The 55,734-nt window shown below is 61.6% G+C and carries 51 protein-coding genes (2 of these 51 running past the window's edge); 23 read left to right on the top strand and 28 right to left on the bottom strand.

Annotated features, from left to right (window positions below; genetic code table 11):
• From LJ738_RS02295 to LJ738_RS02285, 3 genes are all read right to left on the bottom strand, one after another.
• Positions 1–480, bottom strand: the 5' end (the start) of a protein-coding gene (locus tag LJ738_RS02295) for an ABC transporter permease (RefSeq protein WP_227784709.1). Its footprint begins 579 nt before the window's first position; only the first 480 of its 1,059 coding nucleotides appear in the window; it begins with the start codon at positions 478–480; its stop codon lies off the left edge, out of view.
• A gap of 139 nt (positions 481–619) precedes the next feature.
• Entirely contained in the window at positions 620–1,768 is a 1,149-nt protein-coding gene (locus tag LJ738_RS02290) for a BT_3928 family protein (protein WP_227784708.1), read from the bottom strand.
• A gap of 122 nt (positions 1,769–1,890) precedes the next feature.
• Positions 1,891–2,427 carry a DUF1599 domain-containing protein gene (locus tag LJ738_RS02285; RefSeq protein WP_227784707.1) on the bottom strand — a complete coding sequence of 179 codons (537 nt, stop codon included), beginning with the start codon at positions 2,425–2,427 and terminating at the stop codon, positions 1,891–1,893.
• A 138-nt stretch (positions 2,428–2,565) separates the two neighbouring features.
• On the opposite strand from LJ738_RS02285, the gene folP reads away from it, so the two are divergent.
• Positions 2,566–3,441, top strand: coding sequence for a dihydropteroate synthase (gene folP / locus LJ738_RS02280; protein ID WP_227784706.1), 876 nt, complete (start codon positions 2,566–2,568; stop codon positions 3,439–3,441).
• A 107-nt stretch (positions 3,442–3,548) separates the two neighbouring features.
• Complete coding sequence (cdaA, locus tag LJ738_RS02275) at positions 3,549–4,385, top strand: diadenylate cyclase CdaA (RefSeq protein ID WP_227784705.1); 837 nt, start codon at positions 3,549–3,551, stop codon at positions 4,383–4,385.
• Between the two features lie 129 nt (positions 4,386–4,514).
• On the opposite strand, the gene kbl is transcribed toward cdaA, so the two are convergent.
• Together kbl and LJ738_RS02265 are read right to left on the bottom strand one after the other, a co-directional pair.
• Complete coding sequence (gene kbl, locus LJ738_RS02270; RefSeq protein WP_227784704.1) at positions 4,515–5,762, bottom strand: glycine C-acetyltransferase; 1,248 nt, start codon at positions 5,760–5,762, stop codon at positions 4,515–4,517.
• A 251-nt stretch (positions 5,763–6,013) separates the two neighbouring features.
• Positions 6,014–7,102 (bottom strand): patatin-like phospholipase family protein, encoded by a 1,089-nt coding sequence (locus LJ738_RS02265; RefSeq protein WP_302715989.1) that lies wholly within the window; start codon positions 7,100–7,102, stop codon positions 6,014–6,016.
• Between the two features lie 103 nt (positions 7,103–7,205).
• Here LJ738_RS02265 and LJ738_RS02260 point away from each other — a divergent pair, with 103 nt between their 5' ends.
• A complete protein-coding gene (locus LJ738_RS02260; RefSeq protein WP_227784703.1) occupies positions 7,206–8,198 on the top strand; it encodes an NAD-dependent epimerase/dehydratase family protein in 993 nt (330 codons plus the stop codon).
• A gap of 224 nt (positions 8,199–8,422) precedes the next feature.
• On the opposite strand, the gene LJ738_RS02255 is transcribed toward LJ738_RS02260, so the two are convergent.
• From LJ738_RS02255 to LJ738_RS02245, 3 genes are all read right to left on the bottom strand, one after another.
• Complete coding sequence (locus LJ738_RS02255; protein ID WP_227784702.1) at positions 8,423–9,229, bottom strand: DUF475 domain-containing protein; 807 nt, start codon at positions 9,227–9,229, stop codon at positions 8,423–8,425.
• Between the two features lie 107 nt (positions 9,230–9,336).
• Complete coding sequence (locus LJ738_RS02250; RefSeq protein WP_227784701.1) at positions 9,337–10,692, bottom strand: CitMHS family transporter; 1,356 nt, start codon at positions 10,690–10,692, stop codon at positions 9,337–9,339.
• Positions 10,693–10,974: 282 nt separating this feature from the next.
• Positions 10,975–13,689: a TonB-dependent receptor gene (locus LJ738_RS02245; protein ID WP_227784700.1), complete on the bottom strand. Its 2,715-nt coding sequence runs from the start codon at positions 13,687–13,689 to the stop codon at positions 10,975–10,977.
• Positions 13,690–13,887: 198 nt separating this feature from the next.
• Here LJ738_RS02245 and LJ738_RS02240 point away from each other — a divergent pair, with 198 nt between their 5' ends.
• Together LJ738_RS02240 and LJ738_RS02235 are read left to right on the top strand one after the other, a co-directional pair.
• Entirely contained in the window at positions 13,888–14,574 is a 687-nt protein-coding gene (locus LJ738_RS02240; protein ID WP_068191034.1) for a response regulator transcription factor, read from the top strand.
• Between the two features lie 241 nt (positions 14,575–14,815).
• A complete protein-coding gene (locus LJ738_RS02235; RefSeq protein ID WP_227784699.1) occupies positions 14,816–16,093 on the top strand; it encodes a sensor histidine kinase in 1,278 nt (425 codons plus the stop codon).
• Here LJ738_RS02235 and LJ738_RS02230 read toward each other — a convergent pair.
• Positions 16,090–17,016 (bottom strand): alpha/beta fold hydrolase, encoded by a 927-nt coding sequence (locus LJ738_RS02230; protein WP_227784698.1) that lies wholly within the window; start codon positions 17,014–17,016, stop codon positions 16,090–16,092. The genes LJ738_RS02235 and LJ738_RS02230 overlap by 4 nt on opposite strands.
• A gap of 191 nt (positions 17,017–17,207) precedes the next feature.
• Between LJ738_RS02230 and LJ738_RS02225 the strand changes: the two genes are divergently transcribed.
• The gene (locus tag LJ738_RS02225; RefSeq protein ID WP_227784697.1) at positions 17,208–17,948 is read left to right on the top strand and encodes a DUF3891 family protein; all 741 of its coding nucleotides are present in this window, start codon (positions 17,208–17,210) and stop codon (positions 17,946–17,948) included.
• A gap of 41 nt (positions 17,949–17,989) precedes the next feature.
• Here LJ738_RS02225 and LJ738_RS02220 read toward each other — a convergent pair whose 3' ends face one another.
• The gene (locus tag LJ738_RS02220) at positions 17,990–18,814 is read right to left on the bottom strand and encodes a DUF6503 family protein (protein ID WP_227784696.1); all 825 of its coding nucleotides are present in this window, start codon (positions 18,812–18,814) and stop codon (positions 17,990–17,992) included.
• Between the two features lie 256 nt (positions 18,815–19,070).
• Between LJ738_RS02220 and LJ738_RS02215 the strand changes: the two genes are divergently transcribed.
• Both LJ738_RS02215 and LJ738_RS02210 read left to right on the top strand, forming a co-directional pair.
• Positions 19,071–20,012, top strand: coding sequence for a YihY/virulence factor BrkB family protein (locus LJ738_RS02215; protein WP_227784695.1), 942 nt, complete (start codon positions 19,071–19,073; stop codon positions 20,010–20,012).
• Between the two features lie 206 nt (positions 20,013–20,218).
• Positions 20,219–21,409, top strand: a complete 1,191-nt coding sequence (locus LJ738_RS02210; RefSeq protein ID WP_227784694.1) for a hypothetical protein — start codon at positions 20,219–20,221, stop codon at positions 21,407–21,409.
• Positions 21,410–21,495: 86 nt separating this feature from the next.
• Here the strand turns inward: LJ738_RS02210 and rlmN are convergent, their stop codons facing one another.
• The 3 genes from rlmN to LJ738_RS02195 all read right to left on the bottom strand — a co-directional run bounded on the left by rlmN (position 21,496) and on the right by LJ738_RS02195 (position 24,028).
• Entirely contained in the window at positions 21,496–22,578 is a 1,083-nt protein-coding gene (rlmN, locus tag LJ738_RS02205) for a dual-specificity RNA methyltransferase RlmN (RefSeq protein ID WP_227784693.1), read from the bottom strand.
• 96 nt (positions 22,579–22,674) lie between these two features.
• Complete coding sequence (locus tag LJ738_RS02200; RefSeq protein ID WP_227784692.1) at positions 22,675–23,415, bottom strand: energy transducer TonB; 741 nt, start codon at positions 23,413–23,415, stop codon at positions 22,675–22,677.
• A 172-nt stretch (positions 23,416–23,587) separates the two neighbouring features.
• Positions 23,588–24,028, bottom strand: coding sequence for a thioesterase family protein (locus tag LJ738_RS02195; RefSeq protein ID WP_227784691.1), 441 nt, complete (start codon positions 24,026–24,028; stop codon positions 23,588–23,590).
• A gap of 21 nt (positions 24,029–24,049) precedes the next feature.
• On the opposite strand from LJ738_RS02195, the gene mnmC2 reads away from it, so the two are divergent.
• The 3 genes from mnmC2 (at position 24,050) to LJ738_RS02180 (ending at position 26,870) form a co-directional block, all read left to right on the top strand.
• Positions 24,050–24,775 carry a tRNA (5-methylaminomethyl-2-thiouridine)(34)-methyltransferase MnmC2 gene (gene mnmC2, locus LJ738_RS02190; protein WP_227784690.1) on the top strand — a complete coding sequence of 242 codons (726 nt, stop codon included), beginning with the start codon at positions 24,050–24,052 and terminating at the stop codon, positions 24,773–24,775.
• 234 nt (positions 24,776–25,009) lie between these two features.
• A complete protein-coding gene (locus LJ738_RS02185) occupies positions 25,010–26,302 on the top strand; it encodes a DUF2157 domain-containing protein (RefSeq protein ID WP_227784689.1) in 1,293 nt (430 codons plus the stop codon).
• Entirely contained in the window at positions 26,295–26,870 is a 576-nt protein-coding gene (locus tag LJ738_RS02180; RefSeq protein ID WP_227784688.1) for a GDYXXLXY domain-containing protein, read from the top strand. Before LJ738_RS02185 ends, LJ738_RS02180 begins: the two co-directional genes overlap by 8 nt.
• A gap of 191 nt (positions 26,871–27,061) precedes the next feature.
• Here LJ738_RS02180 and LJ738_RS02175 read toward each other — a convergent pair whose 3' ends face one another.
• From LJ738_RS02175 to pheS, 5 genes are all read right to left on the bottom strand, one after another.
• Positions 27,062–27,658, bottom strand: a complete 597-nt coding sequence (locus tag LJ738_RS02175; RefSeq protein ID WP_227784687.1) for a 5-formyltetrahydrofolate cyclo-ligase — start codon at positions 27,656–27,658, stop codon at positions 27,062–27,064.
• 127 nt (positions 27,659–27,785) lie between these two features.
• Complete coding sequence (bshC, locus tag LJ738_RS02170; protein ID WP_227784686.1) at positions 27,786–29,375, bottom strand: bacillithiol biosynthesis cysteine-adding enzyme BshC; 1,590 nt, start codon at positions 29,373–29,375, stop codon at positions 27,786–27,788.
• 235 nt (positions 29,376–29,610) lie between these two features.
• Entirely contained in the window at positions 29,611–30,924 is a 1,314-nt protein-coding gene (gene rimO / locus LJ738_RS02165; protein WP_196282794.1) for a 30S ribosomal protein S12 methylthiotransferase RimO, read from the bottom strand.
• 130 nt (positions 30,925–31,054) lie between these two features.
• Positions 31,055–32,221, bottom strand: a complete 1,167-nt coding sequence (locus LJ738_RS02160; RefSeq protein ID WP_227784685.1) for an acyltransferase family protein — start codon at positions 32,219–32,221, stop codon at positions 31,055–31,057.
• Between the two features lie 68 nt (positions 32,222–32,289).
• On the bottom strand, positions 32,290–33,363 hold the full coding sequence (pheS, locus tag LJ738_RS02155; RefSeq protein ID WP_227784684.1) for a phenylalanine--tRNA ligase subunit alpha: 1,074 nt from the start codon (positions 33,361–33,363) through the stop codon (positions 32,290–32,292).
• Between the two features lie 141 nt (positions 33,364–33,504).
• Here pheS and LJ738_RS02150 point away from each other — a divergent pair, with 141 nt between their 5' ends.
• From LJ738_RS02150 to LJ738_RS02140, 3 genes are all read left to right on the top strand, one after another.
• Positions 33,505–34,176, top strand: a complete 672-nt coding sequence (locus tag LJ738_RS02150; RefSeq protein ID WP_227784683.1) for a hypothetical protein — start codon at positions 33,505–33,507, stop codon at positions 34,174–34,176.
• A 205-nt stretch (positions 34,177–34,381) separates the two neighbouring features.
• Positions 34,382–34,810 carry a hypothetical protein gene (locus tag LJ738_RS02145; RefSeq protein WP_227784682.1) on the top strand — a complete coding sequence of 143 codons (429 nt, stop codon included), beginning with the start codon at positions 34,382–34,384 and terminating at the stop codon, positions 34,808–34,810.
• 180 nt (positions 34,811–34,990) lie between these two features.
• Positions 34,991–35,356, top strand: a complete 366-nt coding sequence (locus tag LJ738_RS02140) for a hypothetical protein (RefSeq protein ID WP_227784681.1) — start codon at positions 34,991–34,993, stop codon at positions 35,354–35,356.
• A gap of 15 nt (positions 35,357–35,371) precedes the next feature.
• On the opposite strand, the gene LJ738_RS02135 is transcribed toward LJ738_RS02140, so the two are convergent.
• A complete protein-coding gene (locus tag LJ738_RS02135; protein WP_227784680.1) occupies positions 35,372–36,607 on the bottom strand; it encodes a M16 family metallopeptidase in 1,236 nt (411 codons plus the stop codon).
• A gap of 99 nt (positions 36,608–36,706) precedes the next feature.
• Complete coding sequence (locus tag LJ738_RS02130) at positions 36,707–39,376, bottom strand: SusC/RagA family TonB-linked outer membrane protein (RefSeq protein WP_227784679.1); 2,670 nt, start codon at positions 39,374–39,376, stop codon at positions 36,707–36,709.
• Between the two features lie 218 nt (positions 39,377–39,594).
• On the opposite strand from LJ738_RS02130, the gene LJ738_RS02125 reads away from it, so the two are divergent.
• Positions 39,595–40,167: a Riean_0653 family protein gene (locus LJ738_RS02125; RefSeq protein ID WP_227784678.1), complete on the top strand. Its 573-nt coding sequence runs from the start codon at positions 39,595–39,597 to the stop codon at positions 40,165–40,167.
• 11 nt (positions 40,168–40,178) lie between these two features.
• Here LJ738_RS02125 and LJ738_RS02120 read toward each other — a convergent pair whose 3' ends face one another.
• Entirely contained in the window at positions 40,179–40,883 is a 705-nt protein-coding gene (locus tag LJ738_RS02120; protein WP_227784677.1) for a hypothetical protein, read from the bottom strand.
• Between the two features lie 90 nt (positions 40,884–40,973).
• On the opposite strand from LJ738_RS02120, the gene LJ738_RS02115 reads away from it, so the two are divergent.
• Positions 40,974–43,025 (top strand): alpha-ketoacid dehydrogenase subunit alpha/beta, encoded by a 2,052-nt coding sequence (locus LJ738_RS02115; RefSeq protein WP_227784676.1) that lies wholly within the window; start codon positions 40,974–40,976, stop codon positions 43,023–43,025.
• A gap of 61 nt (positions 43,026–43,086) precedes the next feature.
• Here LJ738_RS02115 and LJ738_RS02110 read toward each other — a convergent pair whose 3' ends face one another.
• Positions 43,087–43,692: a hypothetical protein gene (locus LJ738_RS02110; protein WP_227784675.1), complete on the bottom strand. Its 606-nt coding sequence runs from the start codon at positions 43,690–43,692 to the stop codon at positions 43,087–43,089.
• Positions 43,693–44,075: 383 nt separating this feature from the next.
• Here LJ738_RS02110 and LJ738_RS02105 point away from each other — a divergent pair, with 383 nt between their 5' ends.
• From LJ738_RS02105 to ytxJ, 3 genes are all read left to right on the top strand, one after another.
• Complete coding sequence (locus LJ738_RS02105; protein WP_227784674.1) at positions 44,076–44,669, top strand: hypothetical protein; 594 nt, start codon at positions 44,076–44,078, stop codon at positions 44,667–44,669.
• A gap of 13 nt (positions 44,670–44,682) precedes the next feature.
• The gene (locus tag LJ738_RS02100) at positions 44,683–44,976 is read left to right on the top strand and encodes a hypothetical protein (protein ID WP_227784673.1); all 294 of its coding nucleotides are present in this window, start codon (positions 44,683–44,685) and stop codon (positions 44,974–44,976) included.
• A 146-nt stretch (positions 44,977–45,122) separates the two neighbouring features.
• Positions 45,123–45,470: a bacillithiol system redox-active protein YtxJ gene (gene ytxJ / locus LJ738_RS02095; protein ID WP_068191095.1), complete on the top strand. Its 348-nt coding sequence runs from the start codon at positions 45,123–45,125 to the stop codon at positions 45,468–45,470.
• A 72-nt stretch (positions 45,471–45,542) separates the two neighbouring features.
• Here the strand turns inward: ytxJ and LJ738_RS02090 are convergent, their stop codons facing one another.
• Positions 45,543–45,968: an OsmC family protein gene (locus LJ738_RS02090; RefSeq protein ID WP_227784672.1), complete on the bottom strand. Its 426-nt coding sequence runs from the start codon at positions 45,966–45,968 to the stop codon at positions 45,543–45,545.
• Positions 45,969–46,074: 106 nt separating this feature from the next.
• On the opposite strand from LJ738_RS02090, the gene LJ738_RS02085 reads away from it, so the two are divergent.
• Positions 46,075–46,890, top strand: a complete 816-nt coding sequence (locus LJ738_RS02085; RefSeq protein ID WP_227784671.1) for a hypothetical protein — start codon at positions 46,075–46,077, stop codon at positions 46,888–46,890.
• A 162-nt stretch (positions 46,891–47,052) separates the two neighbouring features.
• Positions 47,053–47,946, top strand: a complete 894-nt coding sequence (gene lipA / locus LJ738_RS02080; RefSeq protein WP_227784670.1) for a lipoyl synthase — start codon at positions 47,053–47,055, stop codon at positions 47,944–47,946.
• Between the two features lie 98 nt (positions 47,947–48,044).
• On the opposite strand, the gene LJ738_RS02075 is transcribed toward lipA, so the two are convergent.
• Positions 48,045–48,641, bottom strand: a complete 597-nt coding sequence (locus tag LJ738_RS02075) for a DUF4136 domain-containing protein (RefSeq protein WP_227784669.1) — start codon at positions 48,639–48,641, stop codon at positions 48,045–48,047.
• Between the two features lie 229 nt (positions 48,642–48,870).
• Here LJ738_RS02075 and LJ738_RS02070 point away from each other — a divergent pair, with 229 nt between their 5' ends.
• Positions 48,871–49,182: a hypothetical protein gene (locus LJ738_RS02070; RefSeq protein WP_068191106.1), complete on the top strand. Its 312-nt coding sequence runs from the start codon at positions 48,871–48,873 to the stop codon at positions 49,180–49,182.
• A 214-nt stretch (positions 49,183–49,396) separates the two neighbouring features.
• On the opposite strand, the gene gcvP is transcribed toward LJ738_RS02070, so the two are convergent.
• Complete coding sequence (gene gcvP / locus LJ738_RS02065; RefSeq protein ID WP_227784668.1) at positions 49,397–52,315, bottom strand: aminomethyl-transferring glycine dehydrogenase; 2,919 nt, start codon at positions 52,313–52,315, stop codon at positions 49,397–49,399.
• A 215-nt stretch (positions 52,316–52,530) separates the two neighbouring features.
• On the opposite strand from gcvP, the gene LJ738_RS02060 reads away from it, so the two are divergent.
• The gene (locus LJ738_RS02060; RefSeq protein ID WP_227784667.1) at positions 52,531–53,754 is read left to right on the top strand and encodes an NAD(P)-dependent oxidoreductase; all 1,224 of its coding nucleotides are present in this window, start codon (positions 52,531–52,533) and stop codon (positions 53,752–53,754) included.
• Between the two features lie 3 nt (positions 53,755–53,757).
• Here the strand turns inward: LJ738_RS02060 and LJ738_RS02055 are convergent, their stop codons facing one another.
• The 3 genes from LJ738_RS02055 to LJ738_RS02045 form a co-directional block, all read right to left on the bottom strand.
• Complete coding sequence (locus LJ738_RS02055; RefSeq protein WP_227784666.1) at positions 53,758–54,588, bottom strand: DUF1206 domain-containing protein; 831 nt, start codon at positions 54,586–54,588, stop codon at positions 53,758–53,760.
• Between the two features lie 235 nt (positions 54,589–54,823).
• Positions 54,824–55,042 carry a CsbD family protein gene (locus LJ738_RS02050; protein ID WP_227784665.1) on the bottom strand — a complete coding sequence of 73 codons (219 nt, stop codon included), beginning with the start codon at positions 55,040–55,042 and terminating at the stop codon, positions 54,824–54,826.
• 140 nt (positions 55,043–55,182) lie between these two features.
• Positions 55,183–55,734: the 3' portion of a hypothetical protein gene (locus LJ738_RS02045; RefSeq protein WP_227784664.1), read on the bottom strand. It continues 249 nt past the right edge of the window; only the last 552 of its 801 coding nucleotides appear in the window; its start codon lies off the right edge, out of view — the gene reads right to left on this strand; its stop codon occupies positions 55,183–55,185.

The following is a 55,734-nucleotide window of genomic DNA, read 5'->3' as shown; positions in this document are numbered from 1 at the left end:
GTCCAGCGCCGAGTGGGGCCGCAGCGCCGCCGCCACGCCAAAGGCCACACCCCCGATGCTGGCAATGACCATGGCCGCCAGCGCCAGCCACATGGTGCCGGGGAAGTAGTCGAGCAGAATGCGCAGCACGTCCTTATTGCTTTGGAAGGAGCGGCGCAGGTAGGGTTTTTTCAGGACTAGGGCCCGGCTGCCCAGCGGCAGCAGCGCCACGCCCCCGTAGCGGGCCTGCCCAGCCGAGTCGCGCGGGTGCAGCCCCAGCGGGGATACATCGTTGAGGTAGCCCATCAGGCGGGTGGGCAGGGGCTGGTCGAGGCCCAGATCGGCGGTGATGGCGGCTTTGGTGGCCAGGTCGGTGCGTTGGCCAGCCAGCAGGGCGGCCGGGTCGCCGGGCAGCACGTTGAACAGCAGAAACACCGTGCACGCCACGCCCACAAGGACCAGCAGGCCCTGAGCCAAGCGACGGAGGATAAAAGAGAGCATTAATTGGGAAGAACAGGCGTATTAAACAAAGAACGTCATGCTGAGCGCAGCCGAAGCATCTCGCGTGCAGCAGTATTCCAGATGATTGCAACGAAGCAGGCGAGATGCTTCGACAAGCTCAGCATGACGTTCTTTTTACTTACTGCAGCTTCTCCTCCACCTTCCCGATGCTCGGGATGTCGTGGTAGTGGTACTTGCCCTTCACTACGCCATCTTTCAACAGGACAAAGCCGGGGTTGGAGCGAATCATGGATTTGAGCACCGTGGCATCGGCGTAGTAAAAGGGCACGGCGAAGTTGGCATTGTGGCGGAACACATCGAACTCGTCGGGGCTGCTGCTCGTGATGATGAGCGGCGTGATGTTGCGGCGCGACTGCTTGGCATCTTCAAACAGCTTGTTGATTTGGTCGTAGCGGTCGCGGTCGGTTTTGTCGGTGTTCTGCACCACGAGCACCAGCTTGTTGCCGCGCAGCAGCTCGGGGGTGTAGTCGCCTTCGTCGTTCCACACCCGGAAATCGGTGATTTTGGGCGCGGCCTCGGGGTTGATGGCCACCATGCTCTTGTAGGTCCAGGTGGAGTCGGGGTAGGTGGTGAACTCCTGGGTTTTCCCGTTTTTCTCCATGATGTACTTGTAGCGAATTGGCTCGCTGGGCTTCATCAGCTTGCCGATGTCGTTGCCCACTTTGTAGGGCAGGAAATCGAAATACGGCAAGTGGCCCAGCGCCCGCACCCCGATGCCGATGGCAATGGCCGAGGCAAAGGTCATAACCATCACGCCCGCTGTGCCCTGAACAAAGGAATGGCGCAAAAACCGCTGATGGAAAAACACAATGCCCCACAACACCATCAAAAACAGGTCTTTGATAAATGAGGTCCAGGGCGAGAGCTTGATAAAATCGCCGAAGCAGCCGCAGTCGGTTACCTTATTGAAGGCCGCCGAGTAGAAGGTGAGAAAGGTGAAAAACAGCAGCAAGCCAAACAGCAGCCACAGCGTAACGCGCAGGTGCCAGCGCAACAGCAGGGCCACGCCCAAAATAACCTCCGAAGAGCACAGGATGATGGAAATGGTGCGTGCGCTACCCTTGAAATAGAGGAAGAACGAGCCGAAGTCGGCGGCGAATACCTCAAAGTATTCCTCCAGCTTGTAAGCCGTGCCCACCGGGTCGTTCAGCTTGATGAGGCCGGAGAAAACGAACAAGGCTCCCAGCAAAAACCACGACACCCGGGTGACCGTGCGCAAAGGGTGGGGAGCAGGAGCAGTTGCGGTAATGGAGCTGGGTATTGACATAAGACAAAGTAAGCCCGTGGCAAACGGCCAGGCAACGCCCTGGGTTCGGGCAGAAACAGATTCATAGCCCAATTAGGCTCCCCTCCAGAGTAAGGAGGGGAATGGTTATACTACTGCTTGGGCTACTTTTCCCCGCGCAAAATCAATGCAAACACGGCGTAGTTTAGCATGTCGCGGTAGCTGCCTTCCACGCTTTCGCTCACCCAGGCATCGCCGCCGATGTCCTCGAGCTGCTTCACGCGGTGCAGCTTCATCAGAATCAGGTCGGTGATGCTGGCTACGCGCATCTGGCGCCAGGCCTCGCCGTAGTCGTGGTTTTTGGCCAGGAGCAGGCGGCGGTTTTCGGCGGCTTCGTGGTCGTAGGCGGCGGCCACGGCTTCCGGGCTCATGTCGAGCGGGGTGTCGGGCGGCAGGTGCAGCTGCATCAGGGCAATGAGGCAGTAGTTGATGATGGCCACAAATTCCTCGTTCACGTCGTCGGCCACGAGCTGCACGCCGGTTTCCTGTATGGTGCGGATGCGGTTGGCCTTGATAAAAATCTGGTCCGTGACCGAGGGCAGGCGGAGAATGCGCCAGGCCGTGCCGTAGTCGTGGGTTTTGGCCAGAAATAAGGTGCGGCAGCGGGCCAGCAGCAGGTCGTAGTGTTCGGGAGTGGTCAAGCGGTGCGCGACAACTTAATATTGTCATCCTGAGCAGCGCGAAGGACCTTATCACGTCCGCCCTGCCTGGGTAAATGATTCCAAATAACACGCAGCCGTGATAAGATGCTTCGTGCCTCAGCAGGACAAAGTAAATCCATGCATTCTCAGCATCCGTCTATTCACCCAGTCGCTCAGTCACTCCTGAGCCCGCACGGCCGCGTGCTCAGCCTGCGCCAGCCGCACGTGATGGGCATCCTCAACCTCACGCCCGATTCGTTTTTTGCCGGCAGCCGGGTGGCGTCCGAACGCGACCTGCTGGCCCGCGCCGAAGCCATGCTCGCCGCCGGCGCGGCCGTGCTGGACCTGGGTGCCTACAGCACCCGCCCCGGCGCCGAGGACATCCCGGAAGCAGAAGAAACCCAGCGATTGCTGCCCGCTATTGATCTGCTGCGCCGCGCGTTTCCCCACGCGTTTCTCTCCGTCGATACCTTTCGGGCCCGCGTAGCCCAAGCCGCGGTAGCCGCCGGGGCCGACCTGGTAAACGACGTGGGCGGCGGCCTGCTCGACCCCACCATGTTTGCCACCGTGGGCCAGCTGCGCGTGCCCTACGTGCTCATGCACCTGCGCGGCACGCCTAAAACCATGGCCCACCTCACCCATTATGAGGACGACCTGGTGCTCACGCTGCTGCGCTACTTCCGCGACCGCCTGGCCGCCCTACGCCACGCCGGCGTGGTCGACGTGCTGCTCGACCCCGGCTTCGGCTTTGCCAAAAACGCGGCCCAAAACCACGAGCTGCTGCGCCGCCTGCCCGAACTGCACGTGCTGGGGCTGCCCGTGCTGGCCGGGCTGTCGCGCAAAAAGATGGTGTACGGCCCGCTGGGCCTCGGCCCCGAGGCCGCGCTCAACGGCACCACGGCCCTGCACATGGTGGCCCTGCAGGGCGGCGCCCGGCTATTGCGCGCCCACGACGTGCCCGAAGCTCGTCAAACCATACAATTATTTGCCAATACCTTTTCAATGGCGGAATAAAGGCCGTAATTTGAGAAATGGAAAGCTAGCCGTGCAACGGCCGCGCTGTGGCGCGTCTCTTTTGTTGGCGGTGCTTTGTCTTCCGCTCCTTCCTTCAGCCCCACTCCATGTCCGGCCCTTTCCCCATCAACTTCCTGCGCTTTGGCTGGATTGACGCGGCCGACGTGCTTTTGGTAACGGTGCTGTTGTACCAGCTATACAAGCTGTTGCGCGGCTCGGTGGCGCTGAACGTGGCCCTCGGCCTGGTGTCGTTCTACCTGCTGTACCTAGTGGTGAAAGCCACGGGCATGGAGCTGCTTACCAAGATTCTGGGCCAATTTATGAGCGTGGGCGTGCTGGCCAGCATCATTCTGTTTCAGCAGGAAATCCGGCGGTTTTTGCTGAGCGTGGGCAAGGCCACCACCCTGGAGCGGGTGCGCGGCTGGGCCCGGGGCCGCTCCCTGGAAGTAGAGCCCATGTCGATGGGCCCGTTTGTGGAGGCGGCCAAAAGCTTGTCAAATAAGTACACAGGCGCCCTCATCTGCTTCGCCCAGGCCTCGGACCTGACAGCCTTCGCCGAATCCGGCGACCGCCTCGATGCCGAAATCAGCAAGCGCCTGCTGCTTTCCATCTTCAATAAAACCAGCCCCCTGCACGACGGCGCCGTGATTGTGGCCAACGGCCGCCTGCTGGCCGCCCGCTGCATCTTGCCCGTGAGCGAAAACCCCGACGTGCCCGCCTCGCTCGGCCTGCGCCACCGCGCCGCCATCGGCCTGAGCGAAGTCACCGACGCCGTGGTGCTGGTAGTAAGCGAAGAAACCGGCGCCATGAGCCTCGTGTACCACGGCGAAGTATACCGCAACCTGGCCACCGCCGAGCTACGCAGTCGGCTCAACGAGTGGCTGCTGAAAGCCCCCAGTGCTCCTGCCGCCGCAGCTTCCTATAAATCAGAAGCGGCCGCCTGAGAATTCAGGCGGCCGTTTCGTTATGTAGAGACGCGACACTTCGCGTCTCGTCGTTGGGATACCGTTTGGGCGTTATCGTTCAACGCCGAGACGCCAAGTGTGGCGTCTCTACATCGTTTTTGGGCTGATTCAGGGCGTGTTCGTCACCACTTGGCCTATGGCTGACTGCGCAGCGCCCGGCTCCTTGAGGGTGCCCAGCTCTTTGCCCACTTCGATAAAGGCGGCAATGGCCTTGTCCAGATGCGCGCGGGTATGGCCGGCGCTGAGCTGCACCCGGATGCGGGCCTGGCCCTGCGGCACCACGGGGTAGTAGAAGCCTACCACGTAAATGCCCTTGTCGAGCATCTTGGCGGCGAATTCCTGCGCCAGCTTGGCATCGTACAGCATGACAGGCACGATGGGGTGCTGGCCGGGACGGATGTCGAAGCCCGCTTCGGTCATCTTCTCGCGGAAGTACTTGGTGTTTTCCTCGAGCTGGTCGCGCAGCTTAGTGCTTTCGGTGAGCAATTCCAGCACGCGCAGCGAGGCGCCCACGATGGCGGGCGCCAGGGTGTTGGAGAACAGATACGGCCGGCTGCGCTGGCGCAGCATGTCGATGATTTCCTTACGGCCCGAGGTGAAGCCGCCCATGGCGCCGCCCAGCGCCTTGCCCAGCGTGCCGGTGATGATGTCGATGCGGCCCATCACGTCGCGGAATTCATGGGTGCCGCGGCCGGTTTTGCCCAGGAAGCCCGAGGAGTGGCACTCGTCCACCATTACCAGGGCTTGGTACTTGTCGGCGAGGTCGCAGATTTTGTCGAGTTGGGCGATGGTGCCGTCCATGGAGAACGAGCCGTCGGTGACGATAATGCGGTGGCGCGTGCCTTTGGCCTGGGCGTCCTGAAGCTGCTTTTCCAGGTCAGCCATGTCGTTGTGCTGGTAGCGGTAGCGCTGGGCCTTGCACAGGCGCACGCCGTCGATGATGCTGGCGTGGTTCAGCGCATCGGAAATAATGGCGTCCTGCTCGTTGAACAGCGGCTCGAACACCCCGCCGTTAGCATCGAAAGCCGCGGCGTAGAGAATAGTGTCCTCAGTACCCAGAAACTCAGCCAGCTTCTTTTCCAGCTCTTTGTGAATGTCCTGCGTGCCGCAGATAAAGCGCACCGAAGACATGCCGTAGCCGTGCGAATCGATGGCTTCTTTAGCGGCTTTGATTACCTCGGGGTGCGACGACAAGCCCAGATAATTGTTGGCGCAGAAGTTCAGTACCTCGCCCGCTTCGTCGGTTTCAATTTCGGCGCCCTGGGGCGAGGTGATGATGCGTTCCTTCTTGAAAAGGCCGGCATCCTTGATTTCCTGAAGCTGCTTTTCGAGGTCGGGCTGGAGGGTGGCGTACATAAGTCAGGGGAAAGTGGTGGGAAGTAGTGAGGCGAAATTACGCAGGTCGGCGTAGCCAACCGACTTGTATGGCATCTGTCAAGACAAACGGCTGTCATGCGCTCGGGACTGTCATGCTGACGAAGGAAGCATCTTCTCACGCTTGGGTCGTTCTGCGGTGATAAGATGCTTCCTTCGTCAGCATGACAGCCGATTGGGTTTGCTTACTTGGTAAAGACGCTTTGCTGCGCTCAGCATGACCACGTTTTACATTACTTGGGCTGCCGCGACAGAAACGCCTGCACGCCTTGCCGGCCGCTGTCCATCAACTGCTGCTTCTGGGCATTGGAAACCCGCTTGATTTTGGGGCTGAAACCCAGAAAATTGATGCTCACGGTACGCTTCCAATCGGCGGGCTGGACGGGATTGAGATTTTCGAGGGCCACCGTGTACAGGGCGCCCATGTAGGTATTGAAATCCTGGATGTCGTAGGGCGCGAGCTGCTGGCGGCCGGCCGCCGCGGTGTCGAGTGGAATCTGCTCGGCGCGGTCGAGGCGCAGGCCCAGAGTTTCGGAATTGAAGACGTTGCCGCGCGCATCGGGCATGCCGGTGGCCCCAGCGGGGAGGTAGCGCGGCTTGTCAAACAAATCGATGGGGTAATTGGCCAGCAAACCACCATCTACCAGCACCTGCACGGGCTGGCCCGGCGCGGGAGTGCCCGTTATCACGTGGTTCTGGGCATCGAGCAGCACCGCCCGGAAATACAGCGGAATGCTCATGCTGATGCGCACGGCGTCGGCCACCCGCATGGTAGGCGTGGTTTCGTGGCTGAACACCTGCACCCGCTGCGTGGTGAGGTTGGTGCCGGTGGTGTAGAGGTCGCGGAAGCGAGTGGGTTGCTGTTGGGCTAAGTGGTGCAGCTCGCCGAGGGTGAGGTTAGGCTGCTGGGTTTTGCGGGCCACCAGCTCGCTGAGGTAGGTGGCGAATTCATCGCCGCGGTACCAGCCGTATTGCTTCACCAGCCGGTGGCTGCCCCCGAAAAAGATGAAGCGGCCGTCGTTGAGCCGCTGCACGGGCGTGGCATTCACCACCTCAATAATTTCACTGGCCGAATAGCCCACCGCCAGCAGCGCCGCCTGAATGGCCCCCGCCGAGGTGCCGCCCACCCGCTCGATGCCACGCAGCAGCCCTTGCGTTTCGAGCTCCTGCAGCGCGCCGCCGTAGGCAATGCCGCGGATGCCGCCGCCTTCCATCACCAGGTTGCGGTAGCGCGGAGCCGGGGCTTGGGCCCGCGCGGCGGCCCCGCTCAAGCACAGCAGCACGCCGAGGCCCAAGCGAAGCAAAGCATTCTGTGTAAACATGCCGCCAAAGATACCGTAGAGCCGATGGCGCGTTGGCTACGGCTGTCCCGGTATCTTTGCAGTCCAGAATCATTCCCACCGTCCCACCCCACCACTTCCTAGCATGTCTTCCACTCCCGGCGACACTGAAACCACTGTTTTACCCGGCTCCGTGCTGGTAATTGGCGCCTGCGGCCAGCTCGGCCTGGAGCTGGTGGCTGCGCTGCGCCAGCGCTACGCCCCCAACCTCGTGGTAGCGGCCGACGTGCGGCCCCCGAAAAACCCCGACATGCTGGCCGGCGGCCCCTTCGAGCTGCTCGACGTGCTCGACCGCTCGCGCCTCGACAAGCTCATTCGCCAGTACCGGCCCAAGCAGATTTACCACCTCGCCGCGCTACTCTCCGCCACGGCAGAAAAGAACCCGCTCTTCGGCTGGCAGCTCAATATGGACGGCCTGCTCATCGTGCTCGAAGCTGCTGTGGCCCACGGCGTGGCCCAGGTGTACTGGCCCAGCTCCATTGCCGTATTCGGACCCGACACGCCGCGCGAAAACACGCCGCAGGTCACCATCATGAACCCCAACACGGTGTACGGCATCAGCAAGCTGGCCGGCGAGCAGTGGTGCGAGTGGTACCATCGCAAGCACGGCCTCGACGTGCGCAGCCTGCGCTACCCCGGCCTCATCGGCTACAAGAGCTTGCCCGGCGGCGGCACCACCGACTACGCCGTCGATATCTACCACAAAGCCATTGCCGGCGAAAACTACGAGTGCTTCCTCGAAGAAGATACCTACCTGCCGATGATGTACATGCCCGACGCGCTCAAGGCCACCTTGGACCTGATGCACGCCCCGGCCGACCAAATCAAAGTGCGCACCAGCTACAACCTGGGCGCCATGAGCTTCTCGCCGGCCGAAATCACGGCCAGCATCCAGAAGCACATCCCCGATTTTCAGGTAACCTACAAGCCCGATGGCCGCCAGCAAATCGCCAATTCCTGGCCCGCCAGCATCGACGATTCCAAGGCGCGTCAGGACTGGGGCTGGCAGCCCGATTTCGACCTCGACAAGATGACCGAGGACATGCTGGTGCACCTGCGCGAGCTGCAGCCGGCATAAGCCGTCGGCAAAAGTCCAAAAGCAAAAGTCCGAAAGCAGAAGTAGCCGAACGATAAGATAGCCGAACAATAAGAAGAACGGTCATGCTGAGCGCAGCCGAAGCATCTCTACCGCGCAACTAACTTAATTATTTGGTTTGCTATTGCGGTAGAGATGCTTCGGCTGCGCTCAGCATGACCGTTCTTTTTTATTAGCAATTACTGTTTATCAACAATATCTGCGCATTAAGCAGCTTTGGCTTTTTCGGCTTCTTTGGCTTCCGCAATCCGGTTGCCGCCGGGCCGCTGCGGCACGTTGAACAGCATCGACGTAGCCCACGGCACCAGGAACACGGCCACCGTGAGCACGGTGAGGGCCACGTCGGCGGTTTCGCTTTCCAGCGCCTCGCTCAGCGGGTGGCCCGGCAGAAAGTGGGCCACCAGCGAGAGCACCAGCTTCAGCCCAAGAATGCCGATAACCACAAAGGCGGCGGTTTCCAGAAACGGGTAGCGGCCCATGAGCAGCACGAACGCCTGCGCCACCAGCCGCATGGCCAGAATGCCGATAAACACGCCCACTACCACCAGTATCAGGTTGTTGGTGAAGGCGACCACGGCAAACACGTTGTCGATGGAAAAGGCCAAATCCATCAGCTCAATCAGCGCCACGGTGGCCCAAAACTTGCCAAACAAGCCCAGCGTGCGCTTGTAAATCCAGCTTTTTTCCTTGTCCACGGTTTCCTCGTCGTGCGAAGGGCGGGCCTTGAAATGGTCGTACACCAGGTACAGCAGGTACAGGCCGCCGAGGGGTTTCAGAAACCAGAACTTGATGAGGAAGGAGGCAAACACGATGCACACCCCCCGAAACACGTAGGCCCCGATGATGCCGTAGCGTAGGGCCTTCTGGCGCTGCTCCTTGGGCAGGTCACCCACCATGGTGGCCAGCACCGCGGCGTTGTCGACCGACAGCAGGCTTTCGATGATGACCAGGTTGCCCACAATGGCCGCCGAAGCCATCGGGTTGTCAAGAATTTGCTGGATGTATTGGTTCATGGGCAACGGGTAGAAACTGAGCCGGCCACCGGCCACCTCACGGAGGAGGTAAGTGCTTAAAAAGCCACCGACAAATATTGTTCAGGGGCGCAACTGAACTTGGACGGCTACCAGGAAATAATGCCCAGCAGCAGCGAAGTTATCAGCATCACGAGCACCGTGCCGCAGGCCCACTTGAGGGTGAAGCGCTGGTGGGCCGCAAACTCGACCCCCGCCAGCCCCACCAGCAGGTAGGTGCTAGGCACCAACGGGCTGAGCAGGTGCACCGGTTGCCCCACCAGCGAGGCCTTGCCCATGGTAGCGGCCGGTATTCCGAATTGGGCGGCTGCTTTGGTAAAAAACGGCAGGATGCCGAAGTAAAACGCGTCGTTCGACATAAAGAACGTGAGCGGCGCGCTCACCACCCCGGTCAGCACCGGGAAGTGCGGCCCCAGCTCGGCGGGCACCAGCTGGACAAACGTCTGGGCCATGGCATCCACCATGTGGGTGCCGCTGAGAATGCCCGTGAAAATGCCGGCCGCAAACACCATCGCCGCCACCGACAGCGCGTTGCTGGCATGCGCCGCAAACCGCTGCCGCTGCTGGCTCAGGTTGGGGTAGTTGAGCACCGCGGCCAGCGCAAATGCCAGCATAAACAGCACCGGCAGCGGTAGCAATTCGCGCACCAGCGCCACCATCAGCCCAATGGTGAGCAGGGCATTTACCCACAGCAGGCGGGGCCGGCGCAGGGCCTTCTCCTCGGGCGAAAGCGTCAGGTCCATGGCTTCGTCAGAGTCGCCCACGGGGGTGGGCAGGCCCGCCGCAAGGCCCAGTACGGCCGTTTTCTTTTTGGAATCGGCGGCCTGGTGCAGGCCAAGGCGCTTGCGCTCCTGCTGCCCAAAGCGCCAGGCCACGTAAAACACCCACACCAGCCCCGCGCCCATGGCCGGAATCAGCGGGTTGAAGAGCTGGGTGCTGTCGAGGTGCAGCGCGCTCATGGCGCGGGCCGTGGGGCCGCCCCAGGGCAGGATGTTCATCACGCCGCCCACCAGCATGTTCATGCAGGTTAGTATCAGCGGGTTGATGCCCAGACGCCGATACAGCGGCAGCATGGCCGTAACCACGATGATGTAGGTAGTGGCGCCGTCGCCATCCAGCGACACCAGCAGGGCCAGCAGCGCCGTGCCCACTATGATTTTGAGCGGGTCGCCGTGGGCCACGCGCTGAATGCGGTTGATAACCGGGTCGAACAGCCCCGCGTCCGTCATTAGCCCAAAGTACAGGATGGCAAACACCAGCATGATGCCGGTAGGGGCAATGTTTTTGATGCCGTCTAGCATCATTGGCCCCATGGTGGCGCCGAAGCCGGTGGCCACCGCAAACACCACCGGCACCAGCAGGAGCGCCGTGATGGCCGAAAGACGGTTCGTCATAATCAGCACCATGAAGGTGAGAATCATGGCAAAGCCAGCAAGTGCGAGCATGACGTGGGTGGGATTTGGGAGTTGAGGGTAGAAAGGGTGCCGCTAAGGCGTTGTTAAGCCAAAAATGACTCTATGCCAAAAAGAACGTCATGCTGAGCTTGTCGAAGCATCTCTACCGCTTTGTTGCGGGGATGCTCACCAACCAGACCACTGCGAGTTATTTGCCTCATTCGTTGCAGCGAATGGTTTACTCTCGTGGTAGAGATGCTTCGACAAGCTCAGCATGACGTTCTTTTTGAGCGGCTAGTGTTCAGTCGTTAGCTCAACTAGCTCAACCAGCTACTAGAAGCTGAAGCGCAGCGCTGTGAAGTAATACGCACCCATGAAGCCGAACTGCGAGGTGAAGCGCGTGTAGGGCGTCTGGCCCGAGGCCGTGAGCGAAGGGAAGGCAATCTGGTCGGGGTACACGTTGAACAGGTTGTTGGCGCCCAGCGTCAGGCCGATGCGCGGCGTGAAGCTATAGGTCACCGAGGCGTCGGTGATGATTTTGGCGGAGAAGGTCTGGTCCAACTCGGGCGTGGTCTGGATGGCGGTCACTTCGCCGAAGCGGGTGGCGCGCACCAGGCCTTCGATTTTCTTGTAGCGGTAGTTGGCCGAGCCGATGAACTTGGAGCGCGGTTGGGCCTTCTCAATCAGCCCAATCATCACGCGGTCGACCAGCGGGGTGCCGAGGCTGGAGAGCTTGGCGGGGCTGCGTACTTCGCCCTGTACCTTGGTTTCGTTCAGGGCCATGGCCAGGTTCAGGCCCACTTCCTGGTCGCGGTCCATGCGCTTGCGGTAGCTGGCCACCACGTCGAGGCCGCGGGTGCGGGTATCCAGGGCGTTGGAGAAGAACTGCACCTGAGCAAAGCCGGAGCCGGCAAACGTGGGCGCCAGGGCTGGCTTGGTGGCGTCGAGCTGGCCCGAAATCACCACCCGGTCGGTGATGTCAATCTGGTAAGCATCGGCCGTGAACACGAGGTCGGGCGTGACCTGGGCCGTCAGGCCGAGGTTGTAGTCGAGCGTGGTTTCGGCCTTGAGCTTGCCCACGCCGAGGGCCTGCACGTAGGGGTTGTCGTTGCGCAAGTGGGCGATGGGGTAGGAATCGAACACGCCGTTGAGGGTCAGCCACTGGGCGTCGGCGTAGTTGGAGTAGTAGAGCTGGTGCATCGACGGGGCCCGGAAGCCGCGGTTGATGGAGCCGCGCACCGAAAACAGGTCCGTGAACTTGTAGCGGGTCGAAACCTTGCCGCTCACGTTGGCCCCGAAGTCGGAGTAGTTTTCGAAGCGGCCGGCCACGCCCACCAGGAATTTGTCGCTGATGTCGCTGAGCACGTCCACGTACACGCCCACGTTGTTGCGGGTGCGCTTCACGGCGTTGGCCGTGCCAATGCCTTCGCGGCCGCTGCTGCCCACATCGGCCACGCCGGGGTTCACGGGGCCTTTTTTCCAGGAGGCTTCGTCGCCGGCCAGCAGCTGGTACTGCTCCACCCGGAACTCGCTGCCGTAAGCCAGACTCAACGACTTGAGGCCGCTTACTTCAAACGATTTCGAGACGTTCACATCGGCCAGGGCCTGGCCAAATTTGTTGGTGCCGGTGTAGAAGTCGGTGGGCGAATTGCTGCCGTACGAGGGGTTTACCGTGTGGTTGGCGTAGGTCTTGATAACGTTCTGGCCGAAGCCGGCGCTCAGGTCCACGTTCCAGCCGCCGGCCGTTTTGCTGCGCACGCCCACCGTAGAGGCCACGTCCTGTACTGTGGCCGGAAACACGGGGTTGTAGCCATTGGGGAATAGCGAGAGCACCGCGCGCGACTTGTTGCTGGGGTTGCGGAAGAAGCCATAGGCTATCATATCCTTGTAGGAATACCCGCCGAAGGAATAGAGGCGCCACTTGTCGCCAAGGGCCACCTCGCCGTTGTAGAAAAACTGGCCCATGGTGTTTTTGGCCGTGCCGTAGGTGGTCACGTGGCGGTTGAAGCCGTTCACGGCCACCAGCGAGTCGTCTTTGCGCTGGTTGGAGTTGTACACGCGGCCGGTGTAGTTGCCCGAGCGGTCGGTGGGGTCGTTGTGGTGGCCCTGGGCCGTGAGGTTCAGGAAGCCGTCGCGCTTGCCCACGGGCAGGCCAAAGTTGATGCCCGTGTCATAGGTGGCGCCGTCGCCCTTGGCCGTGATGCCGTAGTTGCCGGTGACCACGCCGCCGCGCGGGTTTTTCTTAAGCACAATATTCACGATGCCGGCAATGGCGTCGGAGCCGTACTGGGCGGCCGCGCCGTCGCGCAGAATCTCCACCCGCTCGATAGCCGCCGTGGGAATGGCGTTCAGGTCGGTGCCCACCGAGCCGCGGCCCACCACGTTGTTCACGTTCAGGGCCGAAGACTGGTGGCGGCGCTTGCCGTTCACGAGCACCAGCGTCTGGTCGGGGCCGAGGCCGCGCAGGGTGGCCGGGTCCACGTAGCTCGTTACGTTGCTGATGGCGTGCTTGGTGGAGTTAAAAGAAGGCGCCGTGAAGTGAATCATCTGGCCCAATTCGGTCTGGCCGGTTTTGGTGATTTCCTTGGCCGTGAGCACGTCCACGGGCACGGGCAGGTCCACGTTGGTGCGGGCTTCGGAGGCCCGGTTGCCCACCACAATCACGTCGGCGATAGTGTGGGTGGTGGTTTTCATGGGCACGTCGAGCGTGGTGGCGCCGGCCGGTACCTCTATTTCGCGCAGCTCGTAGCCCACGTAGGACACCACGAGCACGTCGCCGTCTTCTACTTCCAGCGTGAAGGCGCCGTTGGCATCGGTGGTGGTGCCGCGGTTGGTGCCTTTCACGGCCACCGAGGCGAAGGCCAGCGGCGACTGGTCGGTGCCGTCAAGGATGCGGCCGGTGAGAGGGCGGCGGGCGGCGGGGTGCTCTACGCCGGTGGAGCTGATGGCGGCGGCCGTAGCCGCGGGCGCCGGCCCAACGACCAGTTGCGCGGCCAGCAGCAGCCCGGCGCCTTTGGTCCAGTTCAGGTAAGGTAGGCGTGCGTTCATGGAAGTAGTGGTGAGGTGGGAATGATTATGTGAATTGGATAGCGAAGGTGCCCGTCGATTTAGAATACATTTAGAATAATGGGCCTTTTGCTCAAAAAATCGTTTGCGGAAAAAATTGAGCCGTGGAAGGAGCGGGACCGGACCCGTATAAATGCTGCTACCTTGCCGGTCCTTTTCATCTCCCTTTCCGCCCCTGGCATGAAACTGCTTCTCGTCGAAGACGAACCCGAGCTGCTGGCCAGCGTGGTGAGCTACCTGCAGGCGCAGCACTACGTGTGCGAAGTGGCGACCACCTACGACCAGGCGCAGGAGAAAATGCTGTTGCACGACTACGAGTGCATCGTACTCGACCTGACCCTGCCCGGCGGCGACGGCCTCGACCTGCTGCGTGAGCTGCAACGCCACCAGAAAGCGGCCGGCGTCATCATCACCAGCGCCCGCGCCGCCGTCGATGACCGCATCACCGGCCTGGAACTGGGCGCCGACGACTACCTGCCCAAGCCCTTCTACCTGCCCGAGCTCAGCGCCCGCATTGCCGCGTTGGTACGCCGCCGCCACTACCAGGGCACCAACCTGCTGCAAGTAGGTCTATTGAGCGTGGACGTATCGGCCCGCCGCGCCAGCGTTGCCGCCCAACCGCTCACCCTCACCCGCACCGAATTTGATTTGCTGCTGTTGCTGCTGGCGAACCAGGGCCGCGTCATCACCAAAGGCGCCATTGCCGAGCACCTCTCCGGCGACGTGGCCGAGCAGTTCGATACGTACGAAAAGGTCTATGCCCACGTCAAAAACCTCAAGCGCAAGCTGACTGAGGCAGGCGCGCCGAATTATATTCGAATGGTGTACGGGTTGGGCTACCGCTTCGACCCCAACCCGGCTACGTGACCCACAAGAACTTCATGCAGAGCGGAGCGTCTTTACTGCTTCGTTACAATCGTCTGTCATGCAGAGCGCAGCGAAGCATCTTATCAGGTTAGCACGACTCTTTCAACTGTGATAAGATGCTTCCTGCGTCAGCATGACAAATGGCGCGAGCGAGATGCTTCGCTCCGCTCTGTATGACAACTTGCGCTGCGTTATGACCTACCATAGTAAGCTAGTTTCCAGTCAGAATTGACCCAAACTCATGAGGCTGCTGGCCCGCACCACCGTCTTTTTCCTGCTTTATGCCAGCGTGGTGGCGGTGGCCGGCACGTTCGTGTACTATGAGTTCATTCGCAAAATCTACTACGTCTACGTCGACCGCACCCTGAGCCGGCGCAAGCTGCGCGTGGAGAACGACTTACGATTGTACCTGCGCACGCCCGCTGACCTTACCTTTTGGCACCAGCTCGACCACAACGTGGAGTTTGTGCCGCTGACGGCACCCGGGCCGCCAGCTGCGTTCAGCGTGCGGATGATGTACAACCAACTCGTTGGGAAGGCAGTACCCTATCGCCAGCTGGCAGCGCCGGTGCAGTTCCAGGGGCGGCCCTACCGGCTGGAGCTGCGCACCACCATGCTCGAGAGCCAGGAGCTGCTGGCGCGCATTGTGCAGGCCGGGGCGCTGCTGTTTGGTGTGTTGCTGGTGGGGCTGTTGGTGTTGCAGCACTTCCTGACGCGGCGGCTGTGGGCTCCCTTTTATCAGACTTTGGGCGAACTCCAGCGCTACAAACTCGACCAGCACCAACCCCTGAGCCTGGCCCCCACGCGCATTCCCGAGTTCAAAGAGCTCAATTCGGCCCTGAGCCGGGTGTTGAACCGCAACCAGCGCATCTACCACCGCCAGAAGGAATTCACCGAAAACGCGGCCCACGAGCTGCAAACGCCATTGGCAATCCTGCGCACCAAGCTCGACATGCTGGTGCAAGTACCCGGCCTCACCGAAGAGCAGGCGGGCCACATCGAGCCGCTGCTGGACGTGACGCAGCGCCTCACGCACCTCAGCCGCAGCCTGCTGCTATTGGCCCACCTCGACCAGCAGCTGTTTTTCCCTTCCGAAACGGTGGACCTGGCTGCCGTCATCCGCACGCAGCTGGGGCAGCTACGCGAGCAGCTCGAAGCGGCCAACCTCACGCTGGTTGCCGAGGGTCTGGCGCCCACGCTCACCGTAGCAGCCAACCGCTCGCTCATCGAAATCCTGGTGAGCAACCTGCTCAGCAACGCCATCCGGCACAACGTGCCCGGCGGCGAGCTGCGCGTCCTGCTCACGCCAGATGAGCTCACGGTGCAAAACACCGGCCGCCCCCACGCCCTGCCCGCCGATCAGCTTTTCGTACGCTTCCGGCCCGGCCCCGAGCGGCCGCCGGGCAGCGTAGGGCTGGGCCTGGCCATTGCCCGGCAGATTTGCGACACCTACGGCTTCCTGTTGAGCTACCACTACGATGCCCCGGGCCGGCATTCCATGCGGGTGCGAATTCATTAGCCCGGGCAGGGTGGCCCTAGCAGCGCGCGCGTTTCTTCTAAAATCGCAGCCCAATTTTCCAGGTACAGCATGTGGCCTTGGCCTGCCAGTAGCTTAATGCGGGCCAGAGGTATGCGGCTGGCTAGGTAAGGAATGTTATCGGGCGCCCACACGCCGTCGCCGGTGCCGTGCCAGATGGTGGTGGGCGCTTGCACGGCCTCAATGGCAAAGCCCGGCGGGCGGCACCAGGCCTGGGCATCGTCGAACACGCCGCGGCCGTGGTGCGCAAAGCCCTGCACGGCGGCATCGCGCAGCAGCTCCCGATACCCGGGCTTTGCGGTCACGGCCCGCTCGGCCGAGCGCATGAGGCGGATAAACCAATCGATGGTGCGGTCGGGGTGGCGGGCCCACTGCCGGCTGAGCCACAGAAAGGTGGTGCGGTTTAGCCAGGGGAAAGCTATCTGGCCCCAGTGCAGGAATTTCCAGGTGCGGGTGAGGTGCCGGTACGCCGCGGGCTCGCCCAGCGGCAGGCAGGTGCTGAGCAGCTGCACGGCTGCCACCCGCCCGGGGTAGCAGGCCGCCAGCGCCAGCGCGTGCACCCCGCCCACCGACCAGCCCATGGTGGCCACCGGCCCAGCAATGCCCAGGGCATCGAGCGCGGCCACCACATCGGCGGCAAACGACGGAAACGTGAGCGGCCGGCAGACGCTGGAGACGCCCACGCCGGGCCGGTCGGGGGCCAGCAGCTGCAGTTGCAGGCGGTCGAGCAGGGCCACGGTGGGCGGCAGCTCCAGGCTGGAGGACCCGAAGCCGTGATGAAACACCACGGCCTGGTGGGCTGGGTTGCCGTAGCGCGTCAGGCCCAAGGTGCGGCCATCGGGTAGCCCAACGGTGAGCGGCGTAAAAAGGGCTTGGGTGGAGCTGGGTCCACGGGCGTTGGGCATGGCCGGGATACGGTGGGCTGGCGGGCGGGTTGGCAACGGCCTTTTTCTTCGGTGATACTTGGTAATGACGCTGCGGCTGCCGGCCCTTGTAGTTGAGCTAAAACCGGCCACGCCGGCGCGGCCCCCACACTGCGGCAACCCCTTGGTGGCCTTTCCAGTTGAAAGGTGGCTGCTCAAGCGTTTTGCGTTCCATGATAGTTAATTCCACTCCTGCCGGCTGGCAGATTATTTATCAGCAGGCCCACGCCCTGCTCGCGGCGCAGCTCGCCTGGCTGTGGCCGCCCACCCTCGCCCCCGACCGCTGGGTGGGCCTGCTGGCCGCCGCCGCCCAGCACGACGACGAGCAGGAAGAATGGTACAAGCGCGGCGGCCACCACGGCCTGACGCCCGCCGGCGCCCCCGCCAACTTCACCCAGAAGGAATTCTCCATGGCCCAGGCCCGGGGCGTAATGGCCGCCGCCCGCTACCAGGGGCAGTGGCGCAGCCTGCTCACCAGCATGCACCTGAGCTGCCTCTACGAAAGCCTACGGGGCAGCACCCCGGCCATCACGGGCTTTCTCGACGAGCTGCGCGCCGGGCAGCAGCAGTGGCGCCGGGCCCTGAAGGTGAAGAAAGAAGAAGCCCAATCGGCCTACGACCTGCTGCACTGGACCGACCGCCTGTCGCTTATCCTGTGCCGGGGCGAACTGCCCGAAATGGGCCGCTCCCTCGAAATCAGCCGCGGGCCCGATGGGCAGCGCTACGACGTGCGCCAGCCCCACCCGGGCGGCCCCATCCACATAGAGCCCTGGCCCTTTGTGCTGGACGAGGCAGAAGTAACCGTGGAAGCAAGCGTGCTGACGCAGCTACAGTATAGCGACGATGCCGAGCTGGCGGCTGCCCTACGCGAGGCCCCTATAGAAACCCTACGCTGGACGCTGCGCCGGGCTTAAGGCTACGGCTAGAAAATGGCTGGGCGGCTGGCAGGTGCTGCTTATTTGAGTTTGGCAACCGGCGTTTTGCTCGTCATTACGTCGGCGGGCAGGGTCTGGGCGGCGGCGATATTGTCGAGGCGGCTGGGCTTGGCGGCTTCGCTGCGGCCGGCGGCCAGCAGGATGCTGCCGTGCTTTTCGTACTCGTTCCAGCGGCGGCGGAAGGCCGGTTGCGCGTCGGTGGCATTGGCGAAATATGCCCACTCATCCACGAGGCCGGTGGCGCGGTTTACCAGCACTTCGTAGCGGTTTTGGGGCGTCACGCCCACGTTTTTGAAGGTCATCTGCAGTACGTCTGCCACGGCGCCGTCCATGGTTTTGGCTTCGCCCTTGTAGGTGAGCGTCACGCCCGAATCCTTGAGCTTAAACGGCATGAGCAGCCAGTAGGAGTTGTTTATCCAAATGGCGGGCAGCCGCTCGAGGGTCTTTTGGCCGGCGGGCGTGGCCGAGATGTCCTGGCCCCGGCTGTAGACGTGGCCCTGCTTGGTGTTTAGGTTGAAGTTGGCCACGAGCGAATCTTTTTCCCAGTGGAAGTCGCCGGTGTACTTGTCCCAAATCTGGTACTGCCCCCCAAAGAAGCTCCAGGCCAGAAAGCGGGTGTTGCGCCAGTTGTCGTAGCCGCCCATTTCGCGCATCACGCGGTCGGCTATGGCCACGGCTTTGGGGTCGGAGCCGGCCAGGTCGAAGCCTTCGGCGGCCGGGTAGGACACCGCCAGCCCGCCTTTGGTCTTCACTTTTTGCTTCTGGGCCTGGGCCGGACCGGCCAGCAACAGCAGGCCAAATGCGGCAAACAGAAACACGTGCACCAGGCGGGTAATGGAGAACATAAGCGGGATTGAGTATGAGTAAAAGAAGCGCGATTGGGCAGCAAGATACGAGCAAGGCGCACGGAATAGGCGCTTCGGTTCCAGCTGAATTTGGCTTGCCTCAGGGCCTACGCTGCCCCGCTCAGCGCCTTAGTACAGGGCCGGTGCCCGGCGGCTGGGCCAACGCGGCTGCGCGCCGGCCGTACTAGTGGCAATAATCCTGGTTTTCGCTGCTTAAAATTTCCGCTGCATGGCACATTACAAGTTTTCCGATGTTGTGGCTGTCCTCAAATCGTCGGCCTCGGAATTCAGCAACAACAACTCCTTCCGCCACGCGGCGGCGCTTTCCTACTACACCATTTTTTCGTTGCCGCCGCTGCTGCTCATCGTCATCACGGTGGCCAGCGCCGCGTATGGCGGCGAGGCCCTCACCGGGCAGATTTACGGCCAGCTGAAAGGGCTGGTGGGCCCCGATTCGGCCAAGTTTCTACAAGACAGCATTGCCAAGTTTACGCTGCAGCAGCGCGGCCCCATCGCCACTACCATTGGCGTGGCCACGCTGATTTTTGCGGCCACTACGTTTTTCGTCACGCTACAAGAGAGCATCAACGACATCTGGAACCTGAAGGTGAAAACCGAGGGCATCGGCATTGGCGCTTTTATCAAGCAGCGGTTTCTGTCCTTTGGCCTCATCCTGAGCGTGGCCTTGCTGCTGCTCATTTCCTTTGTGATAAGCGCGGTGCTGAGCGCCTTCACCGGCTGGCTGCAGCAGGTACTGCCCATGGTGGGCGTGGTAGCCATCCAACTCGTCGATTTTGCGCTGTCTTTGGGCGTCACCACGCTGCTGTTTGCGCTAATTTACCGGTTTCTGCCCGATGCCATTATTCGCTGGAGCGACGTGCTCATCGGGGCCTTCATCACGGCGCTGCTCTTCGTTATCGGTAAGTTTCTTATCGCCTTCTACATCGCCAAATCTGACCCGGGCTCGGCCTTTGGGGCGGCGGGCTCGGCCATTGTGCTGCTGCTGTGGGTCAACTATTCCTCGCTCATCATCTTCTTCGGGGCTGAGTTTACTCAGGAATTTGCCGACATGTTTGGCCAGAAGGTGCAGCCCAAGGCCCACGCCGTGCGCGTGCGCTTGCAGGAGTTTGCACCCGGCGAATCGCACGAAGAAATTGCCACTGGGCGCCCGCGTTCCACCGGTAGCTGGCGTTCTTAGAAGTCCCCGGGATTTTTAGAATGTCCTTTTTTTCGTGTGAGTTGAGCTGGCTGAGCGGAAGCAAATAGCCGGCTGCGGGGCATAGAGGCAATTTGCGGCTGAGGATTGGGCTGCTTTGCCAGCGCGCCAAAAGTCCTCTGATTCAATATTTGGCATTGCGGCGATATGGGGATATAAAGCCATCTTTGGGGAAACCAAACTCCTCAATGAATAAATCTCTACGTTCGCTTTGCCTGGGCTCCGCGCTGGGCTTGTTCGGCCTGCCAGCCCTGGCTCAAACCCCCGCCGAGCGGGTCTTGGTGGTGAGCCCTACCGTGGGCGAGGTTATCGACGGCGGCGAGAAGGCCCGTTTTGGGCTGTTTCCCACCTACGCGGCCGACAACTTCGTAGAAGCCCGCTTCATGCGCTCCCTAACCCCGGACAGCGCCATCACGCTGCGTGCCCGCCTGCGCGACGGCCGCCTGGATGCCCGGCCGTATTCCGAAGCGGAGTTTCTGGCCGTGCGCGAGGCAATAGCGCGCCGCGTGCAGGAGTTGGGTGCCCAGGCCACCGCTCCGGCGGCCGTTGCGGCGGTGCCGCAAGCAGCCAACCCGCCTGTCAGCACCAAAGCAGTCCCCGAAATCATTGGCCGCACCTACAGCGTGGAACTGCTGTCGGGCAGCTCGTTCAATGGCATTCTGCGGGCTAGTAATGCGCAGGAGCTGGAGTTCGAAACCAAAGACCTGGGCCTGGTCAAAGTGCAGCGGGCCAACCTGAAGCGGCTGGAGCTGCTCACGGAGCAGCAAGCCAAAAAAGGCTTCCAGGACGTAGGCAACGGCACGCGCCTGCTGTTTGCGCCCACGGCCCGCAACCTGCGCCGCGGCGAGGGCTACGTGCAGGACATCGAAGTCTATTTCATCGGCGCTAACTACGGCATCACCGATAATATTTCGCTCGGCGTGCTGGTGCCGATAATACCCTTCGTGGCGGGCAAAGCCATTGCTATCACGCCCAAAGTGAGTGTGCCGGTGAGCGAAAAATTCCACGTGGGCGTGGGCGCGCTCTACGCCCACATCTCGGCATTTGGCGAGAGCGCCGGCGGCGGCATTGGCTACGGCGTGGGCACCTACGGCACCGCCGACGACAACGTGACGCTGGGCGTGGGCTATGGCTTCACGAGCCGCGGCGAAACCAGCAGCAGCCCCTTGGTGGTACTGGGCGGTGCCAAACGCATTTCCAACTACGTGTCGCTCCTCAACGAAACGTACATCTACGATGGCGGCGCGCTCGGTCTCGTGGGCGGGCGCTTCCATGCCAAGCGCTTTAGCGGCAGCCTAGGCTTTGTATACGGCAGCAACGTGGGCGGCATTTACCCCGCCTACCTGGAAGCCTCGTACCGGTTTGGTAAAAACAAGTAGCCCAACGACGGCATTTCACATCAAAAAGCCCGCTTTTCGAATAGAAGAGCGGGCTTTTTGATAAAAATTGAGCTGAATCTAGTGGCCTAGGCAGCCACGTCGCTTTTCTCCTTCACGGCCAGCTGCCCGCAGGCTGCGTCAATGTCCTTGCCGCGCGAGCGACGGATGTTGGTTTGCACGCCGCGGTCGGCCAGGTACTTGTGGAAGGCCGTGATTTTGTCGTCGGCCGCGTTCTGGTAGTCGGCGTTTTCGATGGGGTTGTACTCAATCAAATTTACCTTGCAGGGCAGCCACTTCGCGATTTTGAAGAGGTGCTCGGCGTCGTCCAGCCCGTCGTTGAAGCCATCGAACACGATGTATTCGTAGGTGACCTTGCGGCCGGTTTTCTCGTGGTAATACTGCAGGGCTTCCTTCAGCGCGGCCAGGGAGTTGGCCTCGTTGATGGGCATGATTTCGTTGCGCTTGGCATCGGTGGGCGCGTGCAGCGACAGGGCCAGGTTGGCCTTCACATCGTCGTCGGCCAGCTTCTTAATCATCTTGGCGATGCCGGCCGTGCTGATGGTGATGCGGCGCGGGGCCATGTTCAGGCCATCGGGCGCGGTGATGCGGCGCACGCTTTCCACCACGTTGGCGTAGTTGAGCAGGGGCTCGCCCATGCCCATATACACGATGTTGGTGAGCGGCGTGCCGTACTGGCTTTCGCACTGCTCCCGGATGCGTACCACTTGGTCGTAAATCTCGGCCGCGTCGAGGTTGCGCTTGCGGTCCATGTAGCCGGTGGCGCAAAACTTACACGTAAGCGAGCAGCCCACCTGGCTCGAGATGCAGGCCGTCATGCGGGTGTCGTGCGGAATGAGCACGCCCTCCACAATGTTGCCGTCGTAGAGCTTAAACGCCGATTTGATGGTGCCGTCGTTGCTGAGCTGCTTGTTCTGCACCGTCACGCCGTTTATCACAAAGTGCTGGTCCAGCAACTCGCGCGTTGCCACCGAGATGTTATTCATCTCCTCAAACGTGGCGGCAGTGTTCTTCCACAACCACTCCGTCACCTGCTTGGCGCGGAACGGCTTCTCGCCGTGCTCGACCATAAAGGCCTTGAGCTCGTCGGGGGAGGTTTTGCGGATGTCACGTTTCTTAAAGGTGGGGGCGAGGGGCAGTTCCAGAAGCATAGCGCAAAAATACAACCGCTCAGGGCGTTGAGTTCCGAAAGCCGATAAATATGCCTTAATGCCCTCCGAATTCTTTGGTTCGCACCGTCGTTTTGGTCATTTGTCCGGTGCTAGCAAGGTCAGTTGTAGCCGCATGGCCACCCGCTTGCCATTGGCGAAGGCGGGGGCTACGCGGGGCAAATTGCGGGCCGCCTGTGCCAAGAGTGCTAGGCAGGCCGGCGGCAAATCCTCTTCTTCCTGTACCGCTACGGCGTCGCCATATTCGGCGCGTAAGACATCATATTCTTTAGGGTCGTGTTGCACACGTTGCACATCGTACAGCGTACCTCCCGGGCCTACCGTCACCAACAGCCCAAGATTCGTGCTGGGCACGAAGCAGCCGCTTTCGGCCCGAAGGCGCAGGTACTCCGCATTCAAATCGGCCGCCAGCCCTTTGTAGCCTAGTTTTCCTTGATAAATCGGCATTTGCTCGACCGCCGTATACAGTTGTAAGGAGTCGGCGGCGGGGACCGGGCGTTTGCTGCGCGCCAGCCGTGAAAGCCCATCAAGCTGAAAGGTGATGGGGGCGGTGAGCACACACGCCACAGACTTGCCAAATTGTACACCCGGTGCTAGCCGCGGCAGCTGCCTCACGGCCTGTACCACGGCAGAGTCTGTGTCGGCCTCCAGGCTGCGCATAATTTTAACCCGTCGCACACTCCCGTCGGGTGCCACTACAAAGCTTACCTCGCTTTGCCCCTGAATGCCGTAACGCAGCGCTCGCATCGGGTATTTAACGCGCTGCTGAATGGCGCGGACCAAGCCGGCTTGCCCACCGCCTTCCGATAGTTCAGGCATTTTAAAAGAAGTTTCTGAACGGCCAGGGGCCGGCGACGCCGTTTGGGCTACGGAAGCCGAGGTCGCAAAAAGAAGAAGGATTCCCGGCAGAAATCGCTGGTGAGGGCCGCATAAAGTGCGCACAAACAAGAGCATGCAATGGGTAGAAAAGCGTGAATCTTCAAAAGTAAGCTTAATGAATAGCAGAGTAGCCCACTTGGGCCGCCAATTCCACCGGGAGCAGCCGCAGCTTGCGATTGTTGTAGTCAAAGCAGAGCATGCCGGTTTTGGCGCGGGCTATTTCTTTGCCGGCCTGGTTGTGCACGTGGTATACCACGTCGAAGCCGTACTTGCTGGGGTCAGCGGCGGCCATTTCGATGCGCAGTACGTCGCCGTGAAACGCCTCGCCTTTGTACTCCACAGCCACATCCACCATGATGAGACCGAGCTTTGAAACGGGGTCATAATCGTTCTGCATCCCCAGCGAGCGCAGGAAATGCACCCGCGCTTCGTGCAGCAGGCCCAGCAGCGCGTCGTTGCCGAGGTGGCCGCCGTAGTTGAGGTCGGTGATGCGAACGGGGATTTCGGTGGCGAAGGAGAAGGTATCGGGCAGAGCTACTTTTATGCGGGCCATATTTTTAATGAATAGCTAAGAATGAATAATGAAGAATTATTCGAGGGGCCAAAGGTAGAGGTGCGCCTCACGCACGACGGCTCGGCCACGCTTTATGTGCCGGCGCTGGACGAGCAGTACCACTCGCGGCACGGCGCGCGCCAGGAGTCCGAGTTTGTCTACATTCAGGCCGGGCTGGCGCCGCTGCTCGCCTCCGGCGCCGGGCAGCCCGGCCGGCCGCCGGTGCGCCTGCTCGAAGTTGGGCTGGGCACTGGGCTCAACGCCCTGCTGACGTTGCGCAGTGCTCAGCAAGCCGGCGTTGTCGTGGCCTACGATGCCCTCGAAACCCTGCCGCTGCCGGCTGCAGTAGTGGCTGCGCTGGCTCCTGAGTGGGAGGCGCAGCCGGGCGAGGCCGGCCGCTGGTTCCGGGCGCTACACGCCGCTCCGTGGGGCGAGGCGCACCCGCTGGCACCGGAGTTCTGCCTCACCAAGCTACACCGGCCCTTGCAGGAAGCTGCATTGTCCACCGCCCACTACGACTTGATTTATTTCGATGCCTTTGCTCCCGAAAAGCAGCCGGAGCTGTGGGAAGAGGCCATTTTTCGGCAGCTCTACGCCGCTGCCGCGCCGGGTGCGGTGCTGGTGAGCTACTGTGCGCAAGGCCAGTTTCGGCGCAACCTGAGAGCGGCCGGCTGGCTCACCGAAAAGCTGCCCGGCCCGCCCGGCAAGCGGGAAATGACGCGGGCTAGAAAGGCGCTAGCAGCCTAAAACAAAAAGCTCCCCTCCTTACTAAGGAGGGGATGTTCGAGCCGAAGGCTCGGACGGGGGTGGTTGAGCCGTTGAACGATACTCGTACGACACCCGAACAATGTCAACGCAAGTCGTTAAACGATCCAACCACCCCATCTCAACTTAGCAGTTGAGCATCCCCTCCTTGATAAGGAGGGGAGTTTTTCTTTCTTTACACTTCCTTTCGCCTTTTCACGACTTTACCACTCCCCGTTGTCCCGCAAATTCCTCGAAACCGAAGGCCCCGCTTGGGTTGCCGAAGGCCTCATCAGCGAAGAGCAGCGGCAGAAATTGCTGGCCCGCTACCCGCCCGAAGCGCAGGCCCTGGGCTTGCTGCCGCTGCTGGGCAGTGTATTGGTGGGCCTCAGCGCGCTGAGTGTGGTGGCCGCCAACTGGCAGGCCTTGCCCGATGTGCTTCGCCTGGCCATAATGCTGGGCAGCCTCACGGGCTCCTACGCCGCCGGGGCGTACTTCCTGCGGCGCGGCAACCCCGATTTGGGCCACGGCCTCATTGGGCTGGGGCTGATTCTGTTCGGGGCCAGCATCATTCTCACCAGCCAGCTCTACCAGCTTGTAGGCTACGACGTGAGTGGCCTGGTGGCCTGGGTGGTGGCCGGCGTGGCCCTGAGCTACGTGTACGGCTCGCGCCTGCTGGTATTGCTCACGGTGGTGATTGGCGCCGCCGTGCAAACGTATTGCGTGGAGTCGCTGGGCAGCTTTAGCTACGCCACGGCGGTAATGGTGGCAGGCGGCATGGGCTACTACTGGTGGCGCCGCCCCGATGTGGTGAGCAGCACGGTGCTGGCGGCGGGCCTGCTCTGGCAAATTGGGCTGCTCATCATTGTGCTGCACGCCAAAATCACCTGGTTTTTTGTGCCAACCATGTTGGTTTACGCCGCTGGCGACTGGCAGCCCAACCGGCCCGGGGGCCGGGCCCTGCAGGGCCCCCCGCTGGTAGCCGCGTACCTGTTCATGTTTGGGCTGGCCACTTTTGGCGAAACCGATACCTATGCCAACGTGCTGCGGCCGCCGCTACTGCCGTATCTGGGGGCGCTGGCGGTGGTGCTGGCGCTGTCTGTAGCCGGCAAGCGGGCCCGCGGCCGGCTCGACACTTTGCTTGACTGGTTGCTGCTCCTGCCTGGTTTCTACCTGCCGGGCGGGCTGCCGCTGGCGGTGGCTACGTTGGTTGTGCTGTATGCGCACGCGGGCTCGGTGCTGGCCCGCGCCCATCGCGACGAAGACCCCGAGCAGCTTACCATCGGGGCGGTGCTGTTTGTGGTAGCGACCATGGTGGCCTACTTCAAGCTAACCTGGGCGTTTCTGGATAAGTCACTATTCTTCCTGCTAGGCGGCGTACTGCTGCTGAGCTTGAGCTGGTACCTGCGCCGCCGCAATGCCCAGGTGCTGGCCGCAGCTACGCCCCCGCCTACACCCGCACCGAATTCGGCCGACACTTCCGCCACGCCTTCGGCGCCCACCCCGGAAACCCCACCTCGCAATGCCTAACCTGCTGACCTGGTTTTCGGACCCCAAGCGCCGCCGGCCGCTGCTGCGCCTGCTGGTAGCGGCACAGGTGCTCTACGTGTTGGGAGTGGCCGGGGCGGGCTATGCCACGGCTGCTTTCGGCCAGCACATCATCCTGGCCACCACGCCCATCGACCCGCGCGATTTGCTGTATGGCGACTTCGTGCGCCTGCACTACGCCATCAGCGAGGCGCCGCTGCGCCTGTGGCACGATGCAGCCCAGCCCCCACGCCGCAGGCAGGGCGTATTTGTGCTGCTGGCTCCCGGCCCCGATAGCCTCAGTACCGCAGTGGGGGTTTATCCCAAAGCGCCCCGGCCCGGCCCCGGCCAAGTGGTGCTGCGCGGCTGGGTCACCAACGTGTACCGCACGTCCTTCGGCCTGCGCTACAACCTGGAGCGCTACTACGTGCCCGAAGGCAGTGGCCTGCGCCTGGAAAAGTTGGGCCGCCTGCATCCGCTGCGTGTGCGCGTCAGTATTGCCCCCTGGGGCCAGGCCCGCATTGCCAAGGTTGAGGAAGTGAAGGCGCCGGGTGCCCCGGCCAGCCGGTAAAAGCGTGTCGTGCTGATGGTGGAACGTCATGCAGAGCGCAGCGAAGCATCTTATCGCCGCTGAACGATGCAGGTGTGATAAGATGCTTCCTTCGTCAGCATGACAGACGATTATTGACAGCCGATTGAATTAGTAATGAGGTAAAGATGCTTCGCTTCGCGCTGCATGACGGACCGCGCCTTCAACCACCGCTAAAACCGCCACACCCCACCAGGCGTCAGGTAGGCGTGCAGAGGAATATCAGTAGGCAGCACATCGGCAATTCGGGCAACGGGCGCATCATCTAGTACGCTTACGCCGATGAAGCTAGTATTCGGGCCACATTGGGCTAAAAAACGGTCGTAAAAGCCTCCGCCGTAGCCCACACGGTGGCCGGCTTCGTCTACCGCTAGCAGCGGCACCAGCACGGCATCAAAAGCTGCTGGCGAGACTTCGGTGGCAGCTGCCGCCAGGGGCTCAGGAATGCCCCAGCGGTTGTCTTGAAGCGGCGTGTTGGGCGTGAGCTCGTAGTGTTTCAGCGAAATGCCATCGGATTGCACTACCGGTACTGCCAGCCGGACGCCCAGCTTCTCGGCCCAAATGCGCTGAATAATAAGCCAGGTGTCGGGCTCATTATGGCGGGCCAGCGGCAGAAACACGTGCAGCCAGCGCCAATGCGCCACCGGGAAATGCTGGAAAAACTGTTCGCAAAGCCGCTGGCTGAAGCGGGCCACCTCCGGGGCTGGCAAGGCGGCTCGCCGGACTAAGGCTGCGCGGCGCAGGGCAGCTTTGCGATGGTCGGGGTTCATGGGCAGGTGCGAGCAGCCGGGATGCCGTAAGTCCCGAGCCTGAACAAAGAAACTGATGCGGAGCTGCAACTCCAGCAACAGTGCCGCGGCAGGTACCCTGTGGAAGCTTGGGTTGCTTGCTTTTCCGCTATTCCTCCAGCACCGTGAATTCCAGCTTCAGCGGCTCAAACGCAACCATCAGGTCCTGAATAAACTCCGGGTTGTTAATCAAGATGCTTAGCACATTGTCGGTGCGCTCCTGCAGGCCACCGCCGGGAAAGAGCTTGTCTTTGAGGTGGGCGAGCTGCGTGAAGGCCGTTTCGTGCTTCATTTCGGCCGCTTTGCTCAGGCGTTTTTCGAGGCCGGCAAGGCCAGCGGCTGCTTTCTGGGCTTCGGCGGCCACGGTGCGCACCAGGGTAGGGTCGAGGCGTTGGGCCACTTCCTGCACCTGCTGAAAGGCCGCGGCCAGCGCCTGCTGCTGCTCTTTCAGGCTGATTTCTTCCTGACCCAGTGCGGCGCCCACCTGCTTTTTCAGCTCGGGCAGCGGCCGGAAAATCTCCCGCCAGGTGAGGCCCAGCTTCTTGAGCTTGCCCGCATTGGGCCGGCTGATGTATTCGGCCGAATTGCGGGGCAGCACAATGGGCATGGGCACTCCAAACGCCGCAAACACGTCCTTGAGCTGAAACCAGTACGCCACCTCGGCCGCTCCGCCGATGTACACCAGGTTGGGCAACAAAATCTCTTGGTACACCGGCCGCAGCACCACATTGGGGCTGAACCGCTCGGGGTGCTTCCGCGCCAGGGCCAGCAACTCTTCCTGGCTGTGGCAGCGGGCCGTGTTCCGGATGGTCACCTCCACGCAGTCGGCGCCGCTGGCGTCGGGCTCCAGCCGCTCGCGCTTGCCCTCGTCGGTGATGTAAAACAGGTTGATGGGGCGCGAATACACCTGGGGCTTGTAGCCCGCGGCGGTCAGGCGGGCGTTGGTGGCCTGTACGGCGGCGTTGGAAACCTGCTCCTTGATTTCTTTCTCCAGCAGCGGCACCAAGGCTTGTTTCAGATTGGGCCGGTCGGCATCCAGCGTCACCAGGCCGAACTCGCCAAACAAAGAATCGGCCAGCCGGCGCGTGGCCTCGGCCAGGGTCTTGGACTCGGCGTAGGCCTTGTGAAAGGCGGCCGGCACCTCGGGCGGCAGCTGGTTGAGCAATTGCTCGGCAAAGCCGTCGAGCGGCAAGCGGCCCACCGGGCCGCCGGTGTTCGGCGAGTCCCAGGAATAGGTTTTGCCGAAGAGGGTGAAGTGGTTGATTTCGGCGAAATCGTGGTCCTCGGTGGCCATCCAGTACACCGGCACAAAGTCGTACTGCGGGTAAGCCGCCTTCAGCTGCCGGCTCAACTTGATGGCGGTCACGATTTTGTAGATGAAATACAGCGGCCCCGTGAGTACGTTGAGCTGGTGCCCGGTCGTCACGGTAAACGTGGTGGGTTCAGCTAGCAGCAGCAGGCTGTTTTCAATGGCCGGCTCCGGGTCGGGCGCAAAGCCGTACTGGTCGCGCAGGGCGGCCACCAGGCGCTTGCGGGCCTCGGGCGTGTAAGTAGCCTTCTTCTCCTCAATCTGGGCCGCAAAGTTTTCCAGTGACGGCCAGCGGTTGTAGAAGGGCGCCAGCGCGGGCTTCTCGGCAATGTAGTCGGTCAGGAGGCCGGAAAACGCGCCGGTTTCGGCGTAGGATAGTGTCTGAATCACGGATTTAAGCGGATTTGGCGGATTTCACGGATTTTCAAGAATTCGGGTCCGGAAAGCGAAGGTCGGGGTTAAACAAAAAAGGCAGCCTCTTGGCTGCCTTTTGAGCATTTAAATATTGGGCAAGCCGCGCAGGTCATCACCAGGCCAAGGGAAGCGCTGGCGAAAAATTGAGCTGAAAGCCAGCCAAACGCCAATACCAGAAATATATCCTGGGCTGCCTTAGTCGGCCCTTGGGCTAAACGAGGTGGCCGTATAAGTCAAAGTCCGTGGCCGAGGTAATTTTCACGTTCGCAAAGTCGCCGAGGCGCACAAACGTGTCTTTTTCCACCGGCACCAGCACTTCGTTGTCCACTTCAGGTGAGTCAAACTCGGTGCGGCCCACGAAATGGCCGCTTTCCTTGCGGTCGAACAGCACCTTGTAGGTCTGGCCCACGCGGGCTTCGTTCAGCTCCATCGAAATGCCCTGCTGCAGCTCCATGATGGCGTCGGCGCGCTCCTGCTTCAGCTCGGCGGGCACGTCGTCCACCAAGGTGTGCGAGTGCGTGTTTTCCTCGTGCGAGTAGGTGAAGATACCCAGGCGCTCGAAGCGCGTCTGCTCCACGAAATCGTACATCTCGCGGAAATCCTGCTCGGTTTCGCCGGGGTGGCCGGCGATGAGCGTGGTGCGCAGGGCAATGCCCGGCACCCGCTGCCGAATGGTATCGACCAGCTCAATGGTGCGGCGCTTGGTGATGCCGCGGCGCATGCTCTTGAGCATGTTGTCGGAGCCGTGCTGCAGGGGCATGTCGAGGTACTTGCAGATGTTTTCGCGCTCGGCCATCACGTCCAGCGCATCCAGCGGGAACTGCGAGGGGTAGGCGTACTGCAGGCGAATCCAGTCGATGCCGTTCACGTCGGAGAGGTTGCGGAGCAGGTCGGCCAGCTTGCGCTCGCCGTAGGCTTGCAGGCCGTAGTAAGTCAGGTCCTGAGCAATGAGAATCAGCTCCTTGGTGCCCATGCTGGCCAGGCGCTTGGCTTCCTTCACTAGGTCCTCGATGGGACGGTCTACATGCTTGCCACGCATCAGCGGGATGGCGCAGAACGAGCAGGGGCGGTTGCAGCCCTCCGCGATTTTGAAGTAGGCGTAGTGGCGCGGCGTGGTGATGAGGCGCTCGCCAATGAGCTCGTGCTTGTAGTCGGCGTTGAGCACCTTCAGCATCTGGGGCAGCTCCAGGGTGCCGAAGTAGGCATCTACCTGGGGGATTTCTACCTCCAACTCGTCCTTGTAGCGCTGCGAGAGGCAGCCCGTCACGTAGAGCTTGTCGAGGCGGCCGGCTTCCTTCTCATCCGCGTAGCGCAGGATAGTGTCGATGCTTTCCTGCTTGGCGTTGTCGATAAAGCCGCAAGTATTGATAATCACAATGTTGGCGTCCGACTGCTCGGCTTCGTGGGTTACGTCGAAGTCGTTGGCCTGGAGCTGGCCCATCAGCACTTCGCTGTCCACTATGTTCTTGGAGCAGCCCAGGGTAATGACGTTTACTTTGTTGGTGGTTTGATTTCTAACCTTCATGAATCACGATTTTGTCGAAATGCGAGCCTAGGAGGCAGATTTCGTAGGGGTAGCGGGCCGCCCGTTGGGGATGGAATAAAAGTCTGGATAAAATACGCCCGGGGTGGGCAGTCCTTTTGGGGCTACAAATTTACGACGTAGCCAGTCCCCGCCCACCGGTGAGCGTAGCATAAATGCCTGGCACCGCCCACCGTAGCAGCGCACCCACTCCCACGCTCACCAAGATTACCAGCAGCGGCAGGACGAGGTAGGTCAGCAAATGGACGTGCGGCACCGCGGGTGCATAGCGCAACGCCAGTTCGGTAGCATAGTTCACAAACGGCACGTGTAGCACATAAATCATGAACGAAAACCCCGTCAGCCAGCGAAACCAACCCCGGGCCATGCACCAGCGCACCAGCCCATTCAGCCCAAACCAGGCCGTGAGCATGCCGCTGATTTCGCCTAGTTTGTGCAGGGCCAGCATCAGCACGGCCAACGGCACCGAAAACGGTGGGCCGGCATGAAACGCCAGCCAGGTTTTTACCACCGTGGCGCCCACCCACAGCGCGGCCACCAGCCCCGGCCGGAACCAGGCCGGCGGCGCCAGCACGTTTTTATCCCGCAGTGCCAGCCATACGCCCAGCCCAAAAAACAACAACCCTTCGCCCTCGACCAAGGGAAGCGGCACCATGAAAAACCACAACAGGCCCGCCAGGCCGAAGTAAATGCCCGGCCGCCGCAGCACCGCAATTCTGAGCCAGGGATAAGCCAAATTATACACCAGCAAGCTGCGCAAAAACCACAGCTGGAACGGCGCCGGCATCACCAGCCAGCGCTGCACCAGCTCGCCCACGGAGTACTGGCTGAGCAGCTGCCGGGGCCAGAACGGGCTGATTTCGGCGTCGATAACGGCTTGGCGCGTGATTGGGAATTGCTCCAGCGCCCACAAGGCGCCCAGCCACAGCAGGCTCCAGAGCAAATAGGGGAGGCCCAGCGTGCGCAAGCGCCGCCGCACCCGCGCCCCGTGCGGTTCGTGGCCTTCGCGCCGGGCAAAGAGATAGCCCGAAATGGCAAACAGGATGGGAATGCGAAAACGCAGCAGCCCATTGGCCAGGAAATATTGCAGCCACGTGCCGGCCGTGAGCGGCTCCTGCACCGGCGTAAAGGGCTGCAGGTAGCGCGGGTGCAGGTTGTAGGCATGCACGTACACCAATAGCAGCATGGCTACCAAGGACCAAAATTTTAGCTTCTGGCTAAGAAACGGGTCAAGGCGGGTGGGGGCGGGAACGGGCTGGGCAAGGGGCATGCTGCTCATGATGCAAAAAAGCGGGAAACGGTTGTTGGCCAACCATTCCCCGCTTCCCTAAAAGAAAAAGCAATTTGCTACAGCGCTTCGAACTGCCGCAAAAACCGCATGTCGTTCTCCGTGAACAGCCGTAGGTCCTTTATCTGGTACTTGAGCATGGCAATGCGCTCGATGCCCATGCCCCAGGCATAGCCCGAGTATTTGTCGGAATCAATCTTGGCGTTTTCGAGCACGGCGGGGTCCACCATGCCGCAGCCGCCGATTTCGACCCAGCCCGAGTACTTGCAGATGTTGCAGCCCGCGCCCTTGCAAATGAGGCAGGTGATGTCAATTTCCGCGCTGGGCTCCGTGAACGGGAAGAAGCTGGGCCGGAATCGGATGTTGATGTCCTGCCCAAACAGCTCCTGCACGAAGTAGTACACCGTCTGCTTGAGGTCGGCGAAGCTCACGCCTTCGTCAATGAAAATGCCCTCCACCTGGTGGAACATCATGTGCGCCCGGGCCGAGATGGCCTCGTTGCGGAACACACGGCCCGGCATCACGCGGCGGATGGGCAGCGGCTCGGTTTCCATCACGCGCACCTGCACGGTGCTGGTGTGGGTGCGCAGCAGGTGGGGCAGGGCGGGGGCGCCGGTGGGAGCAGCGTCGGGGTCGGCCGTGCGCGACACCGGGGCCACGAAGAACGTGTCCTGCATGTCGCGCGCGGGGTGGTTTTCGGGGAAGTTCAGGGCCGTGAAGTTGTGCCAGTCGTCCTCAATCTCGGGGCCTTCGGCCACGGCAAAGCCGATGCGGGCAAACACGCGCAGCATCTCTTCGCGCACCAGCATCAGCGGGTGGCGGGTGCCCAGGGCGTTGGGCACCGGGGGCAGGGTGTAGTCAAAATCAGGGTTGGCCGGCGCGTTATCAGCAGCCGACTCGGCGGCTTCCTGGGCTTCGTCGAATCGGGCCTGGGCCTGCTGCTTGAGAGCGTTGAGCTGCTGGCCGACAGCGCGCTTCTCCTCGGCGGGCACGGTTTTGAGCTGGTCGAACAGGTCGGCCAGGCGGCCTTTACGGCCGAGGTAGCTGATGCGAAACGCATCGAGGTGGGCGGTGCTGCTCAAGTCGGCCGCCGTAATTTCGGCCGCAAGGCTGGCAATGGATTCCTGCATCATAACTGCAAAGTTAGGGCACGAGGCGGGCCTTAACTGAACCTTTTGCGTATGTGGGCAGGAACTTATCCTTTCAACTTACCCTTCCTGTCGCTACCTTCCTGTTTCTGTCATTTCTACTTTGATTTTTAAGCTCTTCTGTATATGAAACGCACTTTGTTCTCGCTCCTGTTCGTCGTGGGCATCGCAACCACCGCCTCTGCCCAAGCCGGCTGGGGCTCTTCTGACTCATGGGGCTCCCCCAAGAAAAGCGCTGCTAAGAAAGCCACCACGGGCGGCCAGAACCGGGCTACTGGCAACGAAAAGACCCCGCAGAACGACGGCCGCACGGTTTCGCCTTACCCCAGCGGTCCCGCCAAACCCGACGCCAACCCCGGCAATACCGCCTCGACGCCGCCCGACAATAGCTTTATCCCCGGCACTACCAGCAGCTCTACCCAGGGCGGCAACGACCGCCAAGGCATGTCGGCGGCTCCCGGCACGCCGGTGATGCTGCAAAGCGGCCGCAACGTGATGGCCAATGATGCCGCCGCTGCCCGCGAGCGCCGTCTCAACCACATGAATAAGCTCAGCGGCCGCCCCGCCGCCGTGCCCACTCAGGTAGATGGCAGTGCCATCAACGCTGGCCAGTCGTCCGGTGCCGGCGCCGTGCCAGCCGCAGAAGCAGGCACAGCACCCGCACCCAATGCCGGCGCCATGAGCCCCGCCGGTGGTGCTGCGGGAACCGGTGCAGCTCTCAAAGCTACACCTCCTAAGAAAGCAGCTCCCATCTCTGCTCCCAAGAAGAAAGCAGCGCCCGCGCCTGCCGGGTGGTAGCGCGTAGGCTCGCAGGAGCCCGCCTGGCCCAAGCCCGCGGCTGATGCCGCTGCACTACCCCGATTGCCTGGAAACTAAAAGGCCCGGCCGACCCACTAAAAATGGGCCTGCCGGGCCTTTTTACGTGGTTTGGGATGATATATTGAGTTTTGGCACGGTTATCGATTTTACCCCAGACATCCGCTCACTTATTCTTTTTCCAGCTATGTTCCGTTCCCTGATTACGCTCGCTCTGTCGTTGTTTTTGGTAGCTGAGGCCTCTGCCCAAACCGCTCCTGCAACTACTACCAAAACCACGGCCAAATCGGCGAAAGCCACGGCCCGCACCGCCCGCCGCGCCGACAAGAAGGCCCGCCGCGTGGCCCTGAAAACGACGCCCACCGTGGCTGGCGTAAACGACGGCTGGCCTCCCCTGGACGATTCCCAAACGGTAGTTGCCTCCAACGCTTCGGTTGATGCCTCCGGTGCTGATATTTCGTACGGCGCGGCTGCTTCCCGCGGCGAACTCGACAACGCCAACGTGTATGCTGCTCCCGGCATGCCCGTGCACATCCGCACCAGCAAAGTGCCTGTGCCCTACAGCGTACGTCCTCCCCGCAAGCCCGTCAGCACCCAAACCACGCTCGGCAACTAGTCGCCTTGCCGGTCCGGTCTGGAACCGGGCTCAACGAGCGCGAATAGCATTTCATCGGCTTCCGTTATGTGCCCTGTCACCTCCCCCGGCGATTGTGCGTATGATGGGAGCCGATGAGCTTTCGGCCCGGCTTGGGTAAGCCGGGCCCGCTTTTCACCCACCCACATATTTTGCCGCTGTATGCTCCGCTACTTTTTCGCTTCCCTCGTCATTTTCAGCTTTGCCGTGGCCGATGCCAGCGCGCAAACCAAGCCCCGCGCTGCCCGGAAGAAGATTGCGCCCTACTCCAGCCGCAAGCCCCGCACAGCTTCCACCGTCAAAATCAACCCGCATACCGGCAAGCCCTACGGCGCCGGCGTACCGCAGGACCTGAAGGACGGCACGTATTACCTGGCCCCCAGCATGGCCATGCGCAAGCAAGAGGGCTACAAAGGCAACGGCGGCTACAACGACAACCGCGCCCGGCGCGCGGCTACGCCCAAGCCCGCCAACAGTTCACTGAGCCGCGACAGCAACGTGCCCGTAGCCCCGGCCAAACGTAAATAAACTGGCGCCGGGCCGCTATACCGCTTCGTAATACAGGGTGCTGCAGTTCTCGGGCCGCAGCACGGTTTGGGCGGCGGTGCGCACATCGGCCACGGTCACGGCCTGAATGCGGCGGCTCTCGTCGTTTACCAGGTTGGCATCGCCCTGGAGCTTGCTATAAGCCAGGTTCAGGGCACGGTTCAATAGGTCAATTTCTCCGAAAACCAGGCTGCTCTCGGCCTGGTTTTTTACTTTTTCGAGCTCCTGGGCATCCACGTCGGCGGCCAGGAATTCGGCTACTACGGCTTCTACGGCGGCATCGGCGGCTTGCAGGTCCACGCCCGCGTTCAGCTTGCCGCTGATGACGAGCAGGCCCGGGTCGAGCGAGCCGGTGAGCGAGGCCGAAATGTTATTGAACAGCGCCTGCTCCTTCACCAGGCGCTGGTGCAGGCGGGCCGACTTGCCCCGGCCCAGCACGTCGCTGAGCAGGTCCACGGCGTGGTAGCGCTCATCGGAGCGGGCGGGCATGTGGTAGGCTTTGTACAAAGCGCTTAGCGGCACGGGTGCCGAGGCGCGCAGGTGCCGCGCTTCCTGCTGCGCGGGCTCGGCGGGCAGCTGGCGATGGTAGGCCGGGCCGCCGGGAATGGGGCCGAACCACTTTTCGGCCAGGCGGCGCACTTCAGCTTCGCTCACGGCGCCGGCTACCACCAAAATAGCGTTTTGGGGCGCGTAGTGCTTCTGGAAAAAGCCGCGCACGTCGTCCATCACCGCGTTTTCAATGTGTGAAATCTCCTTGCCGATGGTGTTCCACTGATAGGGGTGGGTGTGGTAGGCCAGCGGCTTGAGCTTGAGCCACACGTCGCCGTAAGGCTGGTTGAGGTAGCTCTGCTTGAATTCTTCTACCACCACTTTGCGCTGCACCTCCAGCCCGTTTTCGGAGAAGGCCAGGTTCAGCATGCGGTCGCTTTCGAGCCAGAAGCCGGTTTCGAGGTTGGCGGCCGGCAGCGAGAGGTAGTAGTTGGTGACGTCGGAGCTGGTGAAGGCGTTGTTTTCGCCGCCCACGCGCTGCAGCGGCTCGTCGTAGCTCGGAATATTCACCGATCCCGAAAACATGAGGTGCTCAAACAAGTGCGCAAAGCCGGTGTGGCCGGGGTCTTCGTCGCGCGAGCCCACGTCGTACATCACGTTGAGCACGGCCATGGGAGTGGAAAAATCTTCGTGAACGATGCAGCGCAGGCCGTTATCGAGGGTGAATTCGGTGAAGTGAATCATAGGGTAGGAAGTCGGGAAGGCCTAAAGATAGGTTCCTTCGGCAGGTTGTTAACCGGCAAAAAGGTCTGTGGGTTCGAGGTGGGGCTAGCCTCCGCGCTGCTAGAAGGAGGCCCGCACGCCCAGCGCCACGGTGCGCGGGGTGGGGTAGGCAGCCTGGTCGAGCCCGGCCTGCTTGGGGTCGGCCTCGGCGGCGCTTACATTGGGGTCGAAGCCGCGGTAGGCTGAAATAACGAGCAGGTTGGTTCCGCTTAGAAAGACGGATGCGGAGTGCGGGCCCCGGCGCCATACCTCGGCCGTGAGCACCATGCTGCTCAGGCGCACGTGGTTGCCCGATTGCAGGGTGTAGGTATTGGGGCCACTGAATCCTGCGGTGGCGGTGGCGGTGCCGGCACGGGGCACGTCGGTGGTGGGGTTGGTCGGGGTCCAGCGGTCACGCACCCGGGTGGTGGCATTAAAACCGCCGTATGGCAGGTCCAGCAGCGAGAGGTTCGGGTCGAAGACTTGGTAGCCAAACAGGCCGTCTACTTGCGCCGATAGGCCGTAGCGGTCGTAGTGCAGCTCTTGGGTGAAGTTGAGCAACTGTTGCGGCAGGCCGTTGCCCAATATCTGCTGCGTTGGGCCGCCACTGGCTCCTCCCTCAAACTGCGGCCGGCCGGCTGCGTCGACACCCAGGTAGCGGTACCCTATAAAGCTGGCCAGCGGCTGGCCGGACCTCATCACAAAATAGTAGGGGGCGGGCCGGTAGTCAAGTACCATAGAGCCGGCGGGCTTGTCGTAGCGGTTGCGGTTGAAGGAAACGGCGAGGCTTGAGCTGCCCTGCAGACGGCCCCGCTGCCAGTTGCCGGTTAGGGTTAGCTCAACGCCGCGGTTGGTGAGGTGTGCCGGTTCCGGGGTATCGAAATGGCCGACATATATGTTGTTGGCGCGGGTGTCGCGTTGGTACGCAGCAGCCGTCAGGGCCAGGCGGTCGTGCCAGAGGGCCAGCCGCAGTCCGGCATCGGCCTGGGTAGTCATCTCATCCAAAAACTGAAAAAAGGAGGTGTTGCCTGCCTGAAATCCAAAGCCGTGGTCTCCGGCTAAGTTGCCCCGATTGCTCGTTTGGCCCCAGCCCGCCCACAAGTCCAGCGTGCCAATGCGCGTGCGGTCCTTGAGCCAGGCTTCCTGGGCGGCGTGCCAGGTAGCCTGCACCGCGGGCAACCACTGCTGGCGCTCAGCTTCGGGCATCCGGCTGGAAAGGTCGGCCCTCAAGCTGCCTTGCAAGGCATACCGCCCGCCGTAGGCGTAGCCAGCCGTGGCCTGATAGCCTAGTTGGTCGTACGTATTGGTGGCCCGGCTGCTGGAGCCGCCTCGCGGTGGCAGGTTGTAGGGAGGCAGGGGCACCGAGTATTCTTCAAACGACTGCGACTTGCGGTGTTTCCAGGAAGTGGCTTCTACCGAGGCGGTAAGCGTGTGGCGGCCGGCCAGCGTGCGCGCAAAGCGCAAGGCAGGATTAAGCGTTAGCTGCTGGTAGAAGGCGCTGCGAATTCCCGTCTGAAAGCCGTCGCGCGGTGCGAAATCATTCATTGGGCCCTGGTAGTCGTACCCGTTCAGGGAGTCGCGCTCCAAGGCGGCGCGCAGGTCCAGCGTGAGCCCAGTAACTACCTCGTAGCGCAGCTCGGCGTGGGCCAGCAGGCGGCGGTTGCGCGCCGTGCTCCGGTTTTGTTGGGCTAGTTGCACCGGGTTGGGCGCGCTGTAGTCGGCTGCGTAGTTGCCATTGGACGCATACACCGGCACAGTGGGCAGGTAGCGTAGCGTCTGACGAAACAAGTTGCCATCGGGGCGGCGCTCTTCCGCTTGGCCGTAGCTCAGGCCGCCGCTCAGGCGCAGGTGCAGGCCCACATTTTGGTCCAGGTTGAGGCGCAGGCCGTAGCGGTGCAGGTTGGTATTAAGCACAATGCCCTGCTGGCCGAGGTAGTCAAGGGCCGCATAGTAGCGGGTCCCGAAGGCTGTGCCGCCGCTCAGGCTGAGGTGATGCTCCTGGAGGGCGGCGGTGCGCAGCACTTCCGCCTGCCAGTCGGTGCCTGCCCCGAAGCCCGCTATCTGGTTGGGGGTGTACTCGGGCGAGTAGCCGTTGTTGCGGTCGGCCTCGTTGGCCAGTTCAGCTGCTTCGCGGGCGCCGAGCAGGTCGTAGCGCCGCCGGGCCGTTTGCACGCCGCCCAGGCCGGTGTACTGTACGCGCACCGCCTGCCCGCCCACTCCCCGCCGGGTGCGGATGCGGATGACACCATTTTGGCCTAGGAAGCCGTACTGAGCTGTTTCGAAAGCCCCTTTCAGCACTTCCACTTGCTCAATATCTTCCGGGGCAATGCTCAGCAGCGGGTTGGTACTGGCGTCGGGGTTCGTGAAGGAGCTTTGGAAAGAAGGAGTATGGTAAGGGTCCTGGCTGCCGAAACGGTACTGAAATACGGGTACGTCGTCGACCACATACAGCGGCTGCACGTTGCTATCGAGGCTGGCCGCGCCGCGAAGGCGCACCACGGCCCCGGCGCCCGGCGCTCCGGAATAGGGCGTCACCTGCACCCCGGCCACGCGGGAAAGCAGGGGCTGGACGGTGGTGTAATACGGCAACGGGGCCGTGGCCGCGCTAGCGATGCCGCTGGAGCTGATGATGCGCGCGGGTAGGGGGCCAGCAAGGCTGTCAGGGGTTACGGAAGCTAGGGTGTCAACTTGTTGGGCTCGGGCGATGAAAGCGCCGAAAAGCAAGAAGCCAGTTGGTAGAAATTTGGGCATAAAAATGCAAGAATGTAGCTGCGAAGGTAGAGGCCGAATGCCTCGGTTTTGCATCCAGCACAACGTGGCAGCAGCCCAGCATAAAATGGAGCCGAAGGGGCGAGGTCGGCGTGGCACTGCCGCTCACGAAACCTATGGTCCTAATGCCTACTTTCGCCACCAGCCGTATTGCGTTTCTAATCAATCAGCTTATGCCAACTCTTTTACCTGTTGCCACTTTGTGTAAGCGCTTGCCGACGCTGCTGCTCCTGCCGCTGCTAATGAGCTGCGAAGACTCGCTGGATAAGCTTTATCCGCAACCGCAGCCGGTGCAGCTGCCCGCCGCCACCCAGGTCGGGGCCAATACCTTCGGGTGCCTCGTGAATGGGCAGGTGTGGGAGGCGAACAACACCCGCACGCTGGTCGGCAAGGTGATTACGCCCACGGTCCGCTACCATGGGGGCGAGCTGCAGCTCGATGCGTTCCGGCGCCTGCAGGTAGACGGTCCCATTAGCAACTTCCATTTTGTGGTGGGCCAGGTGACCGGGCCCGGCGTGTACGAGTTGAGCCAGGCGCAGCCCGGCCGCCAGGTGCAACTGAAAACCACCAACGGCCTCGTGGAATACGTGGCCACTGAGCCCCAGGCCGGTACCCTCATCATTACACGGCTTGACACCACGGGTGCGCATCCCTTTGTAGCTGGCCGCTTCGAGCTGCGGGCCATACCCAGCCCGGTGGCCCCGCGGTCTGCCGACTTGCCGGCCGAAGTGCGGATAACCGAAGGGCGGTTCGATATTCAGCTCAACCCCTAGGCGCCGGCTGCTTAGGGCTTGCGGGTAGCAGCTGGGTAGAGCGTGGTGGCCAGCGTGACGCCCAGCCAGCGGCTGTATACGTCGTGGCGAGCTTCGTGCGTAGTTACTCCCCCGCTCGGGTTGTTATAGATGCCCAGGTAGCCGTAGGCATAGCTTGGGGTGAGCGGCGCGTGCACGCGCAGGCCCAGTGTGGTTTCGTAGCGGTGCCACGGTAGCACGCGTACCTCAAGGCCCACCATTCCCGTGAGCTCTACCGGGCGCGGGTAGTAGGCCGCGTCGTGGCCGGAGTGGCCCAGCGCGAAGGTGGGCCCAGCGCCGACCAGCAGGTGCAACCCCTTGGCCGGTGAGGAAGTGCGCACATAAACGGGCGTAAAAAGCCGCCATTGGTGCAGCGTCTGGGCTGGGTGGTAAGTGTAAGCAGTAATATCTTGCTGCCGAAAGTCAACCACCACCGCGCAACGGGTCAGCAGCGCTTCGGCCGCGAGGCTGACCAACGGCCCGGCAAAGTAGCGCGTGGCCCCAACGCCCACCAGGGGCCCGGCTGCCACTTCACTGTACTCGCGCCGGTAGTCGCCGTGCTGGCTCGTGGCCGCGCCCAGGCCCACGCGGATGCTCCAGCCCCATTGCGAGACGGAGTCGGCGCCCGTGGCTCGGGTCTGGGCCGTGGCCTCGTGGTAGGCCAGCATGCCGAAAGCAGTGAGTAGCAACAGGCGCATGAGTTTGGTAGTGGTAATTGAGCCAGAATCAAATATAGGCGCCGCCTCTCCTGCTACCTTTGCCGGACTCCTGTTGTTCTCTTCCCGCCCATGATGACCCTCGCTGCCACGGCGCTCCGGTTCGACCGCCTCGACCATTCCAACGAAACCCTGCTGCACCTCTACCAGCACCTGCTGCGCCCGCGGCTGATTGAGGAAAAAATGCTGATTCTGCTGCGCCAGGGCAAGGTGAGCAAGTGGTTCTCGGGCATTGGGCAGGAAGCCATCTCGGTGGGCAGCACGCTGGCGCTGGAGCCTGACGAGTACATTCTGCCGCTGCACCGCAACTTGGGCGTATTTACGGGGCGCAATGTGCCGCTGGGGCGCCTGTTTGCGCAGTGGCAGGGCAAGCGCACGGGCTTCACCAAGGGCCGCGACCGCAGCTTCCACTTCGGCAGCAACGAGCACCACATCGTGGGCATGATTTCGCACCTGGGCCCGCAACTGGCCGTAGCCGATGGCATTGCCCTGGCCGACGTGCTCGACCAAAAGCCCAAAGTGACCCTGACCTACAGCGGCGACGGCGGCGCCAGCGAAGGCGACTTCCACGAGGCCCTGAACGTGGCCGCTGTGTGGCAGCTGCCGGTCATCTTCATGATTGAAAACAACGGCTACGGCCTGAGCACGCCCAGCAACGAGCAGTTTCGCTTTAAGTCGTTCGTCGACAAAGGCCCGGCCTACGGCATGGACGCCGTGCAGGTAGACGGCAACAACGTGCTGGAAGTGTACAGCACCGTGAAGCGCCTGGCCGAGGACCTGCGCCAAAACCCGCGCCCCGTGCTCATCGAAGCCCTCACCTTCCGGATGCGCGGCCACGAAGAAGCCAGCGGCACCAAGTACGTGCCCCAGTCCCTGATGGAAGAGTGGGCTGCCAAAGACCCGGTGGAAAACTACGAGAAGTGGCTTATCCAGGAAGGCATCCTCACGGAAACGGCCAAGCACAACATCCGCGAAACCATCAAGGCGGCTATCGAAGCCGGCTTGCAGGAAGCCGATGCCGTGCCAATGCCCACCGCCGACGTGCAGGAGGAAATCGCCGACATGTACCAGCCCTTCACGCCGGACGCTTCGCTTAATGAAGAATTAAGAATGAAGAATGAGGAATTGAAAAACGACTCCCCCAATAATTCCTCATTACCCACAAGGGAGCTGCGCTTTGTCGATGCCATTCAGGAGGGGCTGCGCCAGAGCATGCAGCGCTACCCCGACCTCGTGCTGATGGGTCAGGACATTGCCGACTACGGCGGCGTCTTCAAGATAACCGAAGGCTTCGTGGCCGAGTTTGGCAAGGCGCGGGTGCGCAACACGCCCTTGTGCGAGTCGGCCATTGTGGGCGCAGGGCTGGGCCTGAGCATCAAGGGCAAGAAAAGCATGGTGGAAATGCAGTTTGCCGACTTCGTGACCTGTGGCTTCAACCAGATTGTAAACAACCTCGCCAAAAGCCACTACCGCTGGGGCCAAAACGCCGACGTGGTGGTGCGCATGCCCACCGGCGCCGGCAGCGCCGCCGGCCCCTTCCACAGCCAGAGCAACGAGGCGTGGTTTACGCACGTGCCCGGCCTGAAGGTGGTGTACCCTAGCAACCCGCACGACGCCAAGGGCCTGCTCTGCGCCGCTTTCGAAGACCCCAACCCGGTGATGTACTTCGAGCACAAGATGCTCTACCGCAGCCTCTCCGGCCCCGTGCCCGAGGCCTACTACACCACGCCCATCGGCAAGGCCGCGCTGGCCGCCGAAGGCAACGAATTGAGCATCATTACCTACGGCATGGGCGTGCGCTGGGCTCTGCAGGTGTGCGAAGAGCTCAACGTATCGGCCGATATCCTCGACCTGCGCACTCTGCTGCCCTGGGACCAGGAGGCCGTGCGCCAAACCGTAGAGAAAAACGGCCGCGTGCTGGTGCTGCACGAAGACACCCTGACCGGCGGCATCGGCGGCGAAATCGCGGCCTGGATTGGCGAAAACTGCTTTGAGCACCTCGACGCGCCGGTGCGCCGCGTGGCCTCGCTCGATACCGCCATTCCGTTTGCGCCCCCGCTCGAGGCGGCGTTTCTGCCGCTGCAGCGGCTGCGCGAGCAAGTAGAGGCCCTGCGCAGCTACTAAGCATAAAAAAGAGGCGCCGGTAGCGGCGCCTCTTTTTTTTCAGCAGTTATCAGCGGCCGGATTACGAGCCAATGATGCTGATGATTTTGTTCAGGTGGCTCACTACGCCGCCGGTATCCGAGGGCGAGGGGTTGCCCAGAATCTTGCCGAGCGAACACACTAGGTTGCCGAGCAGGTTTTTGTCAGACTGCGACGGCGACACGCTCAGCACCGGGTTCACGCTTTGGGTCGTGCCGTTCAGGCTCACCGTTTGCGTACCGTAGTTGACTTGAGCCCCCGAGCAGGAGCTGCTAATCTGCGCCAGCGACAGCGGAATGGCCACGGCCACTGGCCCGTAGGCCGAAGCCGGGCCCGAAGTTGGCGTGGCGCTCAGCGTGCCAATGGCAGTTATCACCCCGTTTCTTACCTCAAAGCTGGTGATGCGCAGCGCCGAGGTAAACGTACCGGTTGCATTTTTAGTAACGGTAATCCCATTCTCAACTACCTGATAGGTGTAGGGGTAGGTACCGGTATTGGTAGACGTTACCGTTTTGCCTTGGGTCAGGGCATCAAGCGTGGCATCGGCGGCCGAAATGGTGGGCTGAGTTGGCTCAACTTGGTTCTTTTCGCAGCTGGATGCACCGGCCAGCAGCACTAAAAATGCGGGGAGAATGGCTAGTTTCTTCATGGTTTTTCGGGTAGGAAATGTGGATGAAAGGAAGAAAGAATGTTGAGCCGATACGACGAGCTTATTTGAGGGGTTATCGGTTTTAACATTGCTATTCTTGCTCATGGCTTCCTGAAAATACTCTTCCGAAAAAATATTTCCGCCTTTAATTATCTTTGAATTAAGTGTCTTAACTACTCACTGTCGACCTTTAGGAGAAAATAGACACTGGCCAAAAATGCCAAAAAGGTGTACTTAAAATCTAGTATGACCTGCCCGAAACCGGCTTGGCACTGCAGGTTGAGCAGCACTTTTCGGATAGGGTCGGGGCCCTGGCCTCACGGTTCACCTTCCAGAGCGCGGTGCGTATCTTCAAGCCCGATTTTAGCTTATCCCTGTCCCTAGTGAAAACATTCTTCTACTGTTTTTTGGTGGCGCTGTTGAGCAGCTGCAGCGTGTACCACAAAGTTTTCCATCCCTACCGCCTCCCTACGCCGAAGCCGTCGCCGGAATTCAAGGCCCAGCAAAAAGCCAAAAAGAGCAAACGGTCGTTTTTGTCGTTCACCCACGGCAAGAAAACCAACGCCAAAAACGAGGACGGCACCGACGTGGAAGAAGCCGCTACCGATGTTTCTACCCCCACCGGGGGCACCGTGCCGGGCCCCACGGCCAGTGCCAGCACCGAAACCCGCACGCTCCCGGAGCACTCCACCGTGCGGTACGACAAAAACGGGCTGATGAAAAAGCCCAAGCTGATGCGGCGGCGCATTCACAAGCCCGCCCGCAAGCCCTTCCGGCCTTTGCAGTCGATTCGCAACTTCTTCAAATTCAAGCTCCATGACAAACCCAACTACAGCCCCGACCACCGGCCTGCAGTCCCGGCCCCTGCCGAAGACCCCGCTCCGAACGTCGCGCCTGCGCCCGCAGCGGCTCCTGCGCCTACCCCTGCAGTTGCTCCCGCAACTGCTCCAGGTGCTGCGCCCGTGGTCAAGCCGTAAGGCAAGGGTGTTAATGCTGCTGGTCGTCGTTGGGCTGATGTGGAGCTCCCAGGTAGCCCAGGCCCAGATAGTGCATGAGAAGCCGTCGCAAGTAAAAGCGGCCAACCGCCGCGCCCTGCGCGATGCCAAGCACACCGCCTCTCCCTACAAAGACAGCCACTTAGGCGTGACCGCCGCCCGGCTCAAGCGGGGCCAAAGCACCCAGCCCATGCCCGAAGGCAGCGACGAGCTGGAGTACCGAAGAGTAGCCCCTGCGAGAGCAAAGGCGCCCGGTTTTCAGCCTTTGCGCCGCAAAAAGAAGGAATAATGCGTCGCGGCGGAAGTTGAGCTATATTTTTTGAATGACTTCCGGGGTATCATGTGTTATAGCATTGTTGTACTACCGTCGCGGTACCAACTTGCGTATTGCCCTGCAAAGCGTACCTCCTCATTTTCCATCCACTAGTTGCTCTTATGTCCACGCCCTGGCTTCCCCTTACCCAACCCGAACAGATAACCGACCTGGCGCAGGCCTCGCACGAGCAGCCGGTGCTCATTTTTAAGCACAGCACCACTTGCTCAATCAGCGCGGCGGCCAAAAGCAAAATTGAGCGCCAGTGGGCCGACAGCGGCCTTGCCAACGTGCCTATTTACTACCTCGACTTGCTGCGTTTCCGGCCGCTTTCGGCCCAGATTGCTGAGCAGTTCGGCATTCGCCACGAGTCGCCTCAGCTGCTGCTTATTCAGGACGGCGAGTGCCGCTACGATGCCTCCCACATGGGCATTCGCCTCAGCGACGTGAAGTCGGCTGTAGGGCAGTAACTGCATGAAGCAGTGGAGCGCCGACTTGCTTTTGCCGGCATCCAAGCGCTCCACCGCGCACGCATTCAGCTTTTACACTTCGTAATTAAACACCACGTTTTGCCGGATGTCCGGATGCAGGCTCAGCGTTACGGGGCAGGTGTAGGCGGCGCGCTCCAGCAGGGCCCGGTCATTCGGCTGCAGTGCCGCGGGCAGGGTAAACGTCACGTCGATTTGCACGATGCGGCGGGGGGCTTCGGCGCTCATGTGCTTCACCACGGCAAAGGTGCTGTCGACTAAGTTGAGCTTATGGCGGTCGGCCACAATGCCCATTATCGTCATCATGCACGAGCCAAGGGCGGTGCTTACCAAATCGGTGGGCGAAAAGGCTTCGCCGCGGCCGTGGTTGTCGGTGGGCGCATCGGTATGAATAACGTTGCCGGAAGCGACGTGGGTGGCTTCGGTACGGAGTTGGCCCGCGTAGCGGGCAGTGGCGGTGTTCATTAAGTCGGTGTTCATTAAGTCAGGGAGTTACCTTGAAAAAGTTGTTTCTTCGTTAGCTAATTTACGTATTACTTGATGCGCCGCGCCTGCGGTGCCTGATAGGGCCTACTTTCGGTTGATTATGCTTCCCCTTTCCTTTCGATATTTTGGCCTGCTGGCAACTGGGTTGCTGGTGGCCGCCACCGCTCAGGCGCAGGCGCCCGTACGCTCCGGTCCGGTGCCCGCCGCGCCATCCGACGAGCAGTCGTACCGGAAGGAATTCGTGTACGGGGTCAATTTCAATACCCAGGGTGGCCTGCTGGGCGGCGTATCGTTGCGCTCGTCGCGTGTGCTCGACGACCGGCTGCTGCGCTTCTGGAGCATTGAGGGCGTCATGCTCAAGAATGCCAAAGAAGACCGCATCAACACCATCGTCGGCGGCAGCTACATCGACCGCAAAACCAACTACGCGTTTGTGCTGCGCCCCTCACTGGGCCTGCAGCGCATCCTGTTCCGCAAAGCCGCCGACGCCGGCGTGCAGGTGAACGGCTTGGTAAGTGCGGGCCCGTCCTTCGGCCTGCTCATGCCTTATTACATCAGCTTCGACCGCACGGCCACGCAAACCCGGGTCATCAACGTGTCGACTGATGATATTGTAAACGAGCAGTACGACCCCGTGAAGCACGCCGACACGGGCGCCATTCTGGACCGGGGCCCCCTGTTCAGCGGCATTGGCGAAACCAAAGTGGTGCCGGGATTTCACCTGCGCACCGGCCTGAGCTTCGAGTACGGCCGCTACCGCGACGCCGTGACCGGCATGGAGGTTGGTTTTTTAGTGGAAGGCTACACCAAGCGCCTGCTGATTCTCAGCCCCGGCAACCTGTCCGATACGGACGGGCTCAACCGCCAAATCTTCCCGTCGGTGTACCTGACGCTGTATTTCGGGCACCGCTCGTAGTGCTGCGCTTGAGGAAGAGTGGAGAATTAGGAGTGAAGAATTGGGCTGGGCCATCCCCGGATATACAAGGCGCATCAATTGCACCGTAAATTTGTTAGTGCTTAGTATCGAATGGGCCGAGGATAATTCCTCCTTCTTCATTCCTCCTTCTTCATTAATAAAATGATTGATTTGCCCGTTATCCAGCCCGAAACGGCTGCGCCTGCCCGCCCCCGCAAGCCCGATTGGCTGCGCGTGAAGCTGCCTGTGGGCGAAGAATACGCCGCCGTGCGCCGCCTGGTAGACGAGCACAAGCTGCACACCATTTGCGAGAGCGGCAACTGCCCCAACATGGGCGAATGCTGGGGCGCCGGCACGGCCACGTTCATGATTCTGGGCAACATCTGTACCCGCTCGTGCTCGTTTTGCGCCGTGGCCACGGGCCGCCCCACCGAATACGACCTCGACGAGCCCCGCCGCGTGGCCGAGGCCATCAAGCTCATGAAAGTGAAGCACGCCGTGATTACTAGCGTGAACCGCGACGAACTGAAGGACCGCGGCGCCAGCGTGTGGCGCGAAACCGTGGTGCTCACCAAGCAGCTCAGCCCCGGCACCACCATCGAAACCCTGATTCCGGACGTGAAAGCCAACTGGGATGCCCTCGACGTGATGATTTCGGGCGGCCAGGAAGTGATTTCGCACAACATCGAAACCGTGGGCAGCCTCTACCGCCTCGTGCGCCCCCAGGCCCGCTACGACCGCAGCCTGGAGCAAATCCGCCGCACGAAGCTGGCCGGCCACCGCACCAAGTCAGGCATCATGCTGGGCCTGGGCGAGAAGGCCGATGAACTGTACCAGGCCATGGACGACCTCGTGGCCAATGGCCTCGACATCCTGACCCTGGGCCAATACCTGCAGCCCACCAAGCGTCACCTGGACGTGGCCGAGTTCATCACCCCCGACCAGTTTGCCCACTACAAAGAAGAAGGCCTGAAGCGCGGCCTGAAATACGTGGAAAGCGGCCCGCTGGTGCGTAGTTCCTACCACGCCGAGCGCCACGTGAACGTACCGGTTTAGCTCAATTTTAGCTTAATTCCCGCCGCCAGCTTGCGGTAATAAAAAAGCCCTCTCCATTGCTGGAGAGGGCTTTTTTGCGTCCTGTGGTTAAACGGGGATTAACGGCGAGCCTGGTTGTCCTGGGGAGGGTAGGTGCTCAGGATACCGTTGACAATGCGATTGGTCTCCACCTCGTTGATGGTGTTTTGGTCGACCTGAGCCTGGCCGGTGCCACGCCAGGCCAGCTCCTTGCGGCGGGCATCGATGATGTCGATTACCACAGTGCCGGCTTTGTACTGAGTGATGGGCTGCATGCCGCGGCCGTAGTACCCGTAGCCATAGCCATAAGGATAGCCCAAGCCATTGTAATAGGGCGATACTTGCTGTTTGTCTTCCACGCGAGCGCTGTAGGCCACGTAGATATCGGGGGCTTTGTCCACTTCGGTTAGGCCTTTGCGGGTCATTTCGGCCTTCACGGCGGCGCGCATGCGCTTGTCGAGGAAGGACTCATAGCCTTTGGCCGGGCCGCCTTCGGTATCAGTGGGTTGCTGCGGGTACCAAGACCAGGTTTTGAAAGCCCGGAAGTTGACGGAGTGGTCAAAGTCGTTGGTCACGCCCACGCGGGAAGCCGTGGAGCAACCGCTGCCCAAAAGCAGCACAAAGCTCATCGCGGCCAAAGCAGCCGGACGAGCCAGAAAACGGGTGATGCGGTTCATAATCAGAAAGAAAGACGGATTGATTGAAGGACTCAAAGTGCTGAATCTCGGGAAGAATTGAAGCAATTTTCAGGCCATCTGTATAACGGCGGACAGGCCGATGGCGTTCCACTTTTACCACTATATAGTTGCCCGCATTGTTGTGGTTTGTATCACCACGTTAGCTTGAGATAACCAGATTTTATCCTACCTTACCCTCGAATTTCCACCCAACGCTCTTGCTTCGTTAATGAAAAGTACTGCCCTGTTGTTTCTGGCTGCTACGGGCCTGCTGGCCGCTTGCTCTTCCACCCGCGACGAACGAATGCAGACCGCCGCTGCCAACCATACCCCCATCGCGCACAATACCATTGTGGACTGCCCCGTGTACGATGGCATGAACAAAACCTCGACCGTACTGGCCCAAACCACCGCTGGCAACGAAGTGCAGGTAACCGATACCATCAACGCCTACTTTGTACGCGTTCGGCTCGATAAGGACGGCCAGACCCGGATGGGGTACATGGACCGCCGCTGCTTCGGCGAGCGGGGAAGCAAGTAGCGCAAGCCCGTCCTTGTAAGGCTACTTACTGTCATTGCGAGCACAGCGAAGCAATCTGTCCTGTTCTCAGTGAACAGCCCTGAGTTGTGACAAATCCTTTCAATACAAAAAGCCCCGACTCTGCCTAGAGTCGGGGCTTTTTGTATTGAAAGGATTATTCGCGATGAGAGGAAGGATTGCTTCGCTGTGCTCGCAATGACAAGCGACTAGTGGACTAGTACGACGGGCCTTTATCGGCTTGTACCAAATCCTCTTCCTTATCGACATACTGCTCAATCGGCGTGCAGCTGCAAATCAGGTTGCGGTCGCCGTAAGCCGAATCGATGCGGCTAACGCTAGGCCAGAACTTGGCGGCGCGCACGTACTCCATGGGGTACACGGCCTGCTCGCGGGTGTAGGGGCGGGTCCACTCGTGGGTGAGCACCGAAGCGGCGGTGTGGGGCGCGTGCTTCAGCACGTTGTCCTTGGCATCGGCCTTGCCCGACTCCACGGCCGCAATTTCCTTGCGAATCGAAATCATGGCGTCGCAGAAGCGGTCCAGCTCGTCCTTGCTTTCGCTTTCGGTGGGCTCAATCATGAGTGTGCCGGCCACGGGGAAGCTCACGGTGGGTGCGTGGAAGCCGTAGTCCATCAGGCGCTTGGCAATGTCTTCTACTTCGATGCCGGCCTTCTTGAAGTGGCGGCACTCCAGAATCATCTCGTGGGCGCAACGACCGTGGCTGCCCGAGTACAGCACCGGATAGTGCTCCTCCAGACGGGCCTTGATGTAGTTGGCGTTCAGAATGGCAATCTGCGTGGCACGGGTCAGGCCCTCGCCGCCCATCATCGAGATGTAGGCGTAGCTGATAGGCAGGATGCTGGCCGAGCCCCACGGCGCGGCCGAAACCGAGCCGCTGCTGCGGCCTTCTACCGCTACCACGGCGTGGCCGGGCAGGTAAGGAACCAGGTCAGCTACCACGCCGATGGGGCCTACGCCAGGACCACCGCCGCCGTGCGGAATGCAGAAGGTCTTGTGCAGGTTGAGGTGGCAGACGTCGGCGCCGATGTTGGCGGGCGAGGTCAAGCCCACCTGGGCATTCATGTTGGCGCCGTCCATGTACACGCGGCCGCCGTGGCTGTGAATGGTCTCGCAGATGTCGATGATGGTTTCCTCGTACACGCCGTGCGTGCTGGGGTAGGTCACCATCAGGCAGGAGAGGCGGTCGGCGTACTTGGCGGCTTTTTCCTTAAGGTCGGCTACGTCGATGTTGCCGTCCTCGGTGCTCTTCACCACCACCACTTCCATGCCGGCCATCACGGCCGAAGCGGGGTTGGTGCCGTGGGCCGAAGCCGGAATCAGGGACACGTTGCGGTGGTGGTCGCCGCGGGCTTCGTGGTAGCCGCGGATGGCCAGCAGGCCGGCGTACTCGCCCTGGGCACCCGAGTTGGGCTGCAGGCTGACGGCGGCAAAGCCGGTGATTTCACAGAGCCAGGTTTGCAGGTCGGCGAAAATCTGCTGGTAGCCTTTGGTCTGGTCCAAGGGCGCGAAGGGGTGGAGCTGGCCGATTTCGGGCCAGGTCACCGGAATCATCTCGGCGGTGGCGTTCAGCTTCATGGTGCACGAACCCAGCGGAATCATGCTGTGTGCGAGGCTCAAGTCCTTGTTCTCGAGCTGCTTCATGTAGCGCAGCAGCTCGTGCTCGGCGTGGTGCGTGTTGAAGACGGGGTGGGTGAGGTATTCGCTGGTGCGCACGAGGCTCTTGGGCCAGGTCAGCTCTAGAGAGTCGGGCAGCCCAACCAGCTGGTCGGCTTCCTTGCCCAGTACTTTGGCAAACACGTCCAGAATGTCGGCCACGTCGTGCAGCTCGGTGTTCTGGTTGAGCGAGATGCCCACGCGTACTTCGTCGAAGTAGCGGAAGTTGAGCCGGGCCGCTTCGGCCTCCTTGCGGAGCGACTGCTGCAGCTCGGCGCTTTCCAGGCGCAGGTTTAGCGTATCGAAGTAGTTTTCGTTGGTTTGCTCCACGCCCAGCTTTTTCAAGCCGGTGGCTAGGGTTTGGGCCAGGCTGTGGGTATTCACGGCAAACTGCTGGATGCGCTGCGGGCCGTGGTACACGGCGTACATGCCGGCCAGCACGCTCAGCAGCACCTGCGCGGTGCAGATGTTGGAGGTGGCTTTTTCGCGGCGGATGTGCTGCTCGCGGGTTTGCAGGGCCATGCGGTAGGCCTTGTTGCCGGCGGCGTCAATGCTCTGGCCGATGAGGCGGCCGGGAATCACACGCTTGAACTGGTCTTTGCAGGAGAAGAAGCCAGCATGCGGGCCGCCGTAGCCCATGGGCACGCCAAAACGCTGCGAGTTGCCAACGCACACATCGGCGCCCAGCTCGCCGGGCGAAGTGAGCAGCGTGAGAGCCAGCAAGTCGGCGGCCATTACCACAAACACGTTGTTGGCGCGGGCTTGGTCGATAAAGTCTTTGTAGTCAAACACCTCGCCATCGGCGGCGGGGTACTGCACCATGGCGCCGAAGAAGCCTTCGTTGCTCAAGTTTACCTGGCGGTGGTCGCCCACTACCAGCTCAATGCCCACCGGCGTGGCGCGGGTGCGCAGCAAGTCGATGGTCTGAGGCAATACCTGCTCGGAAACAAAGTATTGGTTGGCGCCCTTCTTTTTGGTCTGGCTGTGCAGCATGTGCATGGCCTCGGCGGCGGCGGTGCCTTCGTCGAGCAAGCTGGCGTTGGCAATTTCGAGGCCGGTCAGGTCAATTACCATGGTCTGGTAGTTGATGAGGGCTTCGAGGCGGCCCTGGGCAATCTCGGCCTGGTAAGGCGTGTAGGCGGTGTACCAGCCCGGGTTTTCCAGAATGTTGCGCTGAATAACCGGGGGCAGGGTGGTGTCGTGGTAGCCCAGGCCGATGTAGCTTTTGAACACCTGGTTCTGGCCGGCAATCTGCTTGAACTTGGCCAGGAAGGCGCGCTCGCTCAGGGCGGCGGGCAAGTCCAGCGGCTGCTTCAGGCGAATGGCGGGCGGCACGGTTTCGTTGATGAGCTGCTCAATGCTTTCCACGCCAATGGTGCGGAGCATGGCGGCCTGCTCGTCGGCGCCGGGCGCGTTGTGGCGGTCTTCAAAAACGTCGGCGGGCTGAGGTTTCAGCGTCATAAAGGCGGGAAATAGTGAGAAGGAAGCGGTTTTGACGTAGTAAGGTTCAGGTTCAGATTCCTTAACAAAGGTAAGCTCGAAATGGCCCGGCGGACTGCCATCAAAACCGTAATTTTGACCGGCCACCCCATTAGCAATGAGGAATGACGAATGGGGAATGAAGAGTTCCGCTCCGTCATTCTGCCTTCCTCATTCGTCACTTCCCATCGTATCCCATGTCCTTAACCATCGGCCTCATCTGCGAGGGTAAAACCCCGCACGACAAGCGCGTGCCCCTCACGCCCAAGAAGTGCGTGGAAGCCCAAGCCACTTTTCCCGACCTGCGCATTGTAGTGCAAAGCAGCCCCTTTCGCAGCTACCGCGACGAGGAGTACCGCGCCCTGGGAATAGAAGTGCGCGACGATATTTCGGGCTGCGATGTGCTCATGGGCGTGAAGGAAGTGCCCGTCAGCCAGCTCATTCCCCACAAGACGTACTTCTTTTTCTCGCACACCGTGAAAAAGCAGCCCGCCAACCGCAACCTGCTGCGCGAGGTGCTCAAGAAAGAAATTACGCTGGTCGACTACGAACTGCTGACCAACGCCCGCGGCGAGCGCATTGTGGCGTTTGGGCGCTACGCCGGCATTGTGGGCGCCTACAACGGCCTGCTCACGTATGGCCGCAAGCACGGCCTGTACGAGCTCAAACCCGCGCACGAATGCCTCGACATGGACGACATGCAGGAGGAGTTCTTCAAAGTCAAAAAGCTGCCGCCCATCAAGATAGCCGTGACCGGCTCGGGGCGCGTAGCGCAGGGTGCGTTGGAAGTGCTCGACCGCATGGGCATCCGGCGCGTGAGCGTGTACGATTACCTCTACCTGGATTTTAAGGAGCCGGTGTACACCCAGCTGCGCAGCTCCGACTACAACCGCCGCCGCGACGGCCGCGTGTGGGATACCGCCGACTTTCACGCCAACCCGCAGGAGTACGAGTCTACGTTTGGGCCGTTTCTGCCCGTCACCGACTTGCTCATTGCCTGCGCGTACTGGCACCCGGCCGCGCCCCGGCTGTTTGAAGAAGCCGATACCCGGCGCCCGGATTTCCGCATCAACACCATTGCCGACGTCACCTGCGACGTCAACGGCTCGGTGCCCACCACCAAGCGTAGCAGCACCATTGCCGACCCGGCCTTCGACTACAACCCGCAAACGGGGGAGCTGGAGCCGCCTTACTCGCGGCCCACAAACATCACGGTGATGGCCGTAGACAACCTGCCGTGCGAGCTGCCCCGCAACGCCAGCCGCGACTTTGGCCGCCAGCTGCTGGATAAAGTATTTCCCCACCTGCTGGGCAACGATGCCGAAGGGGTGATTGCGCGCGCCACCATTGCCAAAGGGGGCCACCTCACCGAACGCTACCAGTACCTGGCCGACTACGTGGCCGAGGAGACAGTGGCGTAGGGCCTACAAGCCGCGCAGGATGGGGTAGCGGGCCTGCACCAGCGAGTAGAGCCCGTACAGTACCAGGCCCGCGGCCACCACGCCCAGCACCAGGGGCCCCATCCCGGCCAGCAGGCCCAAGGCCTCGTTGGTGCTGCCGGCTTCGGCCGCCCGCGACTGCCAGCCGGCTTCCACAAAGAAGTAACCGATGAGACTCACCACCACGCCCCGGGCCGTGACGCCCACCTGGGCCGCCCGGTACACAAGGCGCTGCTGGGCGGCGGTCAGGTCCTGGCCGTCTACGTCAGATTGCAGCTTGTGCGAGTAGGCCCGGTACCCTTGGAAAAGGCCAATACCGATGGTCACCACGCCCAAGAAAATTAAGAGCCAGTCGCCAGAGGGCCAGCCCAAGATGGTGGCGGCCAATGATTTCGAGGTGTCGGCGCCTTCGTCGGCGTGGCCTCTCAGGGCCAGGCGGCCCGCGTATAGCGCCAAGCCGCTGTAGAACAGCCCGCTGCAGATGTACCACAGCCGGAAGCTCCAGCCTTTGGCGCCGGAGCCCTTGCCCTCAGTGTCGCGAATGGCCTGGGTAAAGCGCCAGATGATGTATCCCAGCAGCCCCACGGCAATCAGCCCCAGCAGCAGGCTGCCGGCCGGCAAATCCTGCAGGTGCTTCACGGCTGCTTCTTTATCGGCCTGCACGCCGTGGTCCCGGCTTAGGGCCGCCAGCAGGGCCAGCACGCCCATGAGCACATACACCACCCCAATAGCCGCAAAGCCCAGCCGGGCCAGCGCCTTGATGCCAGCCGAAGGCGAACGGGGAACAGCAGCAAGCAAGGTATCGGCAGTAGACATACACGCGGGGATAATGGAACAGCTTTCCTTACGATTAGGCCGCGTGGTAAGGTTAAGATAGGGGAGGGCTTATCGGTGTTTTTTGGCTTCACCGGTAGCCAAAATGCAGCGCGTCGCCGAGCAGGTTGAGCTACGGCTTAAAACAAAAAGCCCTTTCTGTTGCCAGAAAGGGCTTTCGAAATGAAGCAGCGACGTGTGGATTGGAAGGCGTCTTACTTCATTGGTAATGCACGGGTTAGAAAGTCCGGTTGAACCATTTTTTGAGGTCCTCTACGGCGTGGCCGGTTTTCTCTTGCAAGCGACCGAGCCACTCATCCTGTTTGCCTTCTTCGTAGTCGAGGTCGTCATCGGTGAGGTTGCCCCACTTCTGCTTGGCTTCGCCTTTGAGTTGGTTCCAGTTGCCGCGGGCCTTCAATTCGGTCTGGTCGTTGAGGTTATTCTGGTTGAGGTCCATGACTGAAAGGAAATGTGGGTGGGAAGGATTTAAAATCTGGGGAGTGTACGCCCCGGCGGCCGGTTGGGTTGAGCTGGCCTGGGCAATGCCGAAATTTTATTGGCACTCCGGCACAGCATCCTGCTTTTCACCAACGACCTCTACCGGTGCCGGGCATTAAAGCCCACCAGCAGACTCACGCGCACGCCGCTGGCGCCGGGCACTACGGCCAGGTTAATGGGGAAGTTGACGCCATTGGATTTGATGGAGGTGCCCATGGCCAGTACAATGCTGGAGCCCAAGGGCGTAAGGTTTGGCCCCACGCCAAACTCAAAGCCTTTGGCGCCCCGCAGGCCCACCAGCCCACTGAGGCTCGGCAGGAACTGGCCCTGCTCCAGCCCGCCCACCAGCGGCACAAATTCTACCAGCCCACTCACGCCGCTGGGGAGCCTAAACAGCCGCTTCTCGAACTGCCAGCCAAACTGCGTAATAAACGGATTGAGGTCGGTGCCGCTGTCGTGTGCTTTGTCCAGCACCCCCCGCGGGAGGATGGTAAAGCCCACGCGCGGCCCGTCGAGGCTGATGGGCTCGGCCAGCACCGCGTCGTTGGGGTCTTGGTTGCCCACCATGGGCACGCCGGCTGGCAGGGCGGCTTGCGCTGCGGGGGCTGGGCTGGCGGGTGCCAGGGGTGGTGCGGCAGTCACGGGCGCGGC

This window comes from Hymenobacter plasmatis, from assembly GCF_020711255.1.
Lineage (GTDB): Bacteria > Bacteroidota > Bacteroidia > Cytophagales > Hymenobacteraceae > Hymenobacter.
The sequence above is the reverse complement of the archived record's forward strand: the minus strand, read 5'-3'. Positions and strand labels throughout refer to the sequence as shown.

Excerpts from the sequence above, each read along its gene's own strand:
- LJ738_RS02290 (WP_227784708.1), bottom strand. The coding sequence starts at position 1,768 with ATGTCAATACCCAGCTCCATTACCGCAACTGCTCCTGCTCCCCACCCT.
- folP (WP_227784706.1), top strand. The coding sequence starts at position 2,566 with ATGCATTCTCAGCATCCGTCTATTCACCCAGTCGCTCAGTCACTCCTG.
- cdaA (WP_227784705.1), top strand. The coding sequence starts at position 3,549 with ATGTCCGGCCCTTTCCCCATCAACTTCCTGCGCTTTGGCTGGATTGAC.
- kbl (WP_227784704.1), bottom strand. The coding sequence starts at position 5,762 with ATGTACGCCACCCTCCAGCCCGACCTCGAAAAGCAGCTTCAGGAAATC.
- LJ738_RS02265 (WP_302715989.1), bottom strand. The coding sequence starts at position 7,102 with ATGTTTACACAGAATGCTTTGCTTCGCTTGGGCCTCGGCGTGCTGCTG.
- LJ738_RS02260 (WP_227784703.1), top strand. The coding sequence starts at position 7,206 with ATGTCTTCCACTCCCGGCGACACTGAAACCACTGTTTTACCCGGCTCC.
- LJ738_RS02255 (WP_227784702.1), bottom strand. The coding sequence starts at position 9,229 with ATGAACCAATACATCCAGCAAATTCTTGACAACCCGATGGCTTCGGCG.
- LJ738_RS02250 (WP_227784701.1), bottom strand. The coding sequence starts at position 10,692 with ATGCTCGCACTTGCTGGCTTTGCCATGATTCTCACCTTCATGGTGCTG.
- LJ738_RS02245 (WP_227784700.1), bottom strand. The coding sequence starts at position 13,689 with ATGAACGCACGCCTACCTTACCTGAACTGGACCAAAGGCGCCGGGCTG.
- LJ738_RS02240 (WP_068191034.1), top strand. The coding sequence starts at position 13,888 with ATGAAACTGCTTCTCGTCGAAGACGAACCCGAGCTGCTGGCCAGCGTG.
- LJ738_RS02235 (WP_227784699.1), top strand. The coding sequence starts at position 14,816 with ATGAGGCTGCTGGCCCGCACCACCGTCTTTTTCCTGCTTTATGCCAGC.
- LJ738_RS02230 (WP_227784698.1), bottom strand. The coding sequence starts at position 17,016 with ATGCCCAACGCCCGTGGACCCAGCTCCACCCAAGCCCTTTTTACGCCG.
- LJ738_RS02225 (WP_227784697.1), top strand. The coding sequence starts at position 17,208 with ATGATAGTTAATTCCACTCCTGCCGGCTGGCAGATTATTTATCAGCAG.
- LJ738_RS02220 (WP_227784696.1), bottom strand. The coding sequence starts at position 18,814 with ATGTTCTCCATTACCCGCCTGGTGCACGTGTTTCTGTTTGCCGCATTT.
- LJ738_RS02210 (WP_227784694.1), top strand. The coding sequence starts at position 20,219 with ATGAATAAATCTCTACGTTCGCTTTGCCTGGGCTCCGCGCTGGGCTTG.
- rlmN (WP_227784693.1), bottom strand. The coding sequence starts at position 22,578 with ATGCTTCTGGAACTGCCCCTCGCCCCCACCTTTAAGAAACGTGACATC.
- LJ738_RS02200 (WP_227784692.1), bottom strand. The coding sequence starts at position 23,415 with ATGCCTGAACTATCGGAAGGCGGTGGGCAAGCCGGCTTGGTCCGCGCC.
- LJ738_RS02195 (WP_227784691.1), bottom strand. The coding sequence starts at position 24,028 with ATGGCCCGCATAAAAGTAGCTCTGCCCGATACCTTCTCCTTCGCCACC.
- mnmC2 (WP_227784690.1), top strand. The coding sequence starts at position 24,050 with ATGAATAATGAAGAATTATTCGAGGGGCCAAAGGTAGAGGTGCGCCTC.
- LJ738_RS02180 (WP_227784688.1), top strand. The coding sequence starts at position 26,295 with ATGCCTAACCTGCTGACCTGGTTTTCGGACCCCAAGCGCCGCCGGCCG.
- LJ738_RS02175 (WP_227784687.1), bottom strand. The coding sequence starts at position 27,658 with ATGAACCCCGACCATCGCAAAGCTGCCCTGCGCCGCGCAGCCTTAGTC.
- rimO (WP_196282794.1), bottom strand. The coding sequence starts at position 30,924 with ATGAAGGTTAGAAATCAAACCACCAACAAAGTAAACGTCATTACCCTG.
- LJ738_RS02160 (WP_227784685.1), bottom strand. The coding sequence starts at position 32,221 with ATGAGCAGCATGCCCCTTGCCCAGCCCGTTCCCGCCCCCACCCGCCTT.
- pheS (WP_227784684.1), bottom strand. The coding sequence starts at position 33,363 with ATGATGCAGGAATCCATTGCCAGCCTTGCGGCCGAAATTACGGCGGCC.
- LJ738_RS02150 (WP_227784683.1), top strand. The coding sequence starts at position 33,505 with ATGAAACGCACTTTGTTCTCGCTCCTGTTCGTCGTGGGCATCGCAACC.
- LJ738_RS02145 (WP_227784682.1), top strand. The coding sequence starts at position 34,382 with ATGTTCCGTTCCCTGATTACGCTCGCTCTGTCGTTGTTTTTGGTAGCT.
- LJ738_RS02140 (WP_227784681.1), top strand. The coding sequence starts at position 34,991 with ATGCTCCGCTACTTTTTCGCTTCCCTCGTCATTTTCAGCTTTGCCGTG.
- LJ738_RS02135 (WP_227784680.1), bottom strand. The coding sequence starts at position 36,607 with ATGATTCACTTCACCGAATTCACCCTCGATAACGGCCTGCGCTGCATC.
- LJ738_RS02130 (WP_227784679.1), bottom strand. The coding sequence starts at position 39,376 with ATGCCCAAATTTCTACCAACTGGCTTCTTGCTTTTCGGCGCTTTCATC.
- LJ738_RS02120 (WP_227784677.1), bottom strand. The coding sequence starts at position 40,883 with ATGCGCCTGTTGCTACTCACTGCTTTCGGCATGCTGGCCTACCACGAG.
- LJ738_RS02115 (WP_227784676.1), top strand. The coding sequence starts at position 40,974 with ATGATGACCCTCGCTGCCACGGCGCTCCGGTTCGACCGCCTCGACCAT.
- LJ738_RS02110 (WP_227784675.1), bottom strand. The coding sequence starts at position 43,692 with ATGAAGAAACTAGCCATTCTCCCCGCATTTTTAGTGCTGCTGGCCGGT.
- LJ738_RS02100 (WP_227784673.1), top strand. The coding sequence starts at position 44,683 with ATGCTGCTGGTCGTCGTTGGGCTGATGTGGAGCTCCCAGGTAGCCCAG.
- ytxJ (WP_068191095.1), top strand. The coding sequence starts at position 45,123 with ATGTCCACGCCCTGGCTTCCCCTTACCCAACCCGAACAGATAACCGAC.
- LJ738_RS02090 (WP_227784672.1), bottom strand. The coding sequence starts at position 45,968 with ATGAACACCGACTTAATGAACACCGCCACTGCCCGCTACGCGGGCCAA.
- LJ738_RS02085 (WP_227784671.1), top strand. The coding sequence starts at position 46,075 with ATGCTTCCCCTTTCCTTTCGATATTTTGGCCTGCTGGCAACTGGGTTG.
- lipA (WP_227784670.1), top strand. The coding sequence starts at position 47,053 with ATGATTGATTTGCCCGTTATCCAGCCCGAAACGGCTGCGCCTGCCCGC.
- LJ738_RS02075 (WP_227784669.1), bottom strand. The coding sequence starts at position 48,641 with ATGAACCGCATCACCCGTTTTCTGGCTCGTCCGGCTGCTTTGGCCGCG.
- LJ738_RS02070 (WP_068191106.1), top strand. The coding sequence starts at position 48,871 with ATGAAAAGTACTGCCCTGTTGTTTCTGGCTGCTACGGGCCTGCTGGCC.
- gcvP (WP_227784668.1), bottom strand. The coding sequence starts at position 52,315 with ATGACGCTGAAACCTCAGCCCGCCGACGTTTTTGAAGACCGCCACAAC.
- LJ738_RS02060 (WP_227784667.1), top strand. The coding sequence starts at position 52,531 with ATGTCCTTAACCATCGGCCTCATCTGCGAGGGTAAAACCCCGCACGAC.
- LJ738_RS02055 (WP_227784666.1), bottom strand. The coding sequence starts at position 54,588 with ATGTCTACTGCCGATACCTTGCTTGCTGCTGTTCCCCGTTCGCCTTCG.
- LJ738_RS02050 (WP_227784665.1), bottom strand. The coding sequence starts at position 55,042 with ATGGACCTCAACCAGAATAACCTCAACGACCAGACCGAATTGAAGGCC.